Raw genomic sequence first — 57,091 nt, 5'->3', positions numbered from 1 at the left:
CGCTCCGGTGCGGAAAAATGTCATGGTCTACTCCCTGAATTTGCGCCTGCTTCGGGGTTAATCCCTGCCGACGATCCTGTTGAGATGACACTAGGCGCTGAACTTTGACCTCGCAAGATGGTTAAAAATCACTTTTTAATGGTCACGCACGCATATCCTTAGGCGATCCCATCACAACATATGAGGTGATCGAGGTCACATGCGGCAGTGTACCCAGCACCTCGGTGTGGAAGGTTTTGTAGGAAGGCAGATCGGCACATTCGACCCGTAACAGGTATTCGATCGTGCCGGTGATGTTGTGACATTCCACCACTTCGGGCGCTTGTTGCAAGGCCCTTTCGAACCCTTCCTGCGCCGCTTTTGTGTGCTCGCCCAGACCAACGCCGATATAGGCAACGAAACCCACCCCCAGCGCCGCCGGGTTCAGCACTGCTCGGTAGCCGGAAATGATCCCTGCCCGCTCAAGCTCCTGCACCCGGCGCAAGCAAGCGGAGGGCGACAGGCCCACCCGCTCGGCAAGATCGAGGTTGCTGATGCGACCGTCCCGCGAAAGCTCTTGCAATATATGTTGGTTGATCTGATCAATCTTCGCCATTTATTGCAACATTAACCTTAGAGCGCACGAATACGCAATTTCATTTGCCGAACTCAGCGAGAAAATGCAGCCATGACCTACGATATCCTGATGGCCCTGATCGCGTTTGCTTTTGTCTCGTCGATCACTCCAGGCCCCAACAACCTTATGCTGATGGCATCAGGTGCGAATTTCGGCTTTCGCCGCACGATCCCGCATATGCTGGGTATCGGTTTGGGCTTCACCTTTATGGTGCTTCTGGTAGGGGCGGGTCTGGTTCAAGTCTTTGACCGGTATCCGATTAGTCATACCGTGTTGAAAGTTCTTTCGGTTCTGTATCTGCTGTATCTGGCATGGAAAATCGCCCATGCAGCGCCCGCAAAAGGTGCCGATGCTGCGGGCACCCCGATGACGTTTCTGCAAGCTGCAGCCTTCCAATGGGTCAACCCAAAAGCCTGGGCGATGGCGCTGACCGCGACAGCCGCCTATGCGCCCGACCAAACGATCAACGCGATTCTGCTGGTCGCGCTGGTGTTCGGCGCCATTAACCTACCCTCGGTCAGCACCTGGACGGTTCTTGGACAACAAATGGCGCGAATCCTGACGAACCCGCACCGATTGCTGGTATTCAACTGGACGATGGCGGCCCTGCTTGTGGCCTCGCTCTATCCGGTGCTGTGGCCGAATTAGGTTACCTGAGCGGCAGGCAAATTTCTGTCAACAGATCCTCGGGGGCCGTTTCTCGTGGATCGTTGAGATAGATCTCATAACACGGATGGTCCGCAGGTTCTTCGCCAGACTCGGGCAACCAATTGCCAAATAATGTCTGATACGCGCCGTGAAGGCCGGAATAAGGGCCCTTGAAGGTCAGCACCGCTGTTTTGCCACCCGGAATTTCAAGGTCTTCCATCCCCTCGGGCGTATCATCACCGCAGAATTCAGCATCTGCAAAACTGCGTAAATCATCCTCGGGCACATCGTCCGGACTGTCGAGATACAGCCCGATCATCGGGCCGACTTGCGGCCACAGCTTGCGGGATTCGCACAGGGCACCAAAGGCCTCAAAGCTGCGGCCAATCTCGGCATACGCCCCTTTATGTGGCAGCGCTATGACTCGGCGGGACGGTTCGGTTCGGGTTGTTACGGGATGCATCGGATATCCTCCGGTTTTGAACATTGGATGGGCCGGCAGTATTTGCCCCGCACGTCGAAACGCGGTGGGGCTGCTGCCGTAGGCCTCGGAAAAGCCCCGCGCAAAGGATTTTTGGTTCGGATAGCCAATGTCGGTCGCGATCCGCGTAACCGGTCTGTCTGTTTGCACCAGCCAGCAGGCGGCACGGTGCAGGCGTATCCGACGGGTGGCCTGCGCGCAGGTCTCGCCAGTAATGGCGCGAAACACGCGATGCCAGTGAAACCGCAACATGGCTGCGACCTCGGCCAAAGCATCCAGCGACAGATCCCCGGCGGGGTGATCATGGATGTAGGCCAACACGCGCAACACGCGATCTTCGTAGCTGGCGGCCATCGGTATCCTTCCTTCTCTTTGCCCGCCCGTGGTCGCATATTCCGCGACCACAAATCTTGCTGAGTTGCATCCCGGACCACCTTTGGTCATATAGCAGGGAACTTCCGCGTTGAGAGGCGTCATGACCCAGTATCTGGATTTCGAAAAACCGCTGGCCGAGATCGAAGGCAAAGCTGAAGAGCTGCGCGCGCTGGCCCGTGCCAATGAAGAAATGGATGTGACGGAAGAGGCCGCCGCGCTGGATGCCAAGGCCGCCAAGCTTCTGGACGAGCTGTATGCCGATCTGACCCCATGGCGGAAATGTCAGGTGGCGCGTCATCCTGAACGTCCACACTGCAACGATTACGTGGATGCGCTGTTTACCGAATTCACCCCACTGGCAGGTGACCGGAACTTTGCCGACGATCTGGCGGTAATTGGCGGTCTGGCGCGGTTCAACGATCAACCCGTCATGGTGATTGGCCACGAAAAAGGCAGCGATACCAAATCGCGGATTGAACGCAATTTCGGCATGGCCCGCCCCGAGGGCTATCGCAAGGCCGTACGCCTGATGGAAATGGCAGGCCGCTTTGGCCTGCCGGTAATCACCTTGATCGATACAGCTGGGGCCTATCCCGGCAAGGGGGCGGAAGAACGTGGCCAGTCCGAGGCGATCGCGCGCTCAACCGAGATGTGCCTAAAGATTGGCGTTCCTTTGGTATCCGTAATCATCGGCGAAGGTGGTTCTGGTGGCGCGGTCGCCTTTGCGACTGCGAACCGCGTAGCGATGTTGGAGCATTCGGTCTACTCGGTGATTTCGCCCGAAGGCTGCGCGTCGATTCTTTGGAAAGATGCCGAAAAAATGCGCGAGGCCGCCGAAGCGTTGCGCCTTACCGCTCAGGATCTGCACAAGCTGGGCGTTTGTGACCACATCATCACCGAGCCCAAGGGCGGTGCACATCGCAACCGCCCGGCGGCGGTCGAAGCCGTGCGGTCTGCAATTGCCTCGATGCTGGAAGAGCTTGATGGGAAAGACGCGGCAGCCCTGATCAAGGACCGCCGTCAGAAGTTCCTGGATATCGGTTCGAAAGGGCTGGCGGCTTAACCCGTCAGCCACCCAACCGCTGCAACAGAGCCACCGAAGGCTGGCCAGTCACGGACAACCCGTTGGCGCGCTGGTAGGCGCTAATTGCCGCCTCAGTATTCTTGCCGATAACACCATCTGCGCCTTGTGTGTCATAGCCCGCGGATGTCAGGCGGCGCTGCAGTTCTTTACGATCCTCCAGCGTCAAACCGGTCGCATCCGGCCCGAATGACGCTTGGAACGGCGCGCCGCCAGCAATGCGATCAGAAAGATGACCTACGCCGATCGCGTAGCTGTCCGAATTGTTGTAGCGCTTGATCACCTGAAAATTGCGGAACACAGCAATACGTGGGCCGGGCGTCTGCGGTTGCAGCACTGCCGCCGGCGTGCCCGAAACCGTGCCGACTTCACCGCCCCAAGGCTGCCCTCGCACCCAACCGGCACGTGCCAGATAAGCAGCCGTTGACGCAAGTGAATCTGCTGGGTCATCGGACCAGATATCGCGCCGCCCGTCGCCGGTGAAATCGACCGCATAAGCAAGGTAAGATGTCGGAATGAACTGTGTGTGGCCCATCGCTCCGGCCCAGCTGCCGGTCATGTTAGCCGGGGTCGTATCGCCCTCTTGAATTATCTTCAGCGCTGCCACCAGTTGCTTCTCAAAAAACGCTCCGCGCCGCCCGTCATAGGCCAGAGTCGACGTTGCCGAGATCACCGGCACATCGCCCCGCCGTGCACCATAACGGCTTTCCAGGCCCCAAACAGCCACGACGACCTCCTTGTCGACACCGTATTGGGCTTCGATCTGCGACAGGGTTCCTGCATGCCGCACAAGCATTTGCTTGCCAGTGCTGATCCGTTCATCCGAGGCAGCAATCGCCAGATAATCCTCAAGCGAGCGTTTGAATTCGACCTGATTGCGATCGCGTTCGATCACGTCGGGTAGATATCCGGCGCCTTGAAACGCTCGGTTAAGGGTCGTCTGTGAAATGCCCTGCGACGCTGCCCGATTTTTGAAACTGGCCACCCAGGCATCCCATCCTGCGTTCGGAACCGCACGCATCCGCGAAGCCGGGGCACTGTTGGGTGCCGTGCCTGTGGAGCAGGCCGCCAACAAGGTTGACCCAAGCCCTAAGGAAAACACTCTTCGATTAATCATGGTTAAATCTGCTCTTGTTGTGATTTGCGCTTAGAATAGCGCAGCCCGGTCGCTCAAGCCAGCAAAGCGACATCCGAAATCAACTGAATTGGAAGATGGGCAACATGCCGCTCAGGTCACAAGCAGGCGCAAGCCCTGGGTCACATCCGAGCGCACTGCTAGTCGCAACCCAGGCTCATCCCCTGCCTTGAGTGCTGCGATGATCAGGCGATGGTAGTGCGGTGGCTCGGTCCTCCGCAACCGACCGTATAGGGCACGCATCGTGGGACCCAGCTGCAGCCAGACAGTTTCGGCCATGGCAAGCATCGCGGGGGCCTGTGCGCGTAGATACAGCGTGCGGTGAAATTCCAGATTTGCACGGATATATCCCACCGCATCGCGTTTCGTGACCATCTCGGCCACTGCCATGTTGATGCTTTGCAACCGGTCAATCAGCGCCATATGCGCGCGCGGTAGGGCCCGGCTGGCCAGTTCAACCTCAAGCAGCGCGCGCAGCGCCGCCAGCTCTTCGATCCGATCGCGCGTGAGTTCCGGCGTTGATACCCGACCGGAGGTGGACAGGAACAAAGCACCTTCTGCCGCCAGACGCCGCACCGCCTCGCGCGCCGGAGTCATCGACACACCGAATTCCTTGCCAATCCCGCGCAGCGTCAACGCCTGCCCCGGGGCAATCTCTCCATGCATGATGCGGGATCTGAGGGCGCGATAAACGCGATCATGGGTTGCCGTATGAGACTCGGCGGGGCGTGAGGTTAACATGAGTTTATGTGATCACAAATCGCGCTGAGGTCAAGCGACGGAGTCGAAGCGATATCTGTGCAGTTCAGCCCCGTTGTCTCGCAGCCAGCGGCGTGGTTCTTTGTAAGGGCCAAAAATATGCTCGACCTGCGCCCAGAACGCAGGTGAGTGGTTCATTTCGGCAAGATGCGCCACTTCATGCGCGGCCACATAATGGAGAACCTCTGTCGGGGCGAGGATCAACCGCCACGAGAACATCAACCCGCCCGCAGAACTGCACGACCCCCAGCGCGAACGCGTATCGCGCAAAGTAAGGCTACTGTACGACCGCCCCAGCATCGCCGCGTAATCATCGCACGCACCGGTCAGACGATCACGGGCAAGCTCTTTTAGAAACCGCGCTAGTCGCCGTGCTTCGGCACCGGGCGGAACCCCGATCGCATCGCCACTCAGCAAGACCCTCCGACCCGATGCAGAAACGATTCGCCGAGCCGTACCCTCGATCGGAATGAACTGCCCTACGCCGACTGCTTCAAGGCTAGGTCGATCCTGCAGGTGCCCGCGGATCCAGCCCTCTTTCTGCTGTGCGAAATCCAGCGCTTCGGCTTCAGCCACCCCTGTCGGGTAGGTCAGCGTAACCCGCCCATCCAATTGGGAAATTCGCAAACTGATCCGCCGTGCGCGCGCCGATCTGCGCAGTGTCAGTGGCACCGGAGGCGTTCCGGGCAATGCGTGTCGCCCCATAGGTGGGCCTCCTTTGCGCAAAGGCTTTGACAGTGCCTGCCGCATGTGGCAGGTGACCTGAATCATTGATGAGATTCACCTGATATCAAGGGGATTTGATATGCCCAAGGAAGAATGGGGCGTAAAGCGTGTCTGCCCGACAACCGGCAAACGGTTTTACGACCTGAACAAGGACCCGATCGTCAGCCCCTATACGGGCGAGGTCGTGGAGCTGGACACCGGAAAAAGCCGGATGATCGCCGCGGATGCTGAAGATGCCGCATCGGTCAAGGCGCGCGAAGCGTCGTCGGACGAAGACATCGTTCTGGATGATGACGACAACGTCGATGTCGAACTGGACGATGATCTGCTGGACGACGATGACGATGGCGATAACGTTTCACTCGACGATATCAAGGACATGTCGTCAGAAGACGAAAACTGATGGATCCCGAGGCGGCCCCGCCGCCTCGACCCGGTCCGCGAAGTCGGTCTGAATTTTTTGCCGATTCCGATTTTAGGACTTGCACTCATCGACGGCGTCTCATAAACGTCCGTCCACCGTTACGACGGTACCTTTATGGGGCCTTAGCTCAGTTGGGAGAGCGCTTGCATGGCATGCAAGAGGTCAGGGGTTCGACTCCCCTAGGCTCCACCAAAACCTAACAATACAACTAGATAGCAAGCATAAGAGCGGTGTGACACACAGGTGTGACACAAAATGAAGCTGCATGAGTATCTCTCACTGTCCAGACATGGCATCTACTACTTTCGTTGGCCATTGCCCGACACAAGACCAAAACCCCACAATAGACCAAACACCAAACGAAGAACCCTTCGGATGTTTTTGCGTAAACGATGCCCTAAAGAGGCTGGTACTCTGGCACGGCGTCTTGCGGTGCGCGGCGACATAAAAACAAAGCACATAGAAACATAAGGCATAAACCACGGCGAACTGCGCACAAAGGTGCATGAGCACTTCACGGAAGTACCAAAGAAGGCAAACGCATTTAGGGATGAACTCGGCCCCTAGAGGCAATGATGCTGGGCGAAATGAGCTTAGAACTCATTGATCCAGCGTTCGCAGCAGTCGTGCTTGTATGCATTTCGACTTACACAGGATACCGCTTCAGTCGCTGAGTTGAAATGGGGTCTTTGTAAGCTTCCCCGTAGTGGGTCGATTTTGGTAAATACAATCGTTCTTCGTAAAGATCGCCAGAAATAGAACTGTGCTGAGTACGGCGATGTCTGCCGGTGGCGGAAAGGAACTAGCTGTTGGCAAGCCTAGCGGATCTACTTCTGGGCACCCCTGAAAGTGACAAAATGACTACGCCCCCGTTGCCAGATGCACTTGTTCCAGACCTCATCCCTTCGGTCCCGGTGAAGTCAACGCAATTTATGAACTCCTCAATGGCCGTTGCCAAGATTGGCGCGCCGTAAAACGTTGTAACTGTGGAAGATATTGTTGCCAAAAGCCAGTGGACGGCGAATTTCGTGTTTTTCTCTAAACATTCTTGTTCGGCGTCGAGGTCACTCCGACGATTAAGGTCCGGTGAACACCACGAATAATTCGCCGGGACTTTTGTCTTAGCAGGGAATTCACACGGCAGTTCACCGCAATAGTTCAGGAATTTGCGAGCGCGTGCTTGTTTGTTTCGTGCGATGCGCGTCGTGCGGATATGAGACATTTGATTTCCTTTTTCATATCTCATTTCCTCATCCTCAGACCGGAAAGTCGTCAGAAGGTATCTTTTCAGGCTACACGCCCATCGGGACACTATAGGATAGGTCTACTAGGCCTCACTTAATTCTTGCATCGCCGCAATGACGCTATCAACTAATAATTTCCCAAAGAGAAAACTCGTTGTGACATAAGGAAATGCGAATATGAAGTTGTTGTGATATAGTCTATCGAAACAACCGGGTAAAAGTTGATTTGGGAGGTCACAATGCTTCGTATGTTGCTAAGCTTTTTCGCTCTGGGATTGGCACCAACGAGTGTCTTTGCCGACGCGGTGCCCAGTGAAGAAGCAGCCGAAGGCTTGTTCTCAGAGCAACCTTACTCTCCCTACGCAAATCGCAGCTTCCCTGAACGCCCGCTTTGGGGGGACACCCACCTTCATACAGGGCTTTCACTTGACGCCGGAGCTTTTGGGAACACCCTGCTACCGGACGATGCCTGGCGTTTCGCCAAGGGCGAACAGGTCATTTCTTCGACTGGACTGCCTGTTCGGCTAGCCCGGCCTTTGGACTGGATGGTCCTAACAGACCACACAGATTTGATGGGGTTTGCCCCAGATCTGCAAGCTGGCAAACCGGGCGTTCTTGCCGATCCAAAAGGTTTGGAGTGGTACGAAGGTTACATGGCTGGCGGCGAAGCGGCCGGAAAGGCCGCGTTCGACATTATCACCAACTTCTCGCAAATGACTCTGCCGGAAGTTCTTCTTAATTCTTACAGCCCAGGTGCCGATGCTTTTGCCTTTACTTGGGAGAACATTGTCCTTGCAGCAGATCGACATAACGATCCCGGTAATTTTACTGCTTTCATTGGCTTTGAGTGGACCTCCGTACCAAAAGGATTCAACCTGCACCGGAACGTCATGCTGCGTGATGGGCCCATCAGAGCGCTTCAAATGGTGCCTCCGGTTACGCAACCTCCCTACGGTGATACTGATCCAAAGGCGCTTTATGCCTGGCTTGAAGAGTATCAGGAGAATACTGGCGGTCGCGCGGTAGCTTTCGCCCATAACGGCAACCTTTCGAACGGATGGATGTTCCCGACCGAAGACACCTATCACGGTGGCAAGGTCGACGAGGAATATGTGGCTGCCCGCGCAAAATGGGAGCCCCATTACGAAGTCACTCAGATCAAGGGCGACGGCGAAGCGCACCCCTATCTGAGCCCCGACGACGAATTCGCGGATTACGAAAACTGGGACGTTGGCAATCTCGACATAACCGAGCTGAAAACCGATGACATGCTGGCCGGCGAGTACGCCCGAGAAGCTTTGAAGCGCGGTTTGTTGTTGGAAGAGAAGTTCGGCGTGAACCCATATAAGTTCGGCATGGGCGGCGCGACGGACAGCCACACGTCTCTGGCAACTGCTGAGGAAGACAACTTCTTTGGAAAATCCGTCAGCGTTGAACCTTCGGCCACGAGAATAAAGCATCCTTTCATCGCCAACGATCTTGGCGAAATTCCTGGCGACCTCCTTGTAGCTTCCGGGTACACGGCCGTTTGGGCGACCGACAATACTCGCGCTGCGATCTTCGATGCATTCAAGCGGCGCGAAACCTACGCGAGCACTGGACCGCGGATTGGTCTGCGGTTCTTTGGCGGATGGGATTTCCTCGACGCTGATGTCGAAACTCGCTTTCTTGCAGATGTGGGCTACACCAAAGGTGTTCCAATGGGTTCGGATCTGCGACCTCGCGAGGGTGAAGGTCCGCCCACATTCCTGATCGCTGCTCTGCGCGACCCGGTCGGGGCCAACCTGGATCGCGTACAGGTGATAAAGGGATGGCTCGATTCCGAAGGTGCTTTGCAGGAAAACGTCTATGACGTGGCATGGTCGGACAACCGTGTTGCTGATCAAAACGGCAAGATCCCTGCGGTTGGGAATACCGTGGATCTGGAAACCGCCAGCTGGACCAATACAATTGGAACCGCCGAACTGGTAACCGTTTGGTCTGACCCTGATTTCGATCCAAATGCGCGGGCATTCTATTACGTACGTGCGCTCGAAATCCCAACCCCACGCTGGGTGTTGTACGACAAACTGAGGTTTGGTGCGGAGCTGCCAGAAGATGCGGTACTTACGCATCAGGAGCGCGCGTATTCCTCGCCGATTTGGTACACGCCGGCAGAGTGACCTTACTTCGTGCAGATTTGGGGACCCAGGTCGCAATCACTAACTCGGGACGCTCTTATGATAAGCGGCGCGCCTTGAGTTGCAATTCCTTGTGTTATTCAACTGCCTGATGCCAGCATAAAACATAATGCCGTATCGCGTTTCACGCAGGAGCCTTCATGCGAATAGTGAAAGAACCTCTGTTCCATTTCTTCTTGATCGGAGCTGCCATATTCATTTGGTTCCACATAATATCACCAGATAACGACGCCGCTGCAGATCCGGAGACGATAACTATAAGCGAAAGTGATGCCGCGCTGTTAGCTTCACAGTTCGAAGCAAGGTGGAAACGCCAGCCAAGCGGTTCCGAGTTACAAGCGTTGGTCGACGCTTCAATTCGCGAAGAAGTATTAGTTAGGGAAGCAAGAAAACTTGGTTTAGAACGCGGAGATAGCGTGATCAGGTCGCGGCTGAGCCAAAAGATGGATTTTCTGACCGAAGCCATCGCCGCTTCAGTTATTCCAGAAGACGAAGATCTAGAGGCTTTCCTCCAACAAAACACGGACCGCTACGCGACACCCAACAAGGTCGCGTTCACTCAAGTTTTTCTTGGTGAAGAACCAAGTGAGACCGAGATTGAAAGGGCACTGGCCGCCTTGCGTGCGGAGCAAGAGACTTCCGGCTTGGAAAGCGCGACACTACTGCCTGCATCAATGCCCCTAACCGCGACACGGGTAATCGACTCGGTCTTTGGAACCGGATTTTCCAATGGTCTCGCCAATCTCGAAAAAGGCCAGTGGATGGGGCCGGTCCAATCGGGTTACGGCATCCATCTGGTGAAAGTGCTTGCCATTGAACCAAGCCGGATACCTCGCTTGCAAGAGATCCACAGTGTGGTGCTTCGTGATTGGCGTCGCGCCATGAGCGAAGATTTGGCGCAGGCGCAATACGAGGCTCTTGCCGACAATTATGAGATCACAGCACCCGATCTCACAGGTCAGGTCAAATGAACTTCATCTTCAGCTTGATGTTTGCTCTGCTGTTCACGTGGCCCACGGGGTACGCCAACGCGCATGCGCTTGATCCGGGATACTTGGAAATTCGACAAATCACTACGGACACTTGGAGTGTTCATTGGCGAAAACCAGATGTGTATGGTCAACCAATGGCGATTGATGCGGTGTTACCGGATGGCTGTACACCCTCACACGGCCCTGACCCAATCTCCGATGGGCGAGCGTGGGTTTCTTCCTGGGTTGTCGAATGCCGTGCTGAGATCGCGGGCCAATCCATCGAGATCGACGGACTGGCGGCACAAAAGAACGACGTTTTGGTCCGTGTGCATCCTCTGCACGCCGAGCCTGCCACGCTTCGTTTCACCCCGGATGCTGCCATCCAAAATATACCTTTTGAACAGACAACATGGTCTGTTTTCATAGCCTATTTTCAGTTGGGTTATGAACACATACTAGAAGGCTGGGATCACCTGCTGTTTGTCTTTGCACTGTTTGTTTTGGTCCGTGATCCCTGGAGACTGGTGGGAGCCGTTACAGCTTTCACGCTTGCGCATTCGATAACACTAGCACTGGCAACACTCGGCGTTTTGAATGTTCCCGGCCCACCGGTCGAGGCGGTTATTGCGCTCTCCATCGTTTTTTTGGCGATGGAGATTGTAAAGGGTAGCGAAGGTCGGCTCCGGCTTTCAGAACAGAGCCCCTGGATCGTTTGTTTCGGATTTGGGCTTTTGCACGGTCTTGGTTTTGCTGGCGCTCTAGCCGAGATAGGACTTCCCACTAACGATATTCCCGCAGCTTTGCTTGCATTTAACCTTGGTGTCGAGGCCGGACAACTGAGTTTTGTCGGAGCTTTGGCTATCCTGCTTATAGTCTGGCGATTTATTGCGCTTCCTGTCAGCCAAATGCCAACGCTTGTTACAGCCTATAGCATCGGTTCGGTGTCGATGTACTGGCTAATTGAACGAGTCAGCGGTTTTTGATCGTAGTGGCTTTCAATGCTCTCTTCTTTAGCTTTCTTAACAACTGCTCGCACAGATAGTGAATGACATTTACTCGCCCATATTTCCCGGATTTGCATATGGTCATAGTTCCAAACGATGAAGGTTCTCTCGTAACGCTCCATTTCCGATATTGATTTCATTAGTGAAGATCTTGGAAGTTTGCCCATAAGTCTACGTAGCATTTGCGCATAGTTTTACACGATATGTCCAAAGGTTTGCACACAACTCTATTCGGTGTCCGCTCAAGTGCCTCCGAAAGTCTCTTTGAGTTCTGCGACTTGTTCTGTATCCAACATTCGGGTTGGCATTCCTCGTAGCGCCAGGAGTAACTTGGCTGTTTCTTCCAGCTCTTCTGCTGCAGAGACCGTTGAAAACAGATCCTCTCCCGATACGACGGGACCGTGATTGGCCAACAGAACCGCACTATATTTGCCATCCAGATCGCGGATCAAATCACCAGATTTCGGATCGCCCGGCTTGACGTATGGAACCAGTTTGACTGTGCCTACGCGCATGACCATGTATGGTGTAAGCGGTGGAATACAGTCATTGGGATCGGTGTCTTCCAGACACGACAGTGCGGTGGCCCAGGTCGAATGTAGATGCACCACTGCACCAGCTTGTGGCCTCGTCTCATAGAAGGCTTGGTGCAGAAAGACCTCCTTGGTCGGCTTGTCACCGGAGACGTGGTTGCCATCCAAATCAATCTTAGCGATGCGCTCGGGGTCAATATCGCCCAAGGTGGAATTGGTTGGTGTCAGGAGGATGCCGTCGTGCAGACGTGCAGAGACGTTGCCCGCAGTGCCGACGGAAAACCCACGCGCAAACAGAGATGCACACAGGTCCGACATCTGCTGGCGCAGCGCCTGTTCTTTAGAACTCATTTGCCGGCCTCCATCATTTTGAGCGCCCTAGCGAAAAAGTCCGGAGCGCCGAAGTTTCCAGACTTTAGAGCCAGCGCAATGGGTTTAGTTTTTCCAACGCTCAGGACTGGTACGCCCGGGTCTATCTCTGGTCCAATTGACATGGCCGGAGACCCCAGTGCCTCAGAGACAGCCTTGGCGACAGCTCCCGACGTCTCCCCTCCGGCAACCACCAATCGCTTGTAGCTCTTCTGAACAAGTTCGCGCGCGGTATCTGCAAAGAGATTGTCCAGCTTTTCCGCCACGGCTTCTTGGCCAAATTGACCTTGTACCGCGCGCACATCATCCGGGCTTTCCGATGAATAGGCGAGCGGTGCCTGACCCGGATGCGTTTCAAAGAAATCCAGAAGCGTTTGCATAGTCACATCCCCGGACATAACACCCGGAACGTCAATGGCGAAGGTCGGATGGGATTTCGCATGAACATCGATCTGACCACGGGTCGCACCTGAGCAAGACCCTGCAAGGATAGCGGCGGGCCCAGCGATACCTGTGAATACACTGCCACCTCTTTTGGACGAAGCTTTTCTGACGAAGTTCTTGGGTAGCCCCAGCGCTATCCCAGATCCCCCAGTAATGAGCTGAGCATCCTTCAGAGCCTCGCCCCAGGCCAGCAAATCCTCGTCCGAAATCGCATCACCGATCACAAAGCGTTCGTCGACGTTCCGCAAAGCAGTAGCAATCGCCTCTGGTCCTTGCGTTACGGCGTCAATTGAAACCAACCCAACCGCTTCTTGGGTCTGATACTGCAACCACCGCCTGATGTCCGCATCCGTCATCGGAGTAAGAGGGTGATTTTCCATCCCGGACTCGTTCAACAGCTTGCCAAGCACAAATAGATGGCCGTGATAGATGGTGCGCCCCGTTGTCGGAAATGCTGGACAGAAAACCACCTTTTGCGCGCCCAGTTCGTTGGCCAACGCTTCCGCAACCGGGCCGATATTTCCCCGCCTAGTGGAGTCAAAGGTCGAGCAATACTTGAAGATGAACTGGCGGCATCCTTGATCTTTAAGCCATCGCAGGGCTCGCAGGCCGTCCGCAACAGCTTCTTCGACAGGTGCAGTGCGGCTCTTGAGTGAGACGACACCCGCTTCGATCTCTTTGTCGGCCGGGGTATCCGGAATACCTGGAAACTGCGCGGTTCTTAACCCACCTTCCGGCTCGACGCCCTTTGCCAAGGTGTTCGCAATGTCGCTCGCACCAGTGAAATCGTCCGCTATGACGCCGATTAGCATATCTTAATGTCCTTCGTCGGCCCTGGATCCAGCCTATGGATGTGCGGTGCTGCTCCGACGGGAAAAATCTCGCGCACAAGTGGATCATGGCCGGGCACGATAAGTCGAGGATGTGAGGCCAACCTCTCTAGGGTCTTGAAACCATCCATCATGTCCTGCAAATCGACAACGATGGGAAAAGCTTTTCGCGCCATGAAATTCTCGTAGTAATGCGAGGCATCCGAGGCCAGAACCATCCACCCGGCTGCTGTTCTTACACGAACACATTGCAACCCCCGCGAATGCCCGCCGATACAGTGTACGGTCACCCCATCTGCTATCTCGGCCTCTCCGTCGTAGAACACGACCTTGCCTGTATAGAGGCGCTTTACGACCTCGCAGATATGGCCCGCCGAGAAAGGCGCGCGTAAGTGGTCGTGGCACATGCAGGGACCTGTGGCGAAGGCCATTTCCGCCGATTGCATGTGCAACTTCGCATTTGGGAACATATGCAGCCCCCCAGCGTGGTCATAATGAAGATGGGTCACGATAACCTCGGTCACCGCTTCAGGCATGATGTCTAATGGGCGCAAAGCCTCGCGTGGGTCCATCGCAATGGGACGACCACGGGCGGCTGCCTCGTCGCTGTCGTATCCGGTATCGACCAGTATAACTTTGTTGCCACGCTTGAGCACCCAAACGAAATAGTCCATCGCGTGAGGTGCATCGTGATTGTCATCCAATATGAAGCTGTCGCGTCGAGTGCGGGCATTGCGATCCGCGTATTTCACGGCGTGAATTTCCCAATCGTTCATCGGATGACCTCGGAATACTGTTGAACAGTCTTGGTGGCGATCATATCAGCCACAGCCGTATCGAAGGACTGGAAATGCGCGCTTTCCAAGTGGGCGGAGAACGCCACGCTGTCATCATAAACCTCATAGAGAAAAACTGTCTCGGGATCGTCGCCGAAGCAAACGTCAAACTGCTGGCATCCGGGTTCTTCACGCAAAGAGGTTGAAGCGTTTTCGACCATTAGCGGCAAAAAGGTTTCTCTCGTACCGGGCTTGAGAGTGAAGGTGACGGTAACCACAAACATCATACGGAAATTCCTTTCAAACGTGAGAAAGCGCGCTTTGCCATGGGCAGTTGGCTGAGGATCAGACCAACGTTGAGCACAAGTAGAATGGCCGCACCGGGTCGCGAAAAGAAGACCGAAAGATCCCCGTCCGACAAGAACAGCGATCGGCGGAAAGTTTCGTCAAACAGGCTTCCCAGTATAACCCCAATGACCAATGGAGCGATTGGGTACTTCATCAGGTTCATAAAATAGGCGACGGCGCCGACACCAAGCATCAGGTAGAGATCATTGATGCCACCACCGACGCTGAAGGACCCGATTGTTGTCAGAACCATCACAACCGGCAAGAAGATGGTCTGCGGGATCGCGAGTATCTTGATAAAAACCCGGGCCGTGAAAAGCCCCATCAGGAACATTGTCAGGGATGCCAGCACTAGGATTGCGACTACGCGCAGAATGATCTCGGGGTCTATCGTGGGGCCCGGGATCACGTTGTTGATCTTGAAAGCCCCCATCAAAGCCGCAGCGGGCGGTGAACCGGGAATGCCCAAAACCAAAAGCGGGATTAGCGCGCCCCCAATGCAGGCGTTGTTTGCTGTTTCAGAGCATAGCAGACCTTCCAATGACCCTTTTCCAAACTTATCGCCCTCAGCAGATACGGTCTTGCCGACACCGTAGCTGACCCAACCGGCGACATCTTCGCCGACGCCAGGAAGCGCTCCTACCCCGGTCCCAATCACTCCTGACCGACCAATGGTGGGCAGGTAGCGTCGGATGGAGCGTAGGTTCGGAAGGATGCGACCTTTCAGGGCCAGAACTTTCCCGGCCTCAACATGCCTCAAGCCGTCGATGATTTGGGGGATGGCGAAGGCCCCCATCAAAACTGGCACGACCTGAAACCCGCTCAACAGGTAAGACCAGCCGAAAGTATAGCGCGGTTCAGACAACAGAGGGTCGAGTCCCACCATGGACATCGCAAGCCCGATCAGACCGGCGATCCATCCCTTAATCGCCAGGTCTTCGCTCATTAAAGTGCCAGAAAGCAGAATGCCGAACAGGGCCAGCAATGCTTTCTCCGGGCTTGCGATGTTCTTTGAAACCAAAAGCAGCGCCCAGACGAAAATCAAAAGCGTGATAGTCCCGATAACTGTGCCAATGAAACTGGCCGTCGTGGTCAGCCCAAGTGCTTCGCCCCCTCGACCTGCTTTGGCCAGAGGGTAGCCATCCATGGCCGTCGCCGCGCTGGCTGCTGTGCCGGGAATGTTCAGCAGTATTGACGGGTAAGAGCCACCATAAATCGCGCCGACATAGGCCCCGAGCAAAGCGATAAGCGAATAGTCCAATGGGATCTTGTTGCCGAAAAATCCCGTCAGGATCGTCACTGCCAGCGTTGCGGTCAGGCCGGGCAATGCGCCGAACGTGATGCCTAGGAACACGGATGCAATCAAATACAGATAGGTCAGCGGGTCCACTGCCAGACCAACGAATGCGGTCCCAAACCCAGCCAGTTGCGAAAGGATAAAGTCCATCCGGTCAGTCTTTCCATAACGGACGAAGCGTCACGTAGTAGTGGTATTCGATTTGCTTGAAGATCAGCCCCCCGCGCGCGGGCACGTTCTGTCGGAAAATAAAGGCCATCGCGCAAACGAGGATCAGCGGGGCCATTAATGCGACGACTGGCACAAACCGCAAAACGCGTTCAGAAGCCGCTTTGGTCAACACCACAAGTGATAGCGAGACCCATAGGGCCAGTGTAAACCAATCATCACTGTGTGCATTCCATTCCGCCTGCACGGGAAATACAGCGAACGCAAAAAGCCCGGCAGAGACAACTGCGACACAGGCCACCAAAGCACGCCGCGCGTGACCGCCGTAGTAGCCGTAAGTCAAAGCTGTAATCAGTAACCCCGAGCACAATATGAAGTCCACTCTGGGAACCAGTCCGACGACATATGCAAGAAGGATCAAGCCTATTGTTGATGCTCGATAGGCTTCCCACTTATCCCATCCGATCCCCAAAGCCGTGAGCGCGTTCTGGGCTCCACCTGAGCAGATCGAAATAGCCAGCAAGACGAAGGACAACACAAGCAATCCACCGAAGATGAACAACGGTACAATTGCAGCCGAGTTGTACCAGTCCGACCCACTTACACCTGCGCGGTTTTCACCCCAAAGTGGGATGTCCAACGTTTTCCAAAGGAAAAAGACGGACACTGTTATTAGAACAATAGCAGCCCAGAAATCGCGGGTCCGCATGACCAGTGTTTCGTCGATTTTGTCCATGCCTGCCTCCTAGAGGAAAGGGCGCGATCAAACGCGCCCTTCCAAAATTGATCGGATTAGGGCTTCTCGATACCCAGCGAGGCTGGATCGACCGTGGCAGCGCCCAAATCTTGCAAGGTATAGGCAAAAGTAGCCTCAAGGTTCGCAAACAATTCTTGAGCTTCTTCGCCGTGTTGACCACCGACATCATAATTGTTTGCCTCAGCCCATTCAGCGACGGTATCGGATGCAATCGCCTGCTCGAACGCATCGCCGAGGGCCGCCTTCACATCATCTCCAGCCGAGCTGTGAACGGCAAATCCGATGGCTTGTTTTAGTGGCAGATATTTGTCGAGACCGTCATAGATGCCAAAGGCAGATGGCACTGTAGCTCCGGCAATCTGCGCATCTTCCGGTGTCAACATCGCAAGTGGCTTCAACTGTCCGCCTTCGATCAAAGGAGCTTGTTCAGCCAGCGAAGTCACAACCAACGCAACCTCACCTGCTATCGCCGCTTCCTGCCCGGGCGCTGAGCCTTTGTATGGAACAAACTTGAACTCTGCACCGGACCCTTTCTCGATGGCGAGAAGATTCAAGTGGTGGATCGAACCCGCGCCGGACGCGGCAGCGGGAATAGTGCCAGGAGCGGCTTTGGCAGCGTCGACCAGTTCTTCCAGAGTGTTGTAAGGGCTGTCCGCTGGAACCGAGATCAGATCGGGTGATCCGCCAACAACAAACGGATACCAAAAGTCAAATTTCTTATCCCAACCACCCTGCACAGCAGCGGTGACGTTCGATTCAGACAGACCAACCAGTGTATAGCCATCGTCTGGTTGGTTCATGACGTAGACCATGCCGTTGGAGCCTGCGACCCCACCGGTTTGGTTGATCACATTGATCGAGACTGGAAGGTGTTTTTCCATTTCGGCCATGATCATTCGGTTGATCGTGTCCGTGCCGCCACCGGCCCCCCAGACCACAGCTGTGGTGATATCACGGTAAGGGTAATCCTGCGCGGTAGCAGCCCCTGAAATCCCGGTTGCAATCACGGCTGCGGCCGCCAACTGCCCTAGCTTCAGTTTCATTTCCAAGTCCTCCCAAACATCTTTGCGTTTATTATTGCATTTATTTGCGTATACATTAAAGAATGCGTTGTCAACGGACTGTAGTGAAAGCTGCTATCGCGCTATGAATGCGAAACGGGAAGGAAGCGGGCTAAGATGAAGAAAAGTTATGATGTGGCAGTGTTCCACGGGGACGGAATCGGCCCGGAAATTATGGCCCCTACGCTTGAAATTCTGCGTCAGCTCTCGCGCGGCAGTCCTTCCTACGAACTGGTGTTTACAGACGCTCCGGCGGGCGCAGCCCACTACGCCAAAACTGGAGAATCGTTTCCGACTGGTTCACTTGAAACTGCACGCAAGGCTGATGCGATTCTGCTATCTGCAATGGGTTTGCCGGATGTTCGCTACCCTGACGGAACCGAGATTTCACCACAGATCGACCTGCGGAAGCAGCTCGGCCTTTTTGCCGGCGTGCGTCCGGTAAAGGTTAGCAGCGGACAAATGACCCCCTTGGCGCTGCCTCCCGGAAAAGAGATCGACTTTGTCTTGATTCGTGAAAGCACTGAAGGGTTGTTCTTCACTCAAGGCGCGGGGGAAGTCACCGAAGACGAGGCACGTGAAACCCTTTTGATCACGCGCGAGATATCTGAAAGGCTATTCCGGTTCGCGTTTGAACTTGCCAAAAACCGAAAGGCTTCAGGGCGTGGCAAGGGGCGGGTTACCTGTGTCGACAAGGCCAATGTGTTCCGCGCCTTTGCATTCTTCAGATCGATGTTTGACGCTGAAGCCGCTCGCCATCCCAAATTGCGGGCAGACCATGCTTATGTTGATGCCACTGCGCTTTGGATGGTGCAGAAGCCTTGGGAATTTGACGTTCTGGTGACTGAAAACATGTTCGGCGACATCCTTTCTGACCTTGGCGCCGGCCTTATGGGCGGTCTTGGATTGGCTCCTTCAGCAGATATCGGGTTGAACCACGCCGTGTTCCAACCCTGTCACGGCTCTGCTCCGGACATTGCGGGACAAGACATTGCCAATCCTTTCGCGATGATCCTGTCTGCAGCAATGATGCTTGAATGGTTAGGGTTGACCCATAATCATCCAGAACTGTCCAAAGATGGCGAACGTTTACGGGAAGCCGTGGAAAAGGTGACTGAGAGCGGTCAAAACCTGACGCGTGACCTAGGTGGCACAGCCGGAACGCAGGACGCAGCCTCATCGGTATTGGAAGCATTGCTGGCATGAATACTCAACAAGCCATCACGGTCGCGTGCGTAGGTGCGGGGTATTTCAGCAAGTTCCACTACGAAAGCTGGTCTCGAATGCCCGGAGCGGTTCCGATTGCATCCTGCAACCGTGACATCAAAAAGGCGAAAGATACAGGACTGGCCGCTTACGATGATCTATCAAAAATGCTGGAGGCGGAACAACCAGATCTCGTGGACATCATCCTTCCGCCTGTAGCGCAGGCCGATACCATCCGAACGGCGTTGCGCTCTGGAATAAAGTGGTTGATCTGCCAAAAACCTTTCTGCATGTCGCTGCATGAAGCTGAGAAAATTGTTTCAGAGGCCGAAGCGGTAGGAGCAACTATTGTTGTACACGAGAACTTTCGCTTTCAACCTTGGTATCGCGCGATCAAAGAGGCGATGACCGAGGGTCGAATTGGTACACCTTTGCAAGCTACTTTCCGGCTTCGGCCCGGCGACGGACAGGGACCACGAGCCTACCTTGACCGGCAGCCGTACTTTCAGGACATGCCGCGTTTCCTGGTTCATGAAACAGCAGTTCACTGGGTTGACACATTCCGATTCTTGTTCGATGCGCCCAGCGCAGTTTATGCGGACTTGCGCCAAGTGAACCCCATTATCGCGGGTGAGGACGCCGGCTATATCCTGTTTGATCATCCCAATGGTTTGAAAGCTCTGTTTGATGGGAACAGGTGTCTTGACCACAGCGCCAAAAACCTGCGTCAAACTATGGGTGAAGCTCTCATTGAAGGAACAACAGGATCATTGGTTCTTAACGGCGATGGTTCAGTTGAACTCCGCGCTTTTGGAAAGCAGGCGCAGCAGCAAATTCTACCTCCAAGCGATCATAATGGATTTGGCGGCGATTGCGTCCACGCCTTGCAAAGTCACGTCGTTTCAGGCCTTGTAAAGGGCACGCCGCTGGAAAACACGGCTCGAGACTATTTGGACGTGATCCGCATCGAAGAGAGCATCTATCTCTCGGCTGCGGAGGGACGAAAGATCAACCTGGAGACGCCGTGAAGGGTCAAGACGCAAAAACTCTTTCCAATACGCAACGCGCCGTTAGGGATTTGCGGCAGATGATCCTATCCGGCGAACTAGCAGCCGGAACTGACCACCTGGAGTCGGAACTCGCCGAAACCCTTGGTATGTCCCGCACCCCGATACGGGAAGCTGCGCTGATGTTGGAAAGCAAGGGGTTGTTGGAGATGCGGCCCCGCAAAGGCGTGCGGATACTGCCGGTTTCATCAGACGATATGCGTGAAATCTACGACATCCTGACGGAGCTCGAGAGCCTCGCTGCACAACGCGCTGCCGAAGCGGGTTATTCAGAAGATGAACTGGCAGTACTTGCTGGATCAATTGCGAAGATGGACCGAGCCATCGAAGCCGAAGATCTTGAAGCCTGGGCCGAGGCCGATGAGTTATTTCATCAAGAGCTCGTTCGGTTGGGCGGCAACAAACGGGTCGAAGCGATTGTCGCCATGATGAGCGACCAGGTGCGCCGCGCGCGCGCAACGACCTTGTTCATCAGACCCCTGCCCGTCAAATCCAATGAAGATCATCGGGTTGTTTTCCATGCGATTAGTGAAGGTCGTCCGGATGTCGCCCGTGAACGTCATCGAGAACACAGGCTGCAAGCCAAGGCTATGCTTTGCGAGATACTCGAAAAGCATCGGCTCAACAGCCTCTGATCTTCTCGTATCCGGCCATTAATCATCTAAAATATCTGCTTATTTTCGGTACTAAAGGCGCTCCGAATACTTGTCGATAACGGCAACCCGCAGTTGCCTCCGGCTGCTCTGATATTCTTTTTTCTAGTCGCTCAAACAATCACTGCATCGATTGGGGTTGAAATAGTACGATTTCGTATTAATTTAGTTCGATATCGTACTATTGGAGAGTCAAGATGCCAAACCGAAGACGTTTTCTCAAGATTCTAGGCGGAGGCACAATACTGGCGGCAACGGGCGCGGCTGGGTTTCTCACGACACGTACGCCCCATGAAGCTTTAGCTCCGTGGACGCCAAAACCGTATGATGACCCACGCAAGGCTGCTTTGTCCTACGCAATTCTCGCCCCCAATCCACACAATTTGCAACCTTGGCTGATCGAGTTGGTTGGGCAAGACAAAGTGCGCATCCACCGTGATCCTGAACGTGAGCTTCCTGAAACCGACCCTTACCACCGCCAGCTCTATATTGGCCTCGGCGCATTTGTTGAGACGATGGTTCTGGCAGCAGGTGCACAGGGGTTTGATACAGAGGTCGAGTTACTGCCAGATGGGAATGACGGACCTATCGCAGAAGCGATGTTTGTATCTGGCGGGGCATCCGATCCACTCTCAGATCAAATCCTCAAACGGCATTCCAACAAAGAACCGTACACAGAACAGCGCCTCTCTGCCGATCAAGTGTCTACGCTTGGCAACTATGCAACTTTGATTACCGATGAAGATTTGGTGGTCCGTATTCGAGACCTCACGAAACGCGCTTTTGAAATCGAAATGCGAACACCGCAGACCTTGAAAGAATCCGTGGACCTCATGCGGATCGGGAAAGCAGAAATCAACGCCAACCCGGACGGGATTGAGTTACGCGATCCGTTTCTGGAAACGCTGCGACTTACCGGCCTATTGGACAATGAGACCCTGATGAACGTTGATCACCCAGGCACTCAGGCGCACATGCAAGACTATTTCGCTATGCTAGACGCGACACCGCAGTACGCAGTTCTCACGACAGCTAAAAATACGCGAAGCGATCAAATCGATGCAGGACGTCAGTTGATGCGTTTCTACCTGAAGACAACCGAAATGGGCCTAGGCGTTCATCCGGTCAGCCAGGCACTTCAAGAGTATCCTGAGATGGCCGATGAGTACGCTCTGGCGCATGAGCTTCTTGCGTCACCGGGCCACACGGTGCAAATGTTGCTGCGTTTGGGGTATGGACCTGAACCAATTCCCACACCACGCTGGCCGCTGGAGACACGAATTCTGAATGAAGCCTGAAGATGAGACCAACGAAGTTTACCGGTTCTTCACCGAGGTCGGGATCATCAATCAGTTGATCTCGACCAAGCTGGAAGCGTTCTTGCCTGGTAGAATGACGGCGACTCAATTCGGAATTTTGGGCCATCTGGTACGGCGTCCCGAGGGTGAAACTCCACAGCAACTTTCGAACGCGTTTCAAGTGCCTAAAACTTCGATGACGCACATACTCTCCAGTCTTGAAAATCATGACCTTGTTACTCTTGAAGCCAACCCCAATGACAAACGTTCGAAAATTGCTCGGCCTACACCGCAAGGCGCGGAGTTTTTGAAAGCTTGTATGGAGCGGATGTCGGAATCCCTGGCTCCAGTTTTGTCCGAACTCGGGCCTGAACCGTTCCATGAATCATTGCCTAATCTGACGCTCATACGCGAAACTTTGGACAGCGAGCGCGACTAGCCGAAACCTGCGCCAGCCGAAGCAAGCAACCAAATTTTCAGAACATCATGCAATCCGCGCCCGGCGGGAGCGGCGGCGATCCTTCAGGCAAAGTGGGCGTGTAGTCAAATGTCACAATCTTCGCGCCACCGTCGAATGCAACGAACAGTTGATTGGACCCCGGCCTAATGGCGATGCCTTCTGGATCGGTTCCGAATTCCAACAAACTTTGCTGGGCGAGCAGTTGGCCATCTGCCGTGAACTCATACAGGCTGTTTGACCCTTCCCAGTCATCAACAATCAACATGTGGCCGGTACGCGGATCAATCGCGATGCCCTGCGCCTCACTCAAGGGAGGAGAGAGCTTCATGGTATCCAACCTCGCCGTCAAAGCACCCTCTGAGGTGAACCACGACAACCGTTCGGGGTCATCCTCTACGGTCACGATCTGTCCCTTGGCGTTGATCGCAATTCCTTCCGTATCCGCGAAACCACCTTCCAATTCGAAGGGTGCTCCCAGGCGTGATCCGTCCTTGGTGACACGTTGAAGACTGCCGAGACCATCGCCCAGCAACAAGTGATCCCCTTCAACAGCAATTGCTTTGATCCGAAAGAGATCGCTGGATATACGGCGCAATTCATCACCTTGCAATGTAACGAGAATTGCCTCGGGCCCCTCGTTCGCAATCCACAACCCACAAAAGGTCGGATCGTAGTCAAGACTTGCGGGCTGATTAAGTTCATAACGCCCTGTTTCGCGAAGCTGCAATGCCGTGGCCGGGGTCGACACAGCAAAAATCAACAAGGCGGTTGTCCTCACAAACACTCTGGATGCTCCGAAAATCTGCGTCAAAACTGTGGGGTGGAATCGTAACACGTCAATGCTAAGAGCACCTAAACTTCCAAAATCAGAGAGCATCATTTTACCTGATCAAAGACTTATAACACGGAAACTGGTTACGAGCGGTGTGGTTCGACGCATCTGGGTTCTGCCATAGTCCGTTGGAACTAGGGGTGTGTCGAAATCGCAAACCAACAACATGGCGCTTGTGAGAGTTACGAAATCAACACTAGCGAACGAAACAACCTCCGGATTCATAGAACAAACTTGCAATCGCGTGCTCGGGCGTAGTCACCTAGGGCATAGGGTTGGAGAAAGCCAATGGCGCTGTGGAAGTTCGTGATTAGTGTTTATTGCGCGCTGTTTCTTGTCGCTTGCGCTCCGAAAACCCGCACGTATGAAAAGACTGTATCTGCTGCGCTACCGGCAAATTCCAGCACTGCTCTGGGTCAGGCGGCCAATCGCCTTGGGGATCCTAAAGACGGTCGGTCAGGCATCAAGCTGATCAGTGATGGAGAAGAAGCGCTCGTATCTCGGCTGTTGTTGGCCACTGCGGCCGAGCGAACGATAGACGCGCAATACTATCTTCTGCACGACGACCCAACCGGTCACCTGTTCGCTGCCAGCCTATTGCAAGCGGCGGATCGGGGTGTTCGTGTCAGGCTGTTGTTGGATGATATGGATACGTCGGGCTACGACGCGATGACCGCTGCGTTGGACAATCACAAAAACATTGAAATAAGGCTATTCAACCCGTTCTGGCGAGATCAGAGCCTTTTGATCGCGGGTCTGACTGATTTCAAACGCATCAATCGCAGAATGCACAACAAGTCCATGACAGCAGACAACGTGTTCACGATTGTGGGTGGGAGAAACATCGGTGCCGAGTATTTTTTGGCGCGGGAAGAAATGAACTATGCCGATCTGGATGTGCTGGCCGCAGGCCCAGTTGTACGCGAAGTGTCACGTAGCTTTGACGCTTACTGGAACAGCGAATTCGCTGTTCCGGCTCGCGTGGTTGTCGGAGAACCCGAAGAATTTGACCTGAGCGATGCACGCAGCAGGTTGAATGAACTCGTCGAGGAAGCGAAGCAAACGCAGTACGGCGCAGCGCTCAGAAAGTCGGCAAAAGAGAACTTCGCGGATGGTGCCCTGTTACTGGATTGGCTGCCAGCGAAACTTTATGCTGATCCGCCTTCAAAGGCCGCGGGCCTAGAGAACTCAGGTCCCGTTCTTGCATCTCAATTGCTTCCGTACTTTGAGAATGCCAGCAGTGAAGTGAACATCGTGTCCGCCTACTTCGTGCCGCGCAACAACGGTGTGAAATGGCTGACCGAACTCGAGAACCGCGGGGTCGACGTAAAGGTTGTAACCAACTCACTTGCATCTAACGACGTCGCACCCGTTTACGCACACTACGCCAAGAAACGCCGAGCACTGCTACGCGGTGGAGTAGAACTCTACGAGCTGCGACCCGACGCTTATCAAGTCCAGCGCCGCGGTATTAACTGGGCTCAATCCAGGTCAGGCCTGCACTCCAAGGCATTTGCAATTGATGACCAGTACTTGTTCGTGGGTTCATTCAACTGGGATCCGCGATCTGTCAACATCAACACCGAGATGGGAATTCTGATTGACTCTCCAGCGTTGACTGCGCAGACGATGGGAGCCTTGGACGACGCACTACCCGCATACACATATAACGTGACGCTCGAGCAAGCTGGCCAGCTTAAATGGACGACAAGAGCCAATGATGGCACCATTCTTGAGTTCCAATTCGAGCCGACAGGATCGGCCTGGGATCACATAGTTGCCGGGCTATTAAGTATTTTACCAATTGGGTCCCAGCTTTAGGTTTCTGCAAACTACTTGATCGCTTGGCCGTCACCGGCGCCTGCGAAGATGGCAGCAAAAAAGAAATAGGACATCAGTCGCAGATATTTCCCAATATCCAGTTCTTAACACAGACTAGATATTCATTTTATCAACTGCTGGCGGGAAAATGCCTGCTACCAAAGTCAATGGCCATGTTCATCATTCCAGGGAAGCTGAACGACAACGGGCAAGTCCCGTTTTCCGGTTACTCTAACAGTTACGTTCAGCTTGCCGTGCCTTAGTGGATTTTTGCGCTTTGTGTTTCATTTCTAGCGATCATCTAATTTCGTAAGATGCCGAAGGTAGATTGTTTTGAATAACTATAGCTGACTATTGTGCATCTTCAGTGAGAAAGAACAACTCAATGGGCTGCGCAAGGCCACGTATTTCGTGATCCCCACAGCTAACGAACATGTTCGGAGCAGCACTTGCAACGGCTGACGTCGCCAACACTCTCCGACCAGTTGATTTTGTTAAACCTTCAATTCGGCTTGCAACGTTCACCGCCCCGCCCAGAACTGTGAAATCAAGCCTGCCGGGGCTGCCGATATTACCATAGCTGACCTGCCCGACGTTAATTCCAATACCAACATCCAAAGGCGGTTTTTGAAACCCGTCTCGTCTGGTGTTGAGATCGTTCAAACCACTCAGCACACTCTGCGCTGCAAGAGCCGCCATTCTGCAGCGGTCGGCATGGTCTTTTTGAGCTTCAATAGTAAAGATCGACAGAATGCCATCGCCCATGAACTTGAGGACGTCTCCACCGTTGTCCTCTACGGCTTTAACCACCAGATCAAAATAGTCGCTAAGCGTGTCGAAAATATCTTCTTCCGGAGAGGTCTCGGAAAGTGCAGTAAAGCCTCGCAGATCAGAGAACATCACCACGGCATCCAAAGTTGTTCGCTCTCCGCGCTTTATATTGCCGCTCCAGACGGCCTCGGAAGGTCCATCTCCTAAATAAGTTCGAAGCAGACCTTTAGACGATTTTCGCATCGTGACAGGTTCCAAGGCGGAAGAAAGGGCCGGTAAGGCCGCTTCAATCAGCCTAAGATGTTCGGGCGAGAAACCATCCTTTGCCTGAGTAACAAACGTACATCCATGCAGCGATCCATCGCCGTAATAGAGCAAAGTAGCATAGTAGTCTGTGCCGCCCTGCTCTGCAAATTCAAGATAGGATGAATGCTCTGTTTCCAAGTCCAGTCGCCGAAGACTTTTGTGAAGTGGCTTTCTGTTCGCAAGAATATACTCGAATGAACTCCCGACATAACCATCTGTCAACATCGTCTCATGCGTGACGTCGTAGCTGTCGGTGCCTTCAGGCGTCCAAACTACCCCCCAGGCAATAAGCAATGGGTTGGCAAAGCGCTGGCCAATGTTTGCCCGCCATAGCGGCACTCCGGCTTCGATCAAGGAGGAACAAAACTGTGACACCACCTTTACAGGATCACCGGAGCGACGACCTTCTGTAATCATCCATTCGGTCAGTCGAGTGACTTCTTCCATGGACCCAATTTATTCGCTTGGAAACGATGAGCAAAGACAATTGGATTGGCAATGTCGGTTGCTGTTGTTGAGCAGCCTGATCAGACCTGTCCAAATTGATGCTCGGGCATCAACGGAATGTATTCCATCGGGAAGATGGTTTGTAAATTTAGATCCCGCGCGGTTCCAAACAGACCTATTTGAAGATTGCAGCCCTCTCTTGGGAAACCTTCAATAGAAACCAATCTCGCTGACATCTACGCGGGCCTCGTGATCTCTCCCGTAGGCTACAACTCCAACTGAGGTGATTTCGTCAGCAACGGGAATAGCGCGCAACATGGCACCTGAAGCCTTGAAGCCTTGAAGCCTGAGAGAGGTAACCAGACTTCGGTCCAGTTGTCAGAAGTTGCGAACGTGGCCTGATAGTATTGCCATGGAAGCACCGTGCCACGTGTCCTGAGGTGGACGAAGTATTGCTCGCCATTCCCCCGTACCAACAGCCTGACGCCCGATACACCCTCATCTGGTCGATCAGACAACTTGCGTCGGAACTGGATAAAGCCGCCGTTGTTTTTTGTGCTGACGGTTCCGGTCAACCGGGCGAACGCAACATCACGTTCCGAACGAAACTGCGCCTGTCCTGAAGAAACTCCTCCCATGACGGTGTCGGCAACGTAGTCCCAACGCGTCTCCGGAGACCTGGAGAAGTCTTCTGCAAGATTTTCATCAGCCTGTGCCATTGTGCATCCGATGATTACAAGACTTGAAACAAGCCCAGCAAAGTTGGCACGTATATTGTTCCTGCTCAGTTCAGTATCGCAATGGAAAGGTTCAACGCAGCGGCAAATGCAACCCACGCAAAGTACGCAAGGAAGCCCAGTACGGAGATCCGATCTGAGTTCCTAACCTGAGCAATGAACATGACGATGACAGCCAGCAACGCGGCAATTACCACAAACGCAAACCACGGTAGTTGCAGTATGAAAAAGATTGGGGACCACGAAAAGTTTAGACCCATCTGTGCCCACCACAGCTTCATGGCAGTCGAGCTTCGGTCTGTTTCGAACTGGCGCCAACCCGCCATGGCGATCAACACATAAAGCACCGTCCAGACCGGGCCAAATATCCAATTTGGTGGATTGAAAGCAGGTTTAGAAAGCTGCGCATACCAATCGCCAGGCGCGGTCAATATCCCGATCAGGATGCCGCCTCCCAACACGAGCGCAAGAAATGCTATGCGGACCATCCAATTCGACATTGTGGGATAGCTTTCAGCAGCCCTTGGTCGTCACGTTGACAAGCGCTTCGGAAGAGAAGGTCGCAGTACTGGTCTCATCCGCGTCGGTATATGACACCGTGGCGCCTTCGATCTCCGACTCCGTTACGGTGATTTCGCGTTGCCCGATCGTGTCGTCCACATCGATGGTAAAGGCTAATTTGTCCCCGGCTGCGAGGGAAACGATCTCAAGTTCAATTGTATTCTGCCCGTCCACGACCGAAGGAAATTGACGCAGTGCATCCGCACCCTCAACGAATTCGAGCGGTTGGAATACCTCTACACCCGCGCCTTTTTCGGTAACGTCGAAAATCAGACGTCCAGCAGATTGCGACAAGTCAATTTTAACGGTCGAGGTTTCTACTTCGCACGTTCCTACATTTGTCAGAACAAAACGGTCTTTGGGTGCGCCTTCTATGAAGCGAATTTGAACTCCGGCTTGAAGCGAAGTGGCTGCAAATAGTCCAAGGGTCGCCGCAAGAATGCTGGTCGGGAGCATATTTATCTCCTTGCTAAAGGGTTCTTGGTAGATACGCTTTGGCGGGTTTTTTGGATCAGACTTATGCCCTTTGACTATGGTGGTTTAGCTGACAGGCCCTTTCGAAGTTCCATGCACCGCTGTCAGAACGACGAAGTCAAAACATACCATTGTCATTCTCGCTGTTTGCTGGAACTTCCTGAAGAACGTCCCAGTGTTCGACAACCTTGCCATCAGCATCCAGGCGAAAAACATCGATCCCTGCGTACTCGAGACCATCGGGCCAGATTTGATGGCAATGCAGAATAACGTGATCGCCTTCAGCAAACGCACGTTTGATGTCCACACGCTTTCCCGGGTATTCGGCGGCCATGCGCTCGAAATATTCGATAAAAGCATGCTTGCCGTCGCCAACATGCGGGTTGTGCTGCGTATAGGTTTCCCCAACAAAGATATCTATGGCCTCGGCAGGTCGACGCTCGTTGAACATCATTTCGTAGAAAGCGATGACGTTTTTCTTGTTTGTTTCGAGGTCCGGCATGCTGATCTCCAAATCGACGTTTGTACCACCCAAAAATGTTGGCCTACGCAATTCCGGGGAGCAACCCGGCAAGAATCTCAATTACTAATCGACAAGAAGTTGCGAGCTTGATTTTGTGCTCCGACTATTTCGAGAGTTGGCCAATTACTCGGTGTCATCGAAGTCAATATGAATATGATTCCCATCAGGATCGGCCACGTGGATTTGGACCATCCGAGTCCCAGGGACTTCAGTTTTGCGATACTGGATCTGACTCGAGATCAGTTTTTCTTCGAATGCGCTCAACCCCGTGGCTGAGAGCGCAAAATGCTCGAGCTTGAGCCTCACTTCGGAGCCAACGTTAGGTGTTCCTTCGTGACCCACAAGATGAACCACGGCGTCATCACCCGCATACAACCATGCTCCGGGAAAAGGAAAATCGGGGCGGGCCCCGGGTTTCAAACCCAGGACATTTTCATACCAAGTAACCATCTCAGGCAACCTAGTCGTCACGACATTCACATGATCCAGCCGTTCAATTCTCATTAAAAACCCTCAAGCACAAGCTTACCATTGGCTCTTCCGCTTTCGAGGATAGCATGCGCTTTCATTAAGTTTGTAGCATTGATCCTACCAAGTGTATCGGTTGCTGTGGATCTGATCTTTCCATTGTCTATCAAACCGCCGACCTGATTCAGGATTTCGCTTTGACGATTCATATCTCCAGTCCCAAAAGGCGACCGAGTGCCTTATGAGTTCTTCTGAGCTGAAGCAGAGTACATCTGTACGGACCGCCGAGAAGCGGCTCAGAAGAAAAGCGCAAGCCCGGTCATTGACACAACCAAGAAAAGTAGGGCCATGATTCCGCCCGAGCGAACAAAACCGACCACCCGATAACCCGCTGGCCCCATGATCAACGCGTTCACCTTGTGTGTTGGGATTAAAAATGAGTTGGACGTCGAAATTGCCACAGTGCGAGCAAATACATCCGTGTTGACGCGACGGGTTGCAGCCAAAGCTCAGGTTCAACCACATAGAGTGGCAGAACTGACCCGAACTCAGACGCTTGCGCTGCTGCTGGATGATCATTTACCCGTAAATCCCGTTTGAATTAAACGACTTGCACGATACCTCTGTTTTCATGCGTTGTAGGTATGGTCAAAAAAATGAATCTTTGTTCCAGTCTTCTCCGCATTTCGCTGTTGATGTCGCTTTTTGCACAGAAGCCATTAGCTTTCGGCACTTGAATGTTGGAGGTTTCCTCGAACCCACCGATAAGCGCCCGGAAAGGAGTAACCGAGGGGTTGTTCTTAGAATGCGCGACGGATTCCGCAACGGCCCATGTCAACGTCCAGACACCGATACCAGCACCGAACATTATTAAGAACCAGCAGAAGTCGAAAACTCAGGCTTTTCGCCTTGTACAATCAGGTTCAGGCGTCCGGCTGCTGGCCAGTTGGCCGAACCGATGCAGACAAAACAAATCTGGTGACAACCCAAGTGTACCACGCGACAAACTGAGCTAGGAACGCTGCATTCCAGCCGCCGAGAATCCTGCCGGCTTAGGTTGGCCACATGATGCACCAGATAACCAACAGACTGATGATGATTATATTGATGACCGTCACGTTTACTCTGAACCCCGAATAAAACCGTTGTCAGCGGTCTTAATCGGAAGTTCCGAAAGAGGTGGCTTTATCGCCAAAGTCAACTTCTCCCTATTTTTGGTTTTAGAGCAGATAGATTTGCTTGTTCTGACTCGATTACCCATTCCCCCAAGAAACCAATGAGACAACGATGCAGATAATCTGCGTCGCCAATCTCATCGGGTCCGGGGAGTTAAAATTTGCTGGAGTTCTCAGCTTTCCAGAGCCAGCTTATGCACGTGAATTTCATTAATCGGGTGGCTTTCCGCGCCTATCACGCCGGGACGAGAGTGGCGGTACAGAGATCGCCAATAAGGTTGGATTATCGTGCCGTCATCCCGCATAAACTGTTCGATCTTTTCCATGCGGACCCGGCGCGTATCTGCATCGGCGATTGCTGAGGCCTCTTCCAGCATCGTGTCAAACTCGGCGCTAGCCAGACCGGTTTCATTCCAAGCCACACCCGACTTGTATGCCAAGGTCAGCACCTGAACACCTAACGGTCGATGTCCCCAATCTGTTGAGCTGAATGGGTATTTATTCCAATCGTTCCAAAATGTGTTACCCGGCAATACCGTGCGCGTTACATTGAGCCCAGCATCGCGCAGTTGTGCCGCTAATGCGTCGGTTGTGTTTCGGCGCCAGTCATCGTCAATCGAGAAAATTTCGTGCTCGTAGTCGAGCATTCCAGCTTCTTCCAACAATGCGCGTGCGCTTTCGACATCCTTTTCCGGCGCTCCAATGTCCGCGTATTCCGGATGAATAGGGCAAACGTGATGGTTTTCGCCCAGCGTCCCACGATTGGCGTATCCCAATTCCAGCAAAATGGCATTGTCGCAAGCCATCGCAAGAGCGCGGCGAACACGCGCGTCCGCATAAGGCTTTATGCCATCCACTTCGGCATCGCGGTTTGTTCGCAATACCATGGTATTGGCTGAAACGGACTCGCTCTGATTCCAACCGATGCTTTCGTAAATGTCGACAAATTCACCGACCGTTTCATAGGTCATATCGATTTCTTCTGCTTCTGCAGCTGCCAAATGTGCTGCGCCATCCGTGCCGTAGTCGATAAACTCGATCCGATCCAAATAAGCGCCTTCGCCCCACCAATCGTGATCTGTGTTCTTCTCTAGTACGACCTTTTCACCAACCAGATACTCGACCAGTTTGTATGGTCCTGTACCGACCGGGTCATTCGCTGGATCGCCGGACCAACCATCGGGCACGATTGCTGCCGGGTATTCTGTGACTGCGGGGATAATAGTGATGTCAGGTCGCGTCAGCTTCAGCTTCAGTGTCAGATCGTCGACTACTTCCAATGCGCCTGCGGCCGGGCCATCTCCAGCTTCGTTCTGTAAGGATCCCATGCGCGCGGCCATAGAGTTACCTTCCCAACTGCCGTCACACCATCGACCAAAGTTGTAAGCAACATCCATGGCCGTCAGCGTTCCACGCCCGTCATTCCAGTTCACTCCGGGCCGCACACGCAGAACATACTCCGTGGCGTCGTCGTTCACTTCCCAGCTTTCAAGCAAGCGAGGTTCGAACGTACCGTCCGCGTTGTACTGAACAAGATATTCTAAGAATCCTCGGACCACATTTCCAAGCTGAGGCCAATTGTAAAGCGGTGGATCAAGCTGCGCACGCACAACCTGCTGAATACGAATTGTGCCGCCTGGCTGGATATTCGACGACGCTTGTGCTTGCTGCGGTACACCAATCATCGAATAAGCAGCCGATGCAGACAGCCCAAGTGCCGTCGCACGCGTCAGGAACTCACGGCGGCTTAGCGTTCCGTCGGCCACTTCACCGATATGCATGGCGATCGCTGGATGGACTGTCTGGTTACGACATTGCTTGGTCATCATTGGCTCCCGTGTACACTCTTGGGGCGCCTTACACGCCCATTGATACAGTTTTTGGTATATATTTTCGCTGTTTTGCAGTAGCTGAGTAATTATGGATGACATTAACAAAGTTAATACCAGTCTAAGTCGCAACCTAGTCGCGCTATATGCATTCGAAATGGTCGCGAGACATGGGAATTTTACGAGTGCGGGAGAAGCACTCGGGCTAACGCAGTCATCGATCTCGCAGCGAATAAAAGGTCTCGAGGTTGATCTAGGAGTCGTCCTCTTCAAAAGAGAACACCGTGGTGTTTCACTCACATACGAGGGCCTGAGGCTTTTGAATGTGGTAAGACCCGCGATGGCGCAGATGAACTATGCAGTAAGTTCTTTGCTTGAACGCAAAACTAAACCCAGGGTTCGAATTTCTGCCGATTTTGCGTTCTCAACGTTCTGGTTGTTACCGCGTTTGGGATACCTTCGAGAGGAAATCGGGGAAGAAATCGAAATTCAGATTTTGGCCTCGACTGTTCCACCCGATCTAGATGACACCGATTGCGATATACAAATCCATGTGGCACCAAAGGACCAAATAAAACCCGATGAAATACTACTTCTGGAAGAGGTCGTAGCAGCCGTTTGCAGCCCACATCTATTAGAAAAAATTAGGCCAATCCAATCATCTTCGGATTTACTGGAAATTCAACTGTTGAGTCTATCAAAACCCGCAACCGCTGCTTGGCAAACCTGGCAAGGGTGGTTTGATAGTTTGGGTATAGCGGGCGAGAGAAAAAAAAATTACATCAGTTTTAATAACTATGACATGGTCACCCAGGCCGCATTGTCTGGCGATGGCGTGGCGTTGGGCTGGATTGGATTAATCGATGATCTGCTCGACAAAGGTTCTTTGGTGACCGTTACGGACGATTTGGTCTCCAGCGACGCTGGATACGTGATGTCGCTAACTCATGCCAACTCGGGCCGAGGTCCCAAACTCGTTTTTGACTGGATAGCGGATCAAGTTCTTACAACATCTTCGGGGTAACAGGTTGTCGGGTTGTTCGCTCAACGATTACGCGAAGCCAAATGAATTTGAGGAACGGTCGCAATCTAACGACGCCATAAAGCGCCTTTGAAGGCTTGCTACTTTTTCGCCTTTTGGAGTTTCAAAGCTCAGTGGAGATTGTTCGCTTCGGGGCTGTGAGCAGCTAGACCAGCAAACCGCAGAGAACGGTAACCCTGAGCCCAGACCTCCTACGCAAATTCAACGGAGCGCTGCACTTGTATTCGGCATTGGCAGCCCAAAGCGGTCGATGGTTTCAAATCGCCAAAGCAGAATTCAGGCGGGTCGGAGCCTTCGTGGCCATATCTTTTAGCTTCAACATGGTTTTCGCGATGGAACAGCAAGCGTTCAAGGGGGCACGAATGTAGACCTTGCGGGTCGTTGCCTCTAACGTAACTTTCGCGGGGGGCAGACAGTGAAGCGGAAACTTGCAGCGATTTTGGCAGCCGATGTTGTTGGCTTCTCACGCCTCATGGGGCGTGATGAAGAAAACACGATTCTGCGACTAAACCTTTTGCTTTCTGAATTGGTTCAACCCCAAATTCGCGAGTCCAGAGGGCGAATTGTCAAGTTGATGGGCGATGGTTTGTTGGCCGAATTCACCAGTGTGGTCGACGCGGCAGAGTGCGCTATTGCCATTCAACGAGCAATGCAGGACCGAGAACCTGACGTGCCCCGCGTGCAACGCATTCAATTGCGGATCGGCATTCATCTGGGAGATGTGATTTCTGAAGGTTCAGATGTTTTTGGCGAAGGTGTCAACGTAGCCGCAAGATTGGAAGCAATCGCAGAACCCGGAAGCGTCTGCATTTCTGAGGATGTATACCGTCAGATCAAAGGAAAGGTCTCCGGCAGCTTCAAGGATCTGGGTGAACAAGATCTAAAAAACATCGAGCATAAGATTGGTGCCTACAGCATCGATCTCGACCCGGCGCGCCTGTCACCCGAGTTCTACGAAGTTCTAACGGGTGAGCAGTTGGAGTTGCCGGACCAACCGTCAATCGCTGTCCTGCCATTTCAAAACATGTCAGGCGACCCAGAGCAGGAATACTTCGCGGACGGAATTACAGAAGACATCATGACCGCGCTGTCGCATATAAATGGCCTCATCGTGATGGCCCGCAATTCGACGTTTGCCTACAAAGGAAGGTCTGTCGATGTAAGACAGGTCGGACGGGAGTTAGGTGTTCGTTTCGTCCTTGAAGGGAGTGTTCGAAAGGCGGGGCAGCGGGTTCGCATCACCGGGCAGCTTATTGAGTGTCAAACCGGGTCGCATTTGTGGGCCGACCGGTATGACCGTCAGATTGAAGACATTTTTTCCGTTCAAGATGAAATCACACGCGAAATTTCCATCTCTTTGGCGGTCAACCTTACACACGGACAAGAGCTCAGGCTTTGGGCTGATCAAGCGCCTAACTTTGAGGCGTGGGACTTGATGATGCGTGGCATCAGTGAACAATATAAATTTACAAAAGAAGGGAATCTCTCCGCGATTCAGCTCTACCGGAAAGCGGTTGAACTTGACCCCGAGAACTCGTCATTCAGAACGGGCCTCGGCTGGGCGTTGCAAGCCGGTGCCCGCCTTGGGTTTCATCAAGATCCGAAGGCGTCAACTGACGAGGCCCAATCTATCTGCGACGCATTGTTGGCGATGAAAAATGTCCCGGCTGATGTCTACGCACTGCAAGGGTATATTTTCACCAACCAATCTCGTTTTGATGAAGCCAAAGCCTTTTGCAATGAAGCTATCGAACGGCAACCCAGTGTCTCGCTTTCTCATGCCATGCTGGCAATTGCGTACAATAGTTGCGGTGAACTTGAGGAAAGCCTGAATAGCATGCGAAAGGCCATTCGGCTGTCGCCCTACAGCCCGGACTGGTATTTCAGCCATTTGGGGGATGCCTATCGTGGGTTAGGTCAGCTGGAGCAAGCAAGAACAGTTTACCGGCACTTGGAAACCCGCTTGCCTGGCACCTTGTTGTGCCAAATCCGTTTGGCAGCGATCCACGCTGATCTTGATGACACCGAAAATGCTACGAAAGCAGTAGACGCAGTTCTTTCAATCGAACCTCAATTTTCGGTGCAAACCTATACCGGGCACATGGTCTACAAAACTGAAGCCCTGCGCAAATTCTGGGCGGATGCTATGCTAAAGGCCGGTCTACCAGAGTAGCGCCGCAGTATTATATTGGGTTGTAGAAATCGAAGATCGCTTTGGTTGCCACGAAATTGCGTAGCGCCTTGAAACGTAATTCGAAAATTCGGATCAGGCGCAGTATCGACTAAGATAGCTTTCAGCCCAAACCGGACATGCCTAACCTGAAGGCAGGGCGAAAAGCAGAAGCTCACTACATCTGCATCACTTAGCGAGACTAAAGTAAAAAGCTGACTTTTTGCTGCGATTAGGAGAGTTATCAAGCGTGGCGATATCCCGCTAGCACCAACGAATATGCACATCTCTCAGCCGTGACTCAGCTTCACATCCTGACTGCTCTAATCCTAAGAGCCGAAGGTGCGGGGTATCACAATCAAGAGGGGGCTGCAGACGGGAATCTGTTTCGCGGGTTATCTTGGTTTCAACGGGTATTGCAATGGCTATTTGGTATTTCTGCAGGCTGCAGCCCTAACGCGCGAGAATGTCGCCAGTATCACAAAACCTGCGGACGCTTCTTTCTAGAAATCTCCGATTATCTGAGCTTCGCAGTTCACGAGTTTCCGTTGTCCAGTTTTGAAGCGTAATAGAAGGCAATCGCCTGCGCGCGGTTCTTGATCGACAGCTTGTCGTAAATGTTCGACAGATGGAACTTTACCGTGTTGGTCGAAATCTGCAGCTCTTTCGACAATTCCTTGTTAGACATGCCCTGCGCCAGCGCTTCAAGGATAGCGAGTTCCTTGCGCGACAAAGTCTGCAACGGGTTTTGATGCATTTTGCGCACGTCGATATAGGGAAATACCATTTTGCCCTTAGCGACATCGACACAGGTTTCCAGCAAGCCTTCGACCTCGCCCGAACGCGGCGCGAACCCTGCGGCCCCGGCCTGCATAGCCTGACGCGGTACGTCCCCAGCCTCGTCCCCATAGACCACAAAGCGTGGCGCGTTGGTCTGTTCGCGCAGAACCTCAATCAGTTTTGCCGCGCCCAAAGCAGGAAGTTCCCAGGACACGATCCCCACCTGAACCGGCACCCGCATGACTGTGCCCAGAAATCCCTCGGCGGTCGCTGAAGTGGCCACCAGAGAGAATCGCGGGTCGCGCTCGAAGATCTCGGACATGGCCGACAGCACCAAAGGGTTGTTGTTGGCCAGCATGACATCAATGGGGCGTTGAGATGAGTCGGACATTGTTTTCCCGTCTGATTTTAACTAAACCTACCCATTTTGGTGGGGATGCTTTCAGTATACATTGGCATATTTACCAAAATGGGTAGGTTATTACCCACCTAACAAGATATGCTAAAGCTGTAGTAAGTTACGTTGCGCCCCGGCGCAAGTTTCAGTTTTCCTCTGGGTCAAGGCGATCGGCGGTATCGAACACACCCGACGCACAGGAGGAGCACATGACGTTTCAGATCTATCCAACGCTCGACATCCCCGAGACGCTGGCCGCTGGCCCAGGACCGGGAAACACCGACGCACGTGTTTTGCAGGCGTTTGCCAGCGCCGGCGTTGCCGACCACATGCAGAGCGACGTGCTGCGTGGCATGATCGAATGCAAGCACATGCTGCGTCTGATCTGGGGCACCGCCAACACCCATACCTTCGCGGTTGCTGGCACCGGATGGAGTGGGCTGGACACCATGTTCTCGGCGGTGATGCCGGGTGACAAGGTTGTGGCCTTCACCAATGGCACCTTCTCAGGCATCGATGCGATGACTCTGCGGATCAAGGCTGCAACACCGGAAGAGCACGCGACCAACCCTCTGGACCCACAAGCCGCGAGTGTCGCCGTTATTGAAATTCCCCACGGCCAGCCCGTCACAGGCGAGATGGTCGAAGAGGTGTTGGCCACGCACAAACCGAAGTGGGCCTTCATGGCGCATTGGGAAACCGGGTCGGGTCGGGTCAACGACCTGCGTGGCTTCTCGGATGCCTGTAAACGCCACGATGTGATGGGTTTGATCGATGCCGTATCGTCGTTGGGTATCGCGGATTTCCGCATCGATGACTATCCGGGTGTCGCGGGATGGGCCTCGTGCCCGCAAAAAGGGCTGTGCTGCCTACCGCTGACCTATGCGCCGGTCAGCTTCACCGACGCCTATATCGACGCGCTGAAGACCTCCGGCGCCTATACATACGTCCACAACCCGATTTTCGAAGCACGCCACTGGGGCATCGTTGATGGGCAAGACGTGGAAAAGGGCACCTATCACCGTACCCATTCGGGCTATGCGGTCGCCGCCTTCCATGAATCGCTACGCCTGACTCTGCAGGAGGGATTGGCCAAACGTGCGCATTCCTATCGCACGCATGAGGCCGTCCTGCGCGACGCCGTGACCGCGATGGGTTGCCAGGTCACATCGGACATGCCCAGCCTTGTGGTGCTGAACCTGCCCGCAGAGCTGGCGGGTCGTGAGATGGAGTTGGTACAGAACTGCCGCGCCCGTGGCTTTGGCATCTGGCCCACGCTCAGCGCCCCGGTTCAAGTCCGTATCGGCATCCTGAACCAGCTAACCCACCAATCGGTCAGTCGCATCGTCAGGCTGTTCGCCCAGGCCATCCGCGAGATGGGCGGCTCGGTTGATTTCGAAGCCATCGAAGCACTTTTGGAAAGTCGCTACGGCACATCTATCGCTGCATAACGGGAGGGAATGCAGATGGATATCCATGAATATCAGGCGAAAGAACTTCTTTCGAATTTCGGCGTCGAGGTCCCTTCGGGGGCTTTGGCCTACAGCCCCGAGCAAGCGGCATATCGCGCGCGTGAGTTGGGTGGTGACAAGTGGGTCATTAAGGCGCAAGTCCATGCCGGCGGGCGTGGAAAGGCCGGTGGTGTAAAGCTGTGCAACTCGGAAAGCGAAATATACGAGGCTTGTGACGAGATGTTTGGCCGCAAGCTGGTGACGCACCAGACCGGCCCCGAGGGCAAAGGCATCTACCGCGTCTATGTGGAGGCCGCCGTACCGATTGATCGCGAGATTTATCTGGGCTTTGTGCTGGATCGGTCCAGTCAGCGGGTGATGATCGTGGCCTCTTCGGAAGGTGGGATGGAGATCGAAGAAATCTCATCTGAGCGCCCCGACAGTATCGTCCGCTCAATCGTTGAACCTGCCGTTGGACTGCAGGAGTTTCAGGCCCGCGAAATAGCGTTTAATCTGGGGCTGGAACCTCGCCTAATTCAACACATGGTCCGTACCCTGCAGGGTTGTTATGCTGCGTTCAGCGAGCTGGACGCGACTATGGTCGAGATCAACCCGCTGGTCATCACTGGTGACGACCGAGTGCTGGCATTGGACGCGAAGATGAGCTTTGACGACAATGCCCTGTTTCGCCATCCGCAGGTTGCTGAATTGCGCGACAAAAGTCAGGAAGACCCGCGCGAAAGCCGCGCGGCGGATCGCGGACTGTCTTATGTCGGACTGGACGGCAATATCGGCTGTATCGTGAACGGTGCCGGTTTGGCCATGGCCACGATGGACACCGTCAAGCTGGCTGGGGGTGAACCTGCGAACTTTCTGGACATCGGTGGCGGTGCCTCGCCCGAGCGGGTGGCCAAGGCGTTCCGACTGGTACTATCCGATGACAACGTTCAGGCGGTGCTGGTTAATATCTTCGCAGGCATCAACCGCTGTGACTGGGTGGCCGAGGGCGTAGTACAGGCGCTGCGCGAGTTGGAAATCGACCTGCCGGTCATCGTGCGTCTGGCGGGCACCAATGTCGAGGAAGGTCAGAAAATCCTGGCCAAATCGGGCCTGCCAATCATCCGCGCGACAACCCTTATGGAAGCCGCTGAACGCGCTGTGGGTGCATGGCGCAACGATCTGTCCCAAAACACCAAGATGAGGGCTGTGTAATGAGCATTCTTCTGGACCGCGACACCCGCGTTATCGTTCAGGGCATCACCGGACGCATGGCGCGCCTGCATACCAAGGATATGGTGCAATATGGCACCAACGTCGTTGGCGGCGTTGTTCCCGGCAAAGGCGGAGAGGCCGTCGAAGGCGTACCCGTATTCGACACCGTCAAACAGGCGGTTGAGGTCACTGGCGCCGAGGCTAGCCTTGTCTTCGTGCCCCCTCCGTTCGCGGCGGATTCGATCATGGAGGCCGCAGATGCCGGTATTCGCTATTGCGTCTGCATCACCGACGGTATCCCCGCGCAGGACATGATCCGCGTAAAACGCTACATGTACCGCTATCCTAAGGACAAGCGCATGGTGCTGACCGGTCCGAACTGTGCCGGTACCATCAGCCCCGGCAAGGCGCTGCTGGGCATCATGCCGGGACATATCTACCTGCCGGGCACTGTGGGGATCATCGGACGCTCGGGCACGCTGGGTTATGAGGCTGCGGCGCAGTTGAAAGAGCGCGGCATCGGTGTCTCAACCAGCGTCGGCATTGGCGGCGATCCAATCAACGGCTCGTCCTTCCGCGATATCCTTGAGCGGTTCGAACGGGACGAAGACACCGAGGTCATAGCTATGATCGGCGAGATCGGTGGCCCTCAGGAAGCCGAGGCTGCAGAATATATCCGTGACCACGTCACCAAGCCTGTTGTGGCCTATGTCGCGGGTCTGACCGCGCCCAAGGGCCGGACCATGGGCCATGCTGGGGCGATCATCTCGGCCTTTGGCGAAAGCGCCAGCGAGAAGGTGGAAATCCTGTCAGCGGCTGGTGTAACGGTTGCTGAAAACCCCGCGGTGATCGGCGAGACTATCGCCCGTGTCATGGGAAAGGCCGCGTGATGGTCAAACCTTCGGTCCTTGTCACCCGTCGCTGGCCTGCCGCCGTCGAGGCGCAACTGGCCGAAAACTACAACGCCGTGCTGAATACCGGGGACATTCCGATGTCTCCGGCGGAACTCCGCGACGCGTTGAAGACATACGACGCGGTTCTGCCCACCGTCACCGACACGCTTAGCGCCGAGGCGCTGGACGTGGCCGCAGCTCAGACCAAGATTTTGGCCAATTACGGCGTCGGGTACAGTCATATCTGTGAACCGGCGGCCCGTGATCTGGGTATGACGGTCACCAACACGCCCGATGTTCTGTCTGAATGCACCGCCGATCTGGCCATGACCCTGCTTCTGATGGTCGCCCGTCGCGCCGGTGAGGGCGAGCGCGAGCTGCGCGCAGGCGGCTGGACCGGCTGGCGTCCGACCCATTTGGTCGGCACCAAGGTCAGCGGCAAGACGCTGGGCATCATCGGCTTTGGCCGCATCGGTCAGGAAATGGCCCGTCGCGCCCATCACGGGTTTGGCATGAAAATTCTTGTCCAGAACCGCAGCGCCGTGTCGCCCGACGTGCTGAAGCAGTTCGATGCGACCCAAGTCGAAACGGTGGATGATCTGCTGCCGCATTGCGACTTTGTCTCGCTGCATTGCCCCGGCGGGGCTGCGAACCGGCACCTGATCAACGGACGCAGGCTGGACCTGATGAAGCCCGACGCCTTCCTGATCAACACCGCGCGCGGCGAGGTGGTGGACGAGCGCGCTTTGGTACAGTCGCTGATGTTCGACACGATCGGCGGCGCCGCGCTGGATGTGTTCGACGGCGAGCCACGCATCAGCCCCGACCTGCTGCAATGCGACAACCTCGTGATGCTGCCGCATCTGGGCAGCGCAACAAAAGAATCGCGCGAAGCCATGGGCTTTCGCGTGCTGGACAATCTGGGCGACTTCTTCGCTGGTCGCCCACCCCGTGACCGCGTGATCTGACGCACCCTTCTTCAAAGGAGCAAAACCCATGAGCTTTTATGCCATCGAACAGGCCCCCGCGCGCCTGAACCGCAGCGAACTCGCCGTGCCGGGCAGCCAGCCCGGCATGTTCGAAAAAGCCGCGAAATCGGATGTGGACGTGATCTTCCTAGATCTCGAAGACGCGGTAGCCCCGGATGAAAAAGAGCAGGCCCGCAAGAACATCATTCAAGCCCTGAACGATATCGACTGGGGCAGCAAGACAATGTCGGTGCGCATCAACGGGCTGGATACGCATTACATGTATCGCGACGTTGTGGATGTAGTCGAACAAGCCGGTGAGCGGCTGGACCTGATCATGATCCCCAAGGTCGGCACAGCAGCAGATGTCTATGCCGTCGATATGATGGTCACGCAGATCGAAGACGCGATGGGTTACAAGAAACGCATCGGGTTCGAGCATATCATCGAGACCGCTCTGGGCATGCAGAATGTCAGCGAAATCGCGGCGGCCTCGAACCGCAATGAGAGCCTGCACTTCGGTGTGGCGGACTATGCAGCCTCGACCCGCGCGCGAACCACGATCATTGGTGGCGTGAACCCCGACTATTCGGTTCTGACTGACCCGGATGGCGATGCTGCGCGCGCGACCCATTGGGGCGATATGTGGCACTACGCGCTCGCCCGTATGGTTGTCGCCGCCCGTGCCAACGGTCTGCGTCCGATTGATGGTCCGTTCGGTGATTTCCAGGATCCTGAAGGCTATAAGGCAGCTGCCAAAAGGGCGGCGGTGTTGGGCTGCGAAGGCAAATGGGCCATCCACCCCAGCCAGATCGCGTTGGCGAACGAGGTCATGTCACCCAGCGATGCCGAAGTCACCAAGGCCCAGCGTATCCTTGTTGCTATGGCCGAAGCCGAGACCGCAGGCAAAGGTGCGGTGTCTCTGGATGGTCGTCTGATCGACTATGCCTCGATCCGCCAGGCGGAGGTCATGGTCGAAAAGGCTCGCCAGATCGCGGCTGCGTGATTTTAGCCCGAACTGGCGTAGCCATTAGACGGATACTCCCTTGCCCCGGTTGGTCCGGGGCAGGCAACACCCGCGGATTACGTCGATCATCGATTCGGAATTGGACCAGATCTGTAGCACCCAATCCCTGACATTCACAACGCTATTTGAAAACAGTATTTTTCGACTCGGTCAGACAAAACCATCCGCCGACGGCGCGTTCGCTAAAGTCGCTTCGATAGGTTGGTCGCGGCCCAAAGCGGAAATTCAAATCCGAGCATGAAAACTTCCGAGACGCGGACCAAACCGCCTTCGCTTTCGTTGGCGCAATGCCGCCATCCGGTAAGAGATATTCTTTGAGGAAAAACTCAACTATTTGGGAAACCGAAAAGTAACCACAAGTCTCACGCCCCAACCTTCGGGCCCAATATCGGGGCCGTCGGCCGAATAGCGTATCCCCCGCCTACGCTGATAAGTTGATCCCCGAGTTGGGTAACTTTGGTGACAACACCGTTGATTGGCACAGACCATTGTTTGTTTTCCCAATCGTAGGTGGACTCAGTGTTAATAGTGAACGTCCACGCGTTCGATTTTGTGTAGGAAATAAATGGCTATAAGAACGTCTGGCTGATGTCGGTATCACCATCAATGTCCCAGATGTGATTTGTCAGGCCACCATATGTCCACGGACCCTGCTGTTTGAGTGCCACGCCGGTAACTCCTGCACCCCACGCTCCGAGACCTAAGCTGTTATCTGTCGACGTTGGCAGCAGAAAAACAGGTCCAGCCCCCCAGATCCAACCGCCCGCACTTGGTTTTTTGGGCGAAAGAAATAAGCTTTGAACAGTATCTCCTAGCCCAGTCTCGGATCCAGAACCCGGTATGCCACCATCTATGGAGGCGATTGGGAGAATTGTTCGGGATATGACGTTCCAATCGTCCGTAAGATTAAAGGGTACAACCGGCTGTACATTCAATATCCAACGCGAACCGTTTCTGTCGGCACCCAAATTCTGATCATAGTTCAGCTGGAATGGCACACTAATCAGAGCGGCCACGGGGTTGGCAAGTTGCTTTGCTAGCTCTTCTTCCTTGGACTCTGCCCAGGCAGCACCAGAAAGGGCACCGGTCCCGGCAAGTATGAAGCAGCGTAGCAACCTTAGTTTCACAGGCGGTCTCCTTTCAGCTGGCCGTTTTCTCAAGGGTGGCTTGCAGTTGAGATCGCCAGATTGGCAATGACGTCTATGGCCCACTCAAAGTCCGCCGCCGCCGAACGGGATGAAATTATCCAACCTAGTTGACTTATAGCCAAAATACTTGGTCGAAACTGGCTTTCAAACTGTCTCCATAAGCGTATCCGAAAGGACATCCTCGGAGAGCGCCCCCGGTGCGCCTATAGCGACAAGCCGTGTTTCGGGTTTGCGGTCACCCCAAGCACCATCCCGCGCGATGTCCATACGTTTTCCAACCACCTGAACAAGAATGCGATGATCTGGATCCTCCTCGCTGAAAACAAAACCCTTGAGACGATAAACGTCACCCGGAAGCTTCCGAATTGCACTCCTGAGAGAGGATAGGCTTATCGGGCGTTCAGCTTTCATCATAGTTGTTGAGAAGCTGTCTGAGTGATCAGAGTGATGACAACCACAATCTGGTCCATGTTCATGGTGATCAGGTATTTCCGTTTCGAGTTGTTCGGCGGCAAACCGACCAACAGAAAGAAGTATGTCGAGTGGGACGTCTGCGTTTACAGCTTCGACCAGGCGATATCGACGGAAGCGAGATCCGAGCCAATCGTGCACCCTTTGAACAGCCGCCCTGTCGACGAGGTCGACCTTGTTCAAAATAACCATGTCCGAAAACGCAATTTGACGGAGCTTTAGTTCCATTTGTTCTGGTGCAGCAAATAGTTGTTCCGCGTCGACAAGACACATGAGGCTGTCCAAGCGGATCATGTCCCGAAACTTTTGATCTGTAAATGTCATCGCGATTGACGATGGATCCGACACTCCACTTGCTTCAAGGACGATGTATTCCGGTTTCTCAGGTCGGGCGAGAACGGCTTCCACGGTTTCGATCAGATCATCACGGATCGAGCAGCACACGCAGCCGTTTGCCAGACTCATTACGTCATCTTCCAAGCCAACCACGAGATCAGCATCTACATTAATGGATCCAAAGTCATTCACCAGGACTGCCACTCGTAATCCGTGATTACCGGTGAGGATGCGGTTCAGAAGTGTTGTCTTACCGGCTCCTAGAAAGCCGGTAAGGATCGTTACGGGGATCGCAGAAGTCGAACCAAATTCAATCATTGTTCGATCTCCTATCAGTCTTCATCACGCGAGCCGATAACATCCGAAACTTTGATGGTAAAGTCCTGCGGCCAGTCCCCGCCGGGTGCTCGGAAAACGTCAGTTGGGTAGTATTCGCGTGGATCGATCTCCATATCACGGTACTTCTGGTCTTGCTGATCTGCTCGGGTGAGCCTCGGATTCGGCAATGTGATTTCATCCGGAAGCTCAATACGCCCGGCCTCGGCTGCCGCAGCCAGTTCACGAAATGGTGGGACAGTACCGGATTTTCCGGGCAGTGCGGCTTTCCTGTACCAAATCGCATCCTTGGTCACGTTCACAACGGCTACATCGAGACCCCATTGGAAAAGACCGTCGTAGTGGGCGCGAATACCAGCCAGCATTTCAGCGTCGATGTCTTCGTCCTGGGTATAGTGTGTCACCATTCCCAAACGCGGCCTTGTGTCAGCAAAGAGCTTACCCACGGCATAGTGGGAGGTGTGATGCGTATCGATAGTGTAGTTAAAGAGATCTTGTGGGATACCGTATTTGTAGGTCATCAACTGACCAATATCCTGTCCCGACATTTCGGTTACAAAAACATCCACGCCTTCGCCGTATTTCCGTGAAAGCTCATCCGGGCGACCATCGCCGGTCCATACAAAGCTCAGACCATTCCAATCGAGCCGATAACCAACCGCACCGTCCTTGGCATGACTTCGCGGCCAAGACCGAACAGTCACCCCGTCTTCGTCATAAACAATACCACCTTCTTGGCGGAAATCGAATTCATTGACTTCGATCTCGTAGCCGTCCCCAATCGGGAAAACATCAAAGGCCTCCAGATGCCATTTGAGCATCTGTTGCATGCCTTTGACCATTCCGGCTGTGCCAAGCTCGGGCGTTCGACCTGACGGCCCATGGATGCGTAGTGGCGTGTAGCCACCCGACCAGGCACGGAAGGGGTAAATATACGGAATGTCGGCATAGTGGTCGACATGCAGGTGAGAGATGAAGATGTCGTTGATCAACTGCCCAGGCACTTGCATCGCAATGATGTTGCGGACACAACCGGACCCAAAGTCGAAGAAGAACCGTTTTCCATTCCCCAACTCCACCATGATACAAGTACCCGCCTGATCTTCGCGCGGCGGATATGGTGTTGAGCCGCAGAATGAGATGCGCATCTCATCTGGCCCTAATTCCTCACTCAGTGGGAAATAGTTCGCATTTGAACCCGTCATGTACTTCGTCGGACGGAAGTACTCCGGCAATGATATGCCACCTGCGGGTCGACCACCATATGGGTTCTTGAGTGTTTCTCCTAGAGGGCCGTCTCCTTCGTGGGCCTCGGCAGTTCCTGCCGCAAACCCAGCCGCCCCTGTGGCAGCCGCTCCAGTGGCCAAGCCCTTTAGAACACTCCGCCGCGACGGGTCTTCAATTTGATCTGACGCCTGAACCTGTTTGTCGTCCTGGTCTTTTCTATTGTCTTCCTTGGTCATGGATTGGTCCTCAGTTAGAGTATCTCACAGGTTGCGCTTCAACATCCGGCGAAGCTCGTTGATGAGTTCAGATTTGATGTGGGCCCATTCGGCGCGCTCTGAGGCCGTGATCGATGCGTCTTTCGAAAACGCAGATGCTTTCTTCAGGTCCTTGATGACCTCGCCGAGTAGTGCATCCGTTTCGATGCGCCCCGACAGCACATCGGAAAGTTCCGGAATTTCTTCAATCAGGTTCACCGTCACTGGAAAAATCCCGACGCCCACTATCTATTCTCAAATCAAGATGAGTGCGGTTGACCCTAAAGGCCAAGTGAGTCACCGTGAGTTGGGGGTGAGTTGACATTGAACAAATCAAATGATTTGCCAATAAATCAACAAGTTGGCCAACCTTCTTCGGAACTCATCCGGGAAGCTCTGAGTCGAATTGTATCAAGCGACGGGTTTCAAGCTTCACCCCGACTCACGCAGTTTCTCACCTATATAGTCGAGGAAACTCTATCTGGTCGAAGCGCTCAGATTAGAGGCAAAGCTATCGCTGTTGAGGTCTATGGGCGGCGCATAGATGGTACTGGTGGTCAAAACCTGGTTCGCGTTGAGGCTAGGCGACTGCGTCGTCTTTTACATCAGTTCTACGAAGATCACTGGGACGGCAACGGAGTTCGCATTTTTGTTGATCCCGGCGGATACAAGCCGCGGTTTTCATACGAATCTACAATTGAAGACCGTACATCAAGTGTACTGAAGAGCGACAATCCAGTTGGCCGTTGGCGTTCGCGGCAACTGCTGCCTGCTGGACTAGGTGTTGTTGCATTAGTCGCTGTGCTTGGCATCTGGATGAGCCAGGATAACAGGGAGGTTGTGCCGACAATTCGATCCATCGAGAAAGCAGAACGTGTGGCGCTTGGTGAACAATCATTGACGAGACTCCAGGCGGCCAACATTGCAGACCAAGCCCGAGGCATGTTTTTTCCCGTTTTTGATGTCACACGTCAGCAGATCGCACTGGGAATGTTCCAGCACGCGATGGAACTCGATCCGGCTCTGTCCGACGGCTATGCCGGCTCAGCGCAGGTCCTGGCGATCCTGGCGGTGTTGTCGCCGGATGAATCACAAAGGGATGATTTCTCCAATCAAGCTTCAGAAATGTCTGAAAAAGCGCTTCAATTGTCCCCGGCCGACGCCTGGGCAAACAGCGCAAACGGTTGGGTGCTGGCTGTCAAAGACCAGCCAAACGAGGCATTGAAATACGCAAGGATGTCGGTCGAACTGGCGCCGAATGATGGCCATATTCTCGACCTTGCAGGTATCACCGCCATCTTGGCTAACGCCCCGGAATTTTCTGCCGAGGTTAGCAACCCGGATAGACCCAAATCAGGATCCGGTAGGTTTGGTGCGAGAAACATCTGGGGCGTCTCGCAACTTATGCTCGGGAACTACGAAAATGTTGTTGAAGCCTTTCAGGGAGCGCCAGCTGCTGGAGCGCCAGTCAGTGCTCCTTCGCTCTTGTTCCAAGCCGTTGCGCACGATCAGTTAGGAAATTCAGAAGAAGCACGACGGCTCGTTGCTGAAATGCGCAGGACATGGCCTGAGTTTCCGTCCGAGTTTCTCGCCGACAGGATTTTCCACAACGACATCAATACGCGGAACATAATACTAGAGGCACTGAGCAGATACTGACGAAACGTATCGCGACTATTGCCAATGCTGAGTTCAGACTTTCGCCACCAGTCTTGCGAAAATCGGAACTGATACCATAAGCAGCGCCAAAATCCAGAATGCCGTCGCCAGTGTCTATGCCCAAGAAATGAAACCAATCAATGCTGGCCCCATAAGGATGCCTGCAATTCCGTTTTAGTAACCGAGGCGATATCAATCCCCAGTGGCATCAAGTTTTGACGCCCAGCAGCACTGAATAGGAACGGCACAACAACCCTTTGCCTTCTTCGCTTCTAAGACCGTTCACAGCACTAAGCGTACGTTAAACTGGCGTCTTTTTGCTAGCAGTTTAAGGATGAAATCTGCTTCAAATTTTTGGCAAGTACCGATCCAATAGAGCATCGACCAACCCTTTCTGAAGTTGGTAGCCGGTTGCTTCGTCCACTCGCAAAATATCTTCAAGAATAATAAGTTGTTCCATGCCCGTCGTCATGGACAACCGTTTCGCCAGTTCATCAAACTCCTTAAGCTCCATAAAGGAGCGAATTGGCTTAAGTGCTTCCGAAAATGCTGCCACTCTTCTGGCTCCACGCATTTTGACCGTTCCATCGTCAAGTGATGCCTTAAGTGATTCAGCCAGAAACCGCCGGAAGTGCGCCTCATGAACCCGAGAAAAATCCAGGTAGTAGCGCGCGACGATATGTACACGACTCCTGACGTCATTCAGCCCAAAAAGAAGTTCTGACGTTGGAGTGACATCTAGATCGAGCGTCGCGTCCAAAGCCAAAACACTTGGGTCAGAAAAATAACGATAGACCGTCGCACGGCTGGTTCTGGCACGTTCAGCGACTTTTGCCAGCGTGACTTCCTCGCCTTCTGACATCAGGTCACGTGCAGCCGAAAGAAGTGCTTCTCGCGTCCGGTTGATTTGATTTGTACGAGGCGCCAATCTCAATCCCTTTGTGATACACTTGTCTCATAAGTAGATATGTGTATCATAAGCGCAGTGTTATTCAAGTAAAGGGAGTCGCAGTAATGACTGAACCTCGGCCACGAATTTATCATCTTCTTGGAAACCTTTTGACCTTTCACGCCTTTCCAAGTGAGACCGGAGATCGTTGTACAATTGTTGAGATAAAGACGGCTCCGGGTGCTGGTGCACCGCCCAATCATCATGCCGGCGAAGATGAGAGCTTCTATGTGCTCGATGGTGAATTCGAGTTCTTTTTGAATGGCGAGACCGTCCACGTAAAAGCAGGTGACTTCGTTAAAGTTTCGGACGGTGCAGTGCACGCCTTTAAATGCACCGGTGAACGCCCTGGCCGGTTACTTTGTATAAATGCTCCCGGCGCGATGCACGACACCTTCTTTACTGAAGCTGGAGAAGCAATGCCTGACGATACGACAGACATTCCGACGCCAGATGAACCGCCAGACATTCCTGCGATCATGGCCGTAGCAGACCGAGTGGGAATGACGATCCTAGTGCCTGCGGACATTCCCAGCTAACAAACGAGCTTACATTACTCCGGCCTACAAATAGAATGTTCTGCGTTCAAGATTCTGCCGTACACCCTACCTGGCTATGCTGGCTATCAGCCCAAAGCGGACCTTCACAGTTGGACTTTGCAATTTTGGAGATGTGCAGACACAAGGCACTTTGATCGGCGAGTTTCACGTGCAACCAATCAAACACGATATTGAAGAAGGATGTATAAAATGCGTGCTCAGCCAGTCCCAAAGCTGATCACGGGATGTGACCTCAATATCTGTGATGCGCCACCATAGTGTTCATGCTTATGTCATCCGTCGCAAAAAAGCTTCAGCCGTCTTCAAGTGCTTGCTTTTGACCTCTGGTGACATTCGCCCAGCCGTACGGCACATCATCGCCCATCGGGGATTGCCAGTCAGTCTATCGCTGTGTTTCAGAATAAAGCGCCAATAAAGCCCGTCCCAAATGTCGGTCCAAGGCCCCTTTCCCCAATGGCTCATTTTGCGAACATAGTTTGAACCCGAAAAGTACGGTTTGGTGGTGATCAACCCGCCATCGGCATGCTGGCTCATCGCGTAGGCATTGGGAACCATAACCCAATCATAGCTGTCGACGAACATTTCCATAAACCAGCGATAGACATGATCCGGATCAATTTCGCACAGAAACATAAATCCGCCCAAAACCATGAGGCGTTCAATATGATGACAATACCCTGTCTTGAGCACCCTTTTGATCGTGTCGTCCAGCGGATCAATACCGGTGGTTCCGTCGTAGAAAGCGCGGGGCATTGGGCGGTGATGGCCCCAATGATTTGTCGTACGCATCGGCACACCCAGGCTCTCATAAGTCGCGCGCATAAATTCGCGCCAGCCAATGATCTGGCGGATAAAACCTTCTACCGAATTCAAGGGAATGCCCTTGCAATCCGCATGCGCCAGAGCAGCATCCAAAACTTGTTTTGGCGTCAACAACCCTATGTTCAATGCAGGCGTGAGAACGGCATGCCATAGCCAGTTTTCGCCCTCAACAATGGCATCTTCATAGTCGCCAAAACGTTCGAACCGCCGTTCCAGAAACTGCGCCAGCCAGTCGGACGCAGCTTTGTGTGATGTCGGATAATACAACGTATCCAGGCTGCCCAATGCTTCTGGAAAATCAGCAAGAACGCTTGCTTTTGCGGCTTCATCAACTGCGTCATGGGAAGGCCAATCGATCCAAGGCAGGCTGCCTAACAGCGCCTTGGGCACTTTCTTGCGGTTTTCCTCGTCAAAGCTCCACTGTCCCCCCGTCGGTTGACCGCTGTCCATCAACACGTTCAAGCGGCAGCGTTGGCTTTTGTAGAAATCCGCCATGAGCCATCGTTTTCGACCGGCAAACCAATCTAGATTGTGGTCCCGCGTATTCAGAAAGCCAGGCGATGGCTGTATATCGAGCGTGATTTCGGTACTGCTAGCTGCCGCCCGTAAACGTCTTTTTGCGATGAAGTCTACTGGGTCAGCCATGATCATTTGGCTGACACCGCGATCACGCAGACTTTGAAACATTCGAAGACATGCGCCCGGCTGCCGCTCAAAGGGCCATATCGCGGCATCAAAGCCCTTGGCGACTAAGCCATCTCTATAGCGCTCCATTGAGGCGCGGTGCAGCCAAAGCTTTTGCTTGTGCATCGAGGCCGGATAATACGCATCACCGAAGAAAAGCGGGTCTTCGAAAAGCACAACAATGTCTGGCCGGGCGGCCAGACCCGGGTGGTTTGCAAACAATTGATTGGGAAGTAGAAGAGCAGCAGTGGACACGGGTTATGGTCTTTGTTGGCTGAGCAGACTCAATTGGCCTAAGAGCGATGGGATCTTCTTTCGAAGGCCGAAGAATCCGGCCTTTGCATGAGGCCATGTCATAGCGTCGTAAGGTCGCATTATCCTGTTCAAAGACAAGCCTGCGTCTCTCAATACAGGTTCTGCACGATCCAGGCGTGACCGAGTAGGGCCGACAGGCGCATAGGCTGTTGCAATGGTCGTGACACCCGCATTCCGTGCTGCCTCGATCAACGGACCACACCAATCCGCGCCTGATTTCGCGAGCTTTCCGTGAGGCTCAAGCGCGCTGTTGATCGCCCCCTTGGCAAAGTCCGTTACGGCGTTTCCCATCGGCTTTGGAGACCGTCCATGCGTCGCCAAAAGTCCAATCACGGCAGCAGGCGATGTCGGCATTAAGCAGTCACCTGACAGATCATCCTCCGTCAACAGCAACAGATAAGGGCTGTCCGGGAACATGTGCGAACTTGAAAGGGGAATGAGCGGGTGATCTACCGGCTCGGTCAACGGCTCTGCAAAATTAGCCAGACCTCTCGGTTTAAACCGTCCTTCCGTGTATTTGGCAATATTATCAGGTCGCGCGAGGTAGGTTTTGCCTTTCGTGTGCAATCCGCCAACCCACCGCCAGCTCAGCGTATTCGACGCGGGATCGCCATCCAACAAATGCCGCAAAAAGAAATCCGCGCCAAGCTGCCACGGTAGGCGGAGTGTAAAAATCCAGATTGATGCGAACCACATGCGCGCATGGTTATGAAGGTAGCCAGTCGTCACCAATTCCCGCGCCCAATGATCGAAACAGTCGATGCCGGTATTGCCGTTCACTGCCCCGTTGAAACGGGTCTCCAGGCCCTCATCATCTTTTAGTCGCTCAAAAGCGCTCAACAAATCCCGCTGATAAAGTGCCCAGACGCTGGGCCTTTGTTCCAGCCAACCCTTGAAGTAAGTGCGCCAAAACACTTCTTGCACGAACTTCTCTGCCGCGTTGGAACTATGCGACGCTAACACCGCTGCCAAAACCTCATTCTCCGTTATCAAACGGTGGCGCAGCCATGGTGACAAACCCGATACATTGCTGCGTTGCTCGGTCCCAAAATCGTAGTTCCGCGTACTTGCATAATGCCGACCGGTGCGTCCCACGAACTGCTTCAGCCTTGTAAGACCATTGGTTCGTGTGGGTTTGAAACTGATTGTCTCTTTCACGTCCGCAAGTTCTGGAAACATCTCAGTCATGCGGCCGACCTGCACTTTTTCGAGCAGTATTTCACTTGATCCCAAGTGTTTTCCCATTTCTTGCGCCAGGTGAAAGGGCGCTGGCAGACCGGGCAGATTTTCTGGGGTAAATCGGCTTTCTTCTGCATTTTCATCACTGATCCCCCAAAGGCAGTTCGAGTTGCTCTTGATCTTGAGACGACCGCGCGACTTTGCGAACAGTCCGCCTTGTCTTTCGGCTCGCGTGTTTTGTCGCAATGGCTTGCGCTTCAGAGCGAAACTCCGCACTTCGGCGGACACCCCAAACCCGCTCGCGCGCGGCTTTGGCTGCTGCGAGATGGTCAAAAACACGCTCTGGATAATGCACTCCGATGATTTGTTTCCCATCTTGAGCTTTCCAGGGTTCGTGGATGTACCGATCCGAAATATGGGCCAGTTCCGGCAACCATGTCCGAATGAACACCCCTTCTGAATCCTGATCATAGCCCTGCTTAACCGGATTATAGATGCGCACAGTATTGATGCCGGTCGTGCCTGATTGCATCTGCACCTGGTTCCAGTGAATGCCCGGCTCGTAGTCAGTAAACATGCTCGCCAAATGCTCACCCGAGGCCCGCCAATCCAGCCAGAGATGATAACTCGCCGTGGCCATCACCATTGCGCGCATCCGAAAGTTGAGCCACCCCGTTGCTTGCAATGACCGCATGCACGCGTCCAAAAAAGGATATCCCGTTTCGCCTTTGGACCATGCGGCCAAGAGCGCGCCATCTGGTGCTTTTGGTCGAAGCCCGTCGTAGAGCCTGTGCAGATTTTCAAACTCAATTCGAGGTTCATCCTCAAGTTTCTGAATGAAATGGCAATGCCAATGCAATCGGCCTGAAAATGATCGCAGCGATTTGCGCCAATCCTTTGCTTGCGGCGGCAATCTGCGTCTTTGCTTTTCAGTCGCTTGTGTAACCTCGCGCATCGAAAGCGCGCCCCAAGCCAGGTGGGGCGACAGCCGCGAACACGCAACAGCTCCCTTCAATGGGCTTGACATCTCGCGTTGGTATCTTTTGCCTCGATAGGTCAGAAAGCTGTTCAGCCGTTCCAGACCCTCAGCTCGTCCACCGGCTTGACGACCAACGCACAGATCATCTCGCAAGCCGAGGTCGCGCGCCGTGGGAATATACCCAGGTTCTATATCGATATGTTTCAGCGCAACTGGTGAAGCAACGGGCAGAGCCATAAAGCTATCCCAATGTTCTGCCCAGCCATCGCGAGACTTGAGCCTGCGAAAAACGCCATGGTTTTGGACTTCGTGCCACCGTACGCCAAGATCCTTGCACCATGCAGCGACCTGCCGATCCCGCTGATACGTCCAATTATTTCCTGTTTCCTCATGTGACCAAAGAACGTCGATTAGACCTCGGTCTTTTAACTCGGAAAGGACCGCCACAATTTGTCCGATGCGCACAATGAGTGGCTGGCCCAGTTTCCCTAGGTCTTCTCGCAGCTCAGCGATTGTCTCAGCAACAAAGTTCCACTGCCGTGTTGACGCGTCAGGTTGCTGCCAAAGCTCAGGTTCAACCACATAGAGCGGCAGAACTGGCCCAACCTCAGACGCTTGCGCTAGTGCCGGATGATCATTTACCCGTAAATCCCGTTTGAACCAAACGACCTGCACGATACCTCCGTCATTTAAGTATTGTACGTTTGGCCACAGAAAATGGATCTTTGCTTCTGTCTTCTCCGGAATTCGCTGCTGATGTGGCATTTGGACAGAGGCCGTTGTCCTTCGTTACTTGAATGTTAGAAGTTTCCGCGCGCGCCCGAAGCGCGCCTGGCAGGGAGTATAGTCCTTCATCAACACTACGATGGAAAGTTCTAAACGTTCTAGTTCCTGCGTATACCGACTTCAGGTTTGGTTGAGTTGGACACATTGCTTCGGTCCCTCGCGGAGGAGGCCCTCTTTGCAGACGTTTTGAATCCGCGCAAAAAAATTTGGTCTCAAAAACCTTATATTGTGAGTTCTTCTGTACGGATCGCCGAGAGGCGGCTCAGAAGAAAATCGCAAGCCCGGTCATTGAGACAACCAAGAAAAGGAGAGTCATAATTCCACCGGAGCGAACGAAATCCACCACCCGGTAGCCTGCTGGGCCCATGATCAACGCGTTCACCTGGTGTGTTGGGATCAAAAATGAGTTGGACGTTGAAATTGCTACTGTGAGGGCAAATACAGCCGGGTTACCACCCGCCGATACCGCAATAGAAACCGCTAACGGCACCAGCAGGACGGTCGCACCTACGTTGGACATGACCAGGGTGAATGCCGTTGCCAAAACGGCTATTCCTGCTTGCAACGACCAGATCGGCCAACCCTTCAGGAGGGCCAACACATGCGCGGCAATCCAATCCGCAGTGCCGGTGTTCTGGACTGCCTGGCCCAACGGGATCAGTGAAGCGAGTAGAAAAACTGTACTCCAACTAATCGACTCGTAGGCTTCGTCAATCGAGAGCACCCGGCTCAACACCATGCCAACAGCGCCAATTAATAGGCACAACGACAAGCGCAGATCTGAAAACAGAATTAGGCTCAACGCTATTAGGAAGAAGGCGAGCGCCCATCCGACCTTGTGGGGCCGCAACTCTTCCTGGGGAAAGTCCGAGGTGACAACGACGAAATCCCTGTCTGACTTCAGTCGAGTCAGACGATCCCACTGCACGTGAACCACGCACGTATCACCGGCCTGCAAAGGGACTTGCCCGATATGCGTGGCTGAATGATCTTCGGTTTCTACATGGCTCAGTGTTTCTTCTCCGCGCTGAATGGCCAGCAGAGACAAACCATGTGTCTGACGGAGGCGCAAATCAATCGGAGTCTGGCCGATCACTGAAGAACCGGGCGGAATAACAACCTCGGCCACCCCGGATTGGGTCGCGGCGAAATCATCCGCAAAGACATCTAGTTGGGGCAGGATCTCCAAGCCGTAAGGCTCAGCGAACTGATGCTCAACCACCCGACGCAGGCCAAGCACTGCGAGCCGCGCCGGGGCTTCGATCTTGGTATCAGCCATCGGCGCGATGACCTTGTGGCCACGATAGGACGTGCCAAGAATGTACATGTTATGGGCGACCATTAGATCCGCGAGCGTTTGCCCAATGATGATCGAGCCTTCCGGGACACGTATCTCGAACATATCAGCCCTTAGCCCATAGGTGTTTTCGACATAGGTCTGCATGGACCGCGCTGAGCTTGCGTCTTCTCCACGATCCCGCTGCGCAGGGAGAACCCAACGACCAAAGAGCACAAAGTAAAGCACCCCAGTCAGCACCAGCATCACACCGATCGGCGTGACTGAAAACAGCCCAAATGTCTCCATTTGCTGGTCAGCAGGAAGGGATGAGTTTGCCAAAACAATCAGGTCATTCAACAGGATGAGGGGGGACGACCCGACCAATGTGATGGTACCACCCAGTATCGCGCAAAACCCCATGGGCATCAGCAACCTGCTCATCGGGATTTCCGTACGTGCTGAGATGCGGCTGACAACAGGCAGAAAAAGCGCAGCGGCACCCACGTTCTGCATGAAGGAACTGATGACACCAACCGTTGTTGATATTATGGGGATTATCCGGGCCTCTGTCGTGCCACCATTCTTGAGGATCAAGGCCGCAACCTTTGACATAAGTCCAGTCTTATCAAGCCCCGCCCCAATTACCATAACTGCGATGATGGACATCACAGCGTTGGAGGAGAAACCTTCAAAGAGCTTGGATACATCTGCAAGATTACCTAGCCCAGGGAGATAGCTCAGTGCACCAAGCAGCACCATTACGAGAATTGCTGCGACATCAATCCGTATAATCTCGGTAACAAAAAGTAAGACGGTAAAAGACAATAAACTCAATACGGCTATCATTTCGTACGTCAGTGCTGGTAATTCCATATCGTACTCCCAACCTAACGTTACCTGACTAGCAGCAAATACGAAGGACCAACTCCGCGCTGCAGATAAGGCCAATAGACATCGGGCCTGCTTACGCCGCTGTTTTCTCGGACGAGATATCTGCTGAAACCTGGATTCTGCCAACCCAAAGAGAGGTAGATGACAAATTCATTAGCCTATCTAAGCATCACAATGCGAAATGATCTTTCACACTTTCTAAAATACACACATATGGATTTTCCGTATCGTTATCATTCATATTCAGTCAATTTTACTTGCCAAGTAGGGAACGCTCTGCGCGATGCCCTCACGACGGCTCAGCTCTGCATTGCTGTCCTCGCCTTTTAGGGTCAGGATTCATAACCAATAGATGACGACAGCCGCGAGAGCGATGGTCGATAGAAAGACCTTGGGGCATCGGTCATAGCGGGTCGCC

55 protein-coding genes, 1 tRNA gene and 2 pseudogenes (1 of these 58 cut by a window edge) are annotated in these 57,091 nt (G+C 53.8%); 24 read left to right on the top strand and 34 right to left on the bottom strand.

The window, feature by feature from the left end:
• Positions 1-24, bottom strand: the start of a protein-coding gene (locus tag ACR0AY_RS12695) for a PA14 domain-containing protein (RefSeq protein ID WP_170395568.1). 555 nt of this gene lie to the left of the window's left edge; only the first 24 of its 579 coding nucleotides appear in the window; its start codon is at positions 22-24; the stop codon falls past the left edge of the window.
• Positions 25-142: 118 nt separating this feature from the next.
• Positions 143-595 (bottom strand): Lrp/AsnC family transcriptional regulator, encoded by a 453-nt coding sequence (locus ACR0AY_RS12690; protein ID WP_170513733.1) that lies wholly within the window; start codon positions 593-595, stop codon positions 143-145.
• A gap of 72 nt (positions 596-667) precedes the next feature.
• On the opposite strand from ACR0AY_RS12690, the gene ACR0AY_RS12685 reads away from it, so the two are divergent.
• Positions 668-1,264 (top strand): LysE family translocator, encoded by a 597-nt coding sequence (locus tag ACR0AY_RS12685; RefSeq protein WP_170423576.1) that lies wholly within the window; start codon positions 668-670, stop codon positions 1,262-1,264.
• Between the two features lies 1 nt (position 1,265).
• Here the strand turns inward: ACR0AY_RS12685 and ACR0AY_RS12680 are convergent, their stop codons facing one another.
• On the bottom strand, positions 1,266-2,099 hold the full coding sequence (locus ACR0AY_RS12680) for an AraC family transcriptional regulator (protein WP_480454296.1): 834 nt from the start codon (positions 2,097-2,099) through the stop codon (positions 1,266-1,268).
• 121 nt (positions 2,100-2,220) lie between these two features.
• Between ACR0AY_RS12680 and ACR0AY_RS12675 the strand changes: the two genes are divergently transcribed.
• Entirely contained in the window at positions 2,221-3,183 is a 963-nt protein-coding gene (locus ACR0AY_RS12675) for an acetyl-CoA carboxylase carboxyltransferase subunit alpha (RefSeq protein ID WP_170395560.1), read from the top strand.
• A 4-nt stretch (positions 3,184-3,187) separates the two neighbouring features.
• Here ACR0AY_RS12675 and ACR0AY_RS12670 read toward each other — a convergent pair whose 3' ends face one another.
• The 3 genes from ACR0AY_RS12670 to ACR0AY_RS12660 form a co-directional block, all read right to left on the bottom strand.
• Entirely contained in the window at positions 3,188-4,318 is a 1,131-nt protein-coding gene (locus ACR0AY_RS12670) for a lytic murein transglycosylase (protein WP_170513731.1), read from the bottom strand.
• Between the two features lie 111 nt (positions 4,319-4,429).
• Entirely contained in the window at positions 4,430-5,077 is a 648-nt protein-coding gene (locus ACR0AY_RS12665) for a GntR family transcriptional regulator (protein ID WP_170395556.1), read from the bottom strand.
• Between the two features lie 30 nt (positions 5,078-5,107).
• The gene (locus tag ACR0AY_RS12660; RefSeq protein WP_480439232.1) at positions 5,108-5,800 is read right to left on the bottom strand and encodes a M48 family metallopeptidase; all 693 of its coding nucleotides are present in this window, start codon (positions 5,798-5,800) and stop codon (positions 5,108-5,110) included.
• A gap of 100 nt (positions 5,801-5,900) precedes the next feature.
• Between ACR0AY_RS12660 and ACR0AY_RS12655 the strand changes: the two genes are divergently transcribed.
• From ACR0AY_RS12655 to ACR0AY_RS12635, 5 genes are all read left to right on the top strand, one after another.
• A complete protein-coding gene (locus ACR0AY_RS12655) occupies positions 5,901-6,224 on the top strand; it encodes a TIGR02300 family protein (protein ID WP_170402007.1) in 324 nt (107 codons plus the stop codon).
• 137 nt (positions 6,225-6,361) lie between these two features.
• A tRNA-Ala gene (locus ACR0AY_RS12650) sits at positions 6,362-6,437 on the top strand.
• Between the two features lie 1,291 nt (positions 6,438-7,728).
• On the top strand, positions 7,729-9,651 hold the full coding sequence (locus ACR0AY_RS12645) for a DUF3604 domain-containing protein (RefSeq protein ID WP_170513726.1): 1,923 nt from the start codon (positions 7,729-7,731) through the stop codon (positions 9,649-9,651).
• 158 nt (positions 9,652-9,809) lie between these two features.
• Positions 9,810-10,640, top strand: coding sequence for a peptidyl-prolyl cis-trans isomerase (locus tag ACR0AY_RS12640; protein WP_170513722.1), 831 nt, complete (start codon positions 9,810-9,812; stop codon positions 10,638-10,640).
• Positions 10,637-11,626: a HupE/UreJ family protein gene (locus ACR0AY_RS12635; RefSeq protein WP_170513719.1), complete on the top strand. Its 990-nt coding sequence runs from the start codon at positions 10,637-10,639 to the stop codon at positions 11,624-11,626. Before ACR0AY_RS12640 ends, ACR0AY_RS12635 begins: the two co-directional genes overlap by 4 nt.
• 263 nt (positions 11,627-11,889) lie before the next feature.
• Here the strand turns inward: ACR0AY_RS12635 and otnC are convergent, their stop codons facing one another.
• From otnC to ACR0AY_RS12600, 7 genes are read right to left on the bottom strand one after another with little or no spacing between them, the layout of a single operon-like run.
• Entirely contained in the window at positions 11,890-12,531 is a 642-nt protein-coding gene (otnC, locus tag ACR0AY_RS12630) for a 3-oxo-tetronate 4-phosphate decarboxylase (protein ID WP_170513716.1), read from the bottom strand.
• Entirely contained in the window at positions 12,528-13,805 is a 1,278-nt protein-coding gene (gene otnK, locus ACR0AY_RS12625) for a 3-oxo-tetronate kinase (protein ID WP_170513713.1), read from the bottom strand. The genes otnC and otnK overlap by 4 nt, the downstream gene beginning before the upstream one ends.
• Positions 13,799-14,599 (bottom strand): N-acyl homoserine lactonase family protein, encoded by an 801-nt coding sequence (locus ACR0AY_RS12620; protein WP_170513710.1) that lies wholly within the window; start codon positions 14,597-14,599, stop codon positions 13,799-13,801. The genes otnK and ACR0AY_RS12620 overlap by 7 nt, the downstream gene beginning before the upstream one ends.
• The gene (locus tag ACR0AY_RS12615) at positions 14,596-14,886 is read right to left on the bottom strand and encodes a putative quinol monooxygenase (RefSeq protein ID WP_480454230.1); all 291 of its coding nucleotides are present in this window, start codon (positions 14,884-14,886) and stop codon (positions 14,596-14,598) included. The genes ACR0AY_RS12620 and ACR0AY_RS12615 overlap by 4 nt, the downstream gene beginning before the upstream one ends.
• Positions 14,883-16,394: a tripartite tricarboxylate transporter permease gene (locus tag ACR0AY_RS12610; protein WP_170513707.1), complete on the bottom strand. Its 1,512-nt coding sequence runs from the start codon at positions 16,392-16,394 to the stop codon at positions 14,883-14,885. The genes ACR0AY_RS12615 and ACR0AY_RS12610 overlap by 4 nt, the downstream gene beginning before the upstream one ends.
• 4 nt (positions 16,395-16,398) lie before the next feature.
• Complete coding sequence (locus ACR0AY_RS12605; protein ID WP_480454228.1) at positions 16,399-17,148, bottom strand: hypothetical protein; 750 nt, start codon at positions 17,146-17,148, stop codon at positions 16,399-16,401.
• Positions 17,149-17,204: 56 nt separating this feature from the next.
• Positions 17,205-18,212: a tripartite tricarboxylate transporter substrate binding protein gene (locus ACR0AY_RS12600; protein WP_170513704.1), complete on the bottom strand. Its 1,008-nt coding sequence runs from the start codon at positions 18,210-18,212 to the stop codon at positions 17,205-17,207.
• Between the two features lie 135 nt (positions 18,213-18,347).
• Here ACR0AY_RS12600 and ACR0AY_RS12595 point away from each other — a divergent pair, with 135 nt between their 5' ends.
• From ACR0AY_RS12595 to ACR0AY_RS12575, 5 genes are all read left to right on the top strand, one after another.
• Positions 18,348-19,436, top strand: a complete 1,089-nt coding sequence (locus tag ACR0AY_RS12595) for an isocitrate/isopropylmalate family dehydrogenase (protein WP_170513342.1) — start codon at positions 18,348-18,350, stop codon at positions 19,434-19,436.
• Positions 19,433-20,464: a Gfo/Idh/MocA family protein gene (locus ACR0AY_RS12590; RefSeq protein ID WP_170513701.1), complete on the top strand. Its 1,032-nt coding sequence runs from the start codon at positions 19,433-19,435 to the stop codon at positions 20,462-20,464. The genes ACR0AY_RS12595 and ACR0AY_RS12590 overlap by 4 nt, the downstream gene beginning before the upstream one ends.
• Positions 20,461-21,138, top strand: a complete 678-nt coding sequence (locus ACR0AY_RS12585) for a GntR family transcriptional regulator (protein WP_170513698.1) — start codon at positions 20,461-20,463, stop codon at positions 21,136-21,138. The genes ACR0AY_RS12590 and ACR0AY_RS12585 overlap by 4 nt, the downstream gene beginning before the upstream one ends.
• 215 nt (positions 21,139-21,353) lie before the next feature.
• Positions 21,354-22,454 carry an Acg family FMN-binding oxidoreductase gene (locus ACR0AY_RS12580; protein WP_170513695.1) on the top strand — a complete coding sequence of 367 codons (1,101 nt, stop codon included), beginning with the start codon at positions 21,354-21,356 and terminating at the stop codon, positions 22,452-22,454.
• Entirely contained in the window at positions 22,444-22,893 is a 450-nt protein-coding gene (locus ACR0AY_RS12575) for a MarR family transcriptional regulator (protein ID WP_170513692.1), read from the top strand. Before ACR0AY_RS12580 ends, ACR0AY_RS12575 begins: the two co-directional genes overlap by 11 nt.
• A gap of 37 nt (positions 22,894-22,930) precedes the next feature.
• On the opposite strand, the gene ACR0AY_RS12570 is transcribed toward ACR0AY_RS12575, so the two are convergent.
• Positions 22,931-23,794: a hypothetical protein gene (locus ACR0AY_RS12570; RefSeq protein ID WP_480454225.1), complete on the bottom strand. Its 864-nt coding sequence runs from the start codon at positions 23,792-23,794 to the stop codon at positions 22,931-22,933.
• 240 nt (positions 23,795-24,034) lie between these two features.
• On the opposite strand from ACR0AY_RS12570, the gene ACR0AY_RS12565 reads away from it, so the two are divergent.
• Complete coding sequence (locus ACR0AY_RS12565) at positions 24,035-25,567, top strand: phospholipase D family protein (protein ID WP_480454223.1); 1,533 nt, start codon at positions 24,035-24,037, stop codon at positions 25,565-25,567.
• A gap of 23 nt (positions 25,568-25,590) precedes the next feature.
• On the top strand, positions 25,591-25,830 hold the full coding sequence (locus ACR0AY_RS12560) for a hypothetical protein (protein WP_480454222.1): 240 nt from the start codon (positions 25,591-25,593) through the stop codon (positions 25,828-25,830).
• A gap of 88 nt (positions 25,831-25,918) precedes the next feature.
• On the opposite strand, the gene ACR0AY_RS12555 is transcribed toward ACR0AY_RS12560, so the two are convergent.
• The 9 genes and pseudogenes from ACR0AY_RS12555 to ACR0AY_RS12515 all read right to left on the bottom strand — a co-directional run bounded on the left by ACR0AY_RS12555 (position 25,919) and on the right by ACR0AY_RS12515 (position 32,855).
• Positions 25,919-27,091 carry an adenylate/guanylate cyclase domain-containing protein gene (locus tag ACR0AY_RS12555; protein WP_170513686.1) on the bottom strand — a complete coding sequence of 391 codons (1,173 nt, stop codon included), beginning with the start codon at positions 27,089-27,091 and terminating at the stop codon, positions 25,919-25,921.
• 266 nt (positions 27,092-27,357) lie between these two features.
• Positions 27,358-27,810 carry a CIA30 family protein gene (locus ACR0AY_RS12550; RefSeq protein ID WP_480454221.1) on the bottom strand — a complete coding sequence of 151 codons (453 nt, stop codon included), beginning with the start codon at positions 27,808-27,810 and terminating at the stop codon, positions 27,358-27,360.
• 65 nt (positions 27,811-27,875) lie between these two features.
• Positions 27,876-28,316: a TspO/MBR family protein gene (locus tag ACR0AY_RS12545; RefSeq protein WP_480454220.1), complete on the bottom strand. Its 441-nt coding sequence runs from the start codon at positions 28,314-28,316 to the stop codon at positions 27,876-27,878.
• A 25-nt stretch (positions 28,317-28,341) separates the two neighbouring features.
• Positions 28,342-28,845, bottom strand: coding sequence for an aggregation factor core (locus ACR0AY_RS12540; protein ID WP_170513683.1), 504 nt, complete (start codon positions 28,843-28,845; stop codon positions 28,342-28,344).
• Positions 28,846-28,981: 136 nt separating this feature from the next.
• Complete coding sequence (locus tag ACR0AY_RS12535) at positions 28,982-29,365, bottom strand: nuclear transport factor 2 family protein (protein WP_170513680.1); 384 nt, start codon at positions 29,363-29,365, stop codon at positions 28,982-28,984.
• Positions 29,366-29,509: 144 nt separating this feature from the next.
• Positions 29,510-29,890: a VOC family protein gene (locus ACR0AY_RS12530; protein WP_170513677.1), complete on the bottom strand. Its 381-nt coding sequence runs from the start codon at positions 29,888-29,890 to the stop codon at positions 29,510-29,512.
• Entirely contained in the window at positions 29,890-30,063 is a 174-nt protein-coding gene (locus tag ACR0AY_RS12525; protein ID WP_170513674.1) for a zinc-binding dehydrogenase, read from the bottom strand. The genes ACR0AY_RS12530 and ACR0AY_RS12525 overlap by 1 nt, the downstream gene beginning before the upstream one ends.
• Positions 30,064-30,150: 87 nt before the next feature.
• Positions 30,151-30,330 (bottom strand): annotated as a pseudogene (locus ACR0AY_RS12520) (hypothetical protein); the annotation flags it as partial.
• An 872-nt stretch (positions 30,331-31,202) separates the two neighbouring features.
• Entirely contained in the window at positions 31,203-32,855 is a 1,653-nt protein-coding gene (locus ACR0AY_RS12515; protein ID WP_170513671.1) for an ABC transporter substrate-binding protein, read from the bottom strand.
• 94 nt (positions 32,856-32,949) lie between these two features.
• Here ACR0AY_RS12515 and ACR0AY_RS12510 point away from each other — a divergent pair.
• The 3 genes and pseudogenes from ACR0AY_RS12510 to ACR0AY_RS12500 form a co-directional block, all read left to right on the top strand.
• Positions 32,950-33,156 (top strand): annotated as a pseudogene (locus ACR0AY_RS12510) (helix-turn-helix domain-containing protein); the annotation flags it as partial.
• A gap of 42 nt (positions 33,157-33,198) precedes the next feature.
• Positions 33,199-33,882 carry a LysR substrate-binding domain-containing protein gene (locus tag ACR0AY_RS12505; protein ID WP_480454293.1) on the top strand — a complete coding sequence of 228 codons (684 nt, stop codon included), beginning with the start codon at positions 33,199-33,201 and terminating at the stop codon, positions 33,880-33,882.
• 433 nt (positions 33,883-34,315) lie between these two features.
• Positions 34,316-36,073 carry an adenylate/guanylate cyclase domain-containing protein gene (locus ACR0AY_RS12500; RefSeq protein WP_170513665.1) on the top strand — a complete coding sequence of 586 codons (1,758 nt, stop codon included), beginning with the start codon at positions 34,316-34,318 and terminating at the stop codon, positions 36,071-36,073.
• 532 nt (positions 36,074-36,605) lie between these two features.
• Here the strand turns inward: ACR0AY_RS12500 and ACR0AY_RS12495 are convergent.
• Positions 36,606-37,241, bottom strand: a complete 636-nt coding sequence (locus tag ACR0AY_RS12495; RefSeq protein ID WP_480454218.1) for a LuxR C-terminal-related transcriptional regulator — start codon at positions 37,239-37,241, stop codon at positions 36,606-36,608.
• Between the two features lie 215 nt (positions 37,242-37,456).
• On the opposite strand from ACR0AY_RS12495, the gene ACR0AY_RS12490 reads away from it, so the two are divergent.
• The 5 genes from ACR0AY_RS12490 to ACR0AY_RS12470 are packed head-to-tail and all read left to right on the top strand — an operon-like array spanning position 37,457 to position 42,777.
• Entirely contained in the window at positions 37,457-38,698 is a 1,242-nt protein-coding gene (locus ACR0AY_RS12490; RefSeq protein ID WP_170513663.1) for a pyridoxal-phosphate-dependent aminotransferase family protein, read from the top strand.
• Between the two features lie 15 nt (positions 38,699-38,713).
• On the top strand, positions 38,714-39,910 hold the full coding sequence (locus tag ACR0AY_RS12485; protein ID WP_170513660.1) for a malate--CoA ligase subunit beta: 1,197 nt from the start codon (positions 38,714-38,716) through the stop codon (positions 39,908-39,910).
• Entirely contained in the window at positions 39,910-40,800 is an 891-nt protein-coding gene (gene sucD, locus ACR0AY_RS12480; RefSeq protein WP_170513656.1) for a succinate--CoA ligase subunit alpha, read from the top strand. Before ACR0AY_RS12485 ends, sucD begins: the two co-directional genes overlap by 1 nt.
• Positions 40,800-41,771 (top strand): 2-hydroxyacid dehydrogenase, encoded by a 972-nt coding sequence (locus tag ACR0AY_RS12475; RefSeq protein WP_170408467.1) that lies wholly within the window; start codon positions 40,800-40,802, stop codon positions 41,769-41,771. Before sucD ends, ACR0AY_RS12475 begins: the two co-directional genes overlap by 1 nt.
• A 28-nt stretch (positions 41,772-41,799) precedes the next feature.
• A complete protein-coding gene (locus tag ACR0AY_RS12470) occupies positions 41,800-42,777 on the top strand; it encodes an HpcH/HpaI aldolase/citrate lyase family protein (RefSeq protein WP_170408425.1) in 978 nt (325 codons plus the stop codon).
• A 590-nt stretch (positions 42,778-43,367) separates the two neighbouring features.
• Here ACR0AY_RS12470 and ACR0AY_RS12465 read toward each other — a convergent pair.
• The 4 genes from ACR0AY_RS12465 to ACR0AY_RS12450 form a co-directional block, all read right to left on the bottom strand.
• Positions 43,368-43,925, bottom strand: coding sequence for a hypothetical protein (locus ACR0AY_RS12465; RefSeq protein ID WP_480454215.1), 558 nt, complete (start codon positions 43,923-43,925; stop codon positions 43,368-43,370).
• A 165-nt stretch (positions 43,926-44,090) separates the two neighbouring features.
• Positions 44,091-45,071, bottom strand: a complete 981-nt coding sequence (locus tag ACR0AY_RS12460) for a CobW family GTP-binding protein (RefSeq protein ID WP_170513653.1) — start codon at positions 45,069-45,071, stop codon at positions 44,091-44,093.
• Between the two features lie 14 nt (positions 45,072-45,085).
• Complete coding sequence (gntH, locus tag ACR0AY_RS12455; RefSeq protein ID WP_480454213.1) at positions 45,086-46,552, bottom strand: guanitoxin biosynthesis MBL fold metallo-hydrolase GntH; 1,467 nt, start codon at positions 46,550-46,552, stop codon at positions 45,086-45,088.
• A 24-nt stretch (positions 46,553-46,576) separates the two neighbouring features.
• Positions 46,577-46,795: a hypothetical protein gene (locus ACR0AY_RS12450; protein WP_170402049.1), complete on the bottom strand. Its 219-nt coding sequence runs from the start codon at positions 46,793-46,795 to the stop codon at positions 46,577-46,579.
• A 93-nt stretch (positions 46,796-46,888) separates the two neighbouring features.
• Between ACR0AY_RS12450 and ACR0AY_RS12445 the strand changes: the two genes are divergently transcribed.
• A complete protein-coding gene (locus ACR0AY_RS12445) occupies positions 46,889-48,229 on the top strand; it encodes a tetratricopeptide repeat protein (RefSeq protein WP_170513650.1) in 1,341 nt (446 codons plus the stop codon).
• Between the two features lie 346 nt (positions 48,230-48,575).
• Here ACR0AY_RS12445 and ACR0AY_RS12440 read toward each other — a convergent pair whose 3' ends face one another.
• Positions 48,576-49,157 (bottom strand): TetR/AcrR family transcriptional regulator, encoded by a 582-nt coding sequence (locus ACR0AY_RS12440; protein ID WP_170513647.1) that lies wholly within the window; start codon positions 49,155-49,157, stop codon positions 48,576-48,578.
• Between the two features lie 86 nt (positions 49,158-49,243).
• Between ACR0AY_RS12440 and ACR0AY_RS12435 the strand changes: the two genes are divergently transcribed.
• Positions 49,244-49,717, top strand: a complete 474-nt coding sequence (locus ACR0AY_RS12435; protein WP_480454212.1) for a cupin domain-containing protein — start codon at positions 49,244-49,246, stop codon at positions 49,715-49,717.
• Positions 49,718-50,005: 288 nt separating this feature from the next.
• On the opposite strand, the gene ACR0AY_RS12430 is transcribed toward ACR0AY_RS12435, so the two are convergent.
• The 5 genes from ACR0AY_RS12430 to ACR0AY_RS12410 all read right to left on the bottom strand — a co-directional run bounded on the left by ACR0AY_RS12430 (position 50,006) and on the right by ACR0AY_RS12410 (position 56,655).
• Positions 50,006-51,499: a cryptochrome/photolyase family protein gene (locus ACR0AY_RS12430; protein ID WP_170513639.1), complete on the bottom strand. Its 1,494-nt coding sequence runs from the start codon at positions 51,497-51,499 to the stop codon at positions 50,006-50,008.
• A 3-nt stretch (positions 51,500-51,502) separates the two neighbouring features.
• Complete coding sequence (locus tag ACR0AY_RS12425) at positions 51,503-52,747, bottom strand: FAD-binding domain-containing protein (RefSeq protein ID WP_170513636.1); 1,245 nt, start codon at positions 52,745-52,747, stop codon at positions 51,503-51,505.
• On the bottom strand, positions 52,744-52,875 hold the full coding sequence (locus ACR0AY_RS12420; protein WP_480454291.1) for a DUF2256 domain-containing protein: 132 nt from the start codon (positions 52,873-52,875) through the stop codon (positions 52,744-52,746). Before ACR0AY_RS12420 ends, ACR0AY_RS12425 begins: the two co-directional genes overlap by 4 nt.
• 5 nt (positions 52,876-52,880) lie before the next feature.
• Positions 52,881-54,392 carry an FAD-binding domain-containing protein gene (locus ACR0AY_RS12415; RefSeq protein WP_480454210.1) on the bottom strand — a complete coding sequence of 504 codons (1,512 nt, stop codon included), beginning with the start codon at positions 54,390-54,392 and terminating at the stop codon, positions 52,881-52,883.
• A 373-nt stretch (positions 54,393-54,765) separates the two neighbouring features.
• A complete protein-coding gene (locus ACR0AY_RS12410) occupies positions 54,766-56,655 on the bottom strand; it encodes an SLC13 family permease (protein ID WP_170514133.1) in 1,890 nt (629 codons plus the stop codon).
• Positions 56,656-57,091: the final 436 nt, after the last annotated feature.

It is taken from the genome of Ruegeria sp. A5 (genome assembly GCF_056543005.1).
This window is presented reverse-complemented; position numbering and strand designations above follow the sequence as displayed.

Coding starts and splice junctions, on each gene's coding strand:
- ACR0AY_RS12565 (WP_480454223.1), top strand. CDS start 24,035: ATGGCGCTGTGGAAGTTCGTGATTAGTGTTTATTGCGCGCTGTTTCTT.
- ACR0AY_RS12595 (WP_170513342.1), top strand. CDS start 18,348: ATGAAGAAAAGTTATGATGTGGCAGTGTTCCACGGGGACGGAATCGGC.
- ACR0AY_RS12620 (WP_170513710.1), bottom strand. CDS start 14,599: ATGAACGATTGGGAAATTCACGCCGTGAAATACGCGGATCGCAATGCC.
- ACR0AY_RS12495 (WP_480454218.1), bottom strand. CDS start 37,241: ATGTCCGACTCATCTCAACGCCCCATTGATGTCATGCTGGCCAACAAC.
- ACR0AY_RS12490 (WP_170513663.1), top strand. CDS start 37,457: ATGACGTTTCAGATCTATCCAACGCTCGACATCCCCGAGACGCTGGCC.
- ACR0AY_RS12575 (WP_170513692.1), top strand. CDS start 22,444: ATGAAGCCTGAAGATGAGACCAACGAAGTTTACCGGTTCTTCACCGAG.
- ACR0AY_RS12540 (WP_170513683.1), bottom strand. CDS start 28,845: ATGCTCCCGACCAGCATTCTTGCGGCGACCCTTGGACTATTTGCAGCC.
- ACR0AY_RS12460 (WP_170513653.1), bottom strand. CDS start 45,071: ATGATTGAATTTGGTTCGACTTCTGCGATCCCCGTAACGATCCTTACC.
- ACR0AY_RS12505 (WP_480454293.1), top strand. CDS start 33,199: ATGGCGCAGATGAACTATGCAGTAAGTTCTTTGCTTGAACGCAAAACT.
- ACR0AY_RS12605 (WP_480454228.1), bottom strand. CDS start 17,148: ATGGACAAAATCGACGAAACACTGGTCATGCGGACCCGCGATTTCTGG.
- ACR0AY_RS12555 (WP_170513686.1), bottom strand. CDS start 27,091: ATGGAAGAAGTCACTCGACTGACCGAATGGATGATTACAGAAGGTCGT.
- ACR0AY_RS12545 (WP_480454220.1), bottom strand. CDS start 28,316: ATGGTCCGCATAGCATTTCTTGCGCTCGTGTTGGGAGGCGGCATCCTG.
- ACR0AY_RS12600 (WP_170513704.1), bottom strand. CDS start 18,212: ATGAAACTGAAGCTAGGGCAGTTGGCGGCCGCAGCCGTGATTGCAACC.
- ACR0AY_RS12475 (WP_170408467.1), top strand. CDS start 40,800: ATGGTCAAACCTTCGGTCCTTGTCACCCGTCGCTGGCCTGCCGCCGTC.
- gntH (WP_480454213.1), bottom strand. CDS start 46,552: ATGACCAAGGAAGACAATAGAAAAGACCAGGACGACAAACAGGTTCAG.
- ACR0AY_RS12535 (WP_170513680.1), bottom strand. CDS start 29,365: ATGCCGGACCTCGAAACAAACAAGAAAAACGTCATCGCTTTCTACGAA.
- ACR0AY_RS12420 (WP_480454291.1), bottom strand. CDS start 52,875: ATGCAGAAGAAAGCCGATTTACCCCAGAAAATCTGCCCGGTCTGCCAG.
- ACR0AY_RS12680 (WP_480454296.1), bottom strand. CDS start 2,099: ATGGCCGCCAGCTACGAAGATCGCGTGTTGCGCGTGTTGGCCTACATC.
- ACR0AY_RS12655 (WP_170402007.1), top strand. CDS start 5,901: ATGCCCAAGGAAGAATGGGGCGTAAAGCGTGTCTGCCCGACAACCGGC.
- ACR0AY_RS12610 (WP_170513707.1), bottom strand. CDS start 16,394: ATGGACTTTATCCTTTCGCAACTGGCTGGGTTTGGGACCGCATTCGTT.
- ACR0AY_RS12530 (WP_170513677.1), bottom strand. CDS start 29,890: ATGAGAATTGAACGGCTGGATCATGTGAATGTCGTGACGACTAGGTTG.
- ACR0AY_RS12550 (WP_480454221.1), bottom strand. CDS start 27,810: ATGGCACAGGCTGATGAAAATCTTGCAGAAGACTTCTCCAGGTCTCCG.
- otnC (WP_170513716.1), bottom strand. CDS start 12,531: ATGAGTTCTAAAGAACAGGCGCTGCGCCAGCAGATGTCGGACCTGTGT.
- ACR0AY_RS12435 (WP_480454212.1), top strand. CDS start 49,244: ATGACTGAACCTCGGCCACGAATTTATCATCTTCTTGGAAACCTTTTG.
- ACR0AY_RS12615 (WP_480454230.1), bottom strand. CDS start 14,886: ATGATGTTTGTGGTTACCGTCACCTTCACTCTCAAGCCCGGTACGAGA.
- sucD (WP_170513656.1), top strand. CDS start 39,910: ATGAGCATTCTTCTGGACCGCGACACCCGCGTTATCGTTCAGGGCATC.
- ACR0AY_RS12660 (WP_480439232.1), bottom strand. CDS start 5,800: ATGGGGCGACACGCATTGCCCGGAACGCCTCCGGTGCCACTGACACTG.
- ACR0AY_RS12685 (WP_170423576.1), top strand. CDS start 668: ATGACCTACGATATCCTGATGGCCCTGATCGCGTTTGCTTTTGTCTCG.
- ACR0AY_RS12470 (WP_170408425.1), top strand. CDS start 41,800: ATGAGCTTTTATGCCATCGAACAGGCCCCCGCGCGCCTGAACCGCAGC.
- ACR0AY_RS12410 (WP_170514133.1), bottom strand. CDS start 56,655: ATGGAATTACCAGCACTGACGTACGAAATGATAGCCGTATTGAGTTTA.
- ACR0AY_RS12690 (WP_170513733.1), bottom strand. CDS start 595: ATGGCGAAGATTGATCAGATCAACCAACATATATTGCAAGAGCTTTCG.
- ACR0AY_RS12635 (WP_170513719.1), top strand. CDS start 10,637: ATGAACTTCATCTTCAGCTTGATGTTTGCTCTGCTGTTCACGTGGCCC.
- ACR0AY_RS12525 (WP_170513674.1), bottom strand. CDS start 30,063: ATGAATCGTCAAAGCGAAATCCTGAATCAGGTCGGCGGTTTGATAGAC.
- ACR0AY_RS12485 (WP_170513660.1), top strand. CDS start 38,714: ATGGATATCCATGAATATCAGGCGAAAGAACTTCTTTCGAATTTCGGC.
- ACR0AY_RS12665 (WP_170395556.1), bottom strand. CDS start 5,077: ATGTTAACCTCACGCCCCGCCGAGTCTCATACGGCAACCCATGATCGC.
- ACR0AY_RS12590 (WP_170513701.1), top strand. CDS start 19,433: ATGAATACTCAACAAGCCATCACGGTCGCGTGCGTAGGTGCGGGGTAT.
- ACR0AY_RS12570 (WP_480454225.1), bottom strand. CDS start 23,794: ATGATGCTCTCTGATTTTGGAAGTTTAGGTGCTCTTAGCATTGACGTG.
- ACR0AY_RS12670 (WP_170513731.1), bottom strand. CDS start 4,318: ATGATTAATCGAAGAGTGTTTTCCTTAGGGCTTGGGTCAACCTTGTTG.
- ACR0AY_RS12515 (WP_170513671.1), bottom strand. CDS start 32,855: ATGACCAAGCAATGTCGTAACCAGACAGTCCATCCAGCGATCGCCATG.
- ACR0AY_RS12580 (WP_170513695.1), top strand. CDS start 21,354: ATGCCAAACCGAAGACGTTTTCTCAAGATTCTAGGCGGAGGCACAATA.
- ACR0AY_RS12675 (WP_170395560.1), top strand. CDS start 2,221: ATGACCCAGTATCTGGATTTCGAAAAACCGCTGGCCGAGATCGAAGGC.
- ACR0AY_RS12640 (WP_170513722.1), top strand. CDS start 9,810: ATGCGAATAGTGAAAGAACCTCTGTTCCATTTCTTCTTGATCGGAGCT.
- ACR0AY_RS12645 (WP_170513726.1), top strand. CDS start 7,729: ATGCTTCGTATGTTGCTAAGCTTTTTCGCTCTGGGATTGGCACCAACG.
- otnK (WP_170513713.1), bottom strand. CDS start 13,805: ATGCTAATCGGCGTCATAGCGGACGATTTCACTGGTGCGAGCGACATT.
- ACR0AY_RS12425 (WP_170513636.1), bottom strand. CDS start 52,747: ATGACTGAGATGTTTCCAGAACTTGCGGACGTGAAAGAGACAATCAGT.